The 57,671-nt window shown below is 45.0% G+C and carries 41 protein-coding genes, 2 pseudogenes and 1 riboswitch (2 of these 44 only partly in view); of the genes and pseudogenes, 28 read left to right on the top strand and 15 right to left on the bottom strand.

The genetic code is table 11. The annotated features are described in order from the left end of the window. The 8 genes from PCH02S_RS05110 to PCH02S_RS05075 all read right to left on the bottom strand — a co-directional run. A protein-coding gene (locus tag PCH02S_RS05110; RefSeq protein ID WP_127450716.1) for a Ger(x)C family spore germination protein crosses the window boundary here: on the bottom strand, positions 1-243 show its beginning. Its footprint begins 825 nt before the window's first position; the window shows 243 of its 1,068 coding nt (coding positions 1-243); the start codon lies at positions 241-243; its stop codon lies off the left edge, out of view. Further along, positions 240-1,334, bottom strand: coding sequence for a GerAB/ArcD/ProY family transporter (locus PCH02S_RS05105; RefSeq protein ID WP_127450714.1), 1,095 nt, complete (start codon positions 1,332-1,334; stop codon positions 240-242). Before PCH02S_RS05105 ends, PCH02S_RS05110 begins: the two co-directional genes overlap by 4 nt. A 26-nt stretch (positions 1,335-1,360) precedes the next feature. Continuing rightward, positions 1,361-2,677 carry a spore germination protein gene (locus PCH02S_RS05100; protein ID WP_127450713.1) on the bottom strand — a complete coding sequence of 439 codons (1,317 nt, stop codon included), beginning with the start codon at positions 2,675-2,677 and terminating at the stop codon, positions 1,361-1,363. A gap of 137 nt (positions 2,678-2,814) precedes the next feature. Further along, positions 2,815-7,872, bottom strand: coding sequence for an OmpL47-type beta-barrel domain-containing protein (locus PCH02S_RS05095; protein WP_127450711.1), 5,058 nt, complete (start codon positions 7,870-7,872; stop codon positions 2,815-2,817). A gap of 117 nt (positions 7,873-7,989) precedes the next feature. Beyond that, positions 7,990-9,663, bottom strand: coding sequence for an extracellular solute-binding protein (locus PCH02S_RS05090; protein ID WP_127450710.1), 1,674 nt, complete (start codon positions 9,661-9,663; stop codon positions 7,990-7,992). A 42-nt stretch (positions 9,664-9,705) separates the two neighbouring features. After that, on the bottom strand, positions 9,706-10,581 hold the full coding sequence (locus PCH02S_RS05085; protein ID WP_127450708.1) for a carbohydrate ABC transporter permease: 876 nt from the start codon (positions 10,579-10,581) through the stop codon (positions 9,706-9,708). A 17-nt stretch (positions 10,582-10,598) separates the two neighbouring features. Then, entirely contained in the window at positions 10,599-11,537 is a 939-nt protein-coding gene (locus PCH02S_RS05080; protein WP_127451128.1) for an ABC transporter permease, read from the bottom strand. Positions 11,538-11,798: 261 nt separating this feature from the next. Continuing rightward, positions 11,799-14,015 carry a helix-turn-helix domain-containing protein gene (locus PCH02S_RS05075; RefSeq protein ID WP_127450707.1) on the bottom strand — a complete coding sequence of 739 codons (2,217 nt, stop codon included), beginning with the start codon at positions 14,013-14,015 and terminating at the stop codon, positions 11,799-11,801. Between the two features lie 247 nt (positions 14,016-14,262). On the opposite strand from PCH02S_RS05075, the gene PCH02S_RS05070 reads away from it, so the two are divergent. After that, the gene (locus PCH02S_RS05070; protein WP_127450705.1) at positions 14,263-15,030 is read left to right on the top strand and encodes an SDR family NAD(P)-dependent oxidoreductase; all 768 of its coding nucleotides are present in this window, start codon (positions 14,263-14,265) and stop codon (positions 15,028-15,030) included. Positions 15,031-15,401: 371 nt separating this feature from the next. Here the strand turns inward: PCH02S_RS05070 and PCH02S_RS05065 are convergent, their stop codons facing one another. After that, a complete protein-coding gene (locus tag PCH02S_RS05065) occupies positions 15,402-17,570 on the bottom strand; it encodes an S-layer homology domain-containing protein (RefSeq protein ID WP_246068953.1) in 2,169 nt (722 codons plus the stop codon). After that, a complete protein-coding gene (locus PCH02S_RS36320) occupies positions 17,516-17,890 on the bottom strand; it encodes a hypothetical protein (protein ID WP_246068952.1) in 375 nt (124 codons plus the stop codon). Before PCH02S_RS36320 ends, PCH02S_RS05065 begins: the two co-directional genes overlap by 55 nt. Positions 17,891-18,198: 308 nt before the next feature. On the opposite strand from PCH02S_RS36320, the gene PCH02S_RS05060 reads away from it, so the two are divergent. The 3 genes from PCH02S_RS05060 to PCH02S_RS36105 are packed head-to-tail and all read left to right on the top strand — an operon-like array spanning position 18,199 to position 19,518. Next, positions 18,199-18,909 (top strand): metallophosphoesterase family protein, encoded by a 711-nt coding sequence (locus PCH02S_RS05060; RefSeq protein WP_127450703.1) that lies wholly within the window; start codon positions 18,199-18,201, stop codon positions 18,907-18,909. A gap of 27 nt (positions 18,910-18,936) precedes the next feature. Then, positions 18,937-19,170, top strand: coding sequence for a hypothetical protein (locus PCH02S_RS36110; RefSeq protein ID WP_174806732.1), 234 nt, complete (start codon positions 18,937-18,939; stop codon positions 19,168-19,170). A gap of 15 nt (positions 19,171-19,185) precedes the next feature. Continuing rightward, positions 19,186-19,518, top strand: a complete 333-nt coding sequence (locus PCH02S_RS36105; protein ID WP_174806731.1) for a glycoside hydrolase family protein — start codon at positions 19,186-19,188, stop codon at positions 19,516-19,518. 75 nt (positions 19,519-19,593) lie between these two features. On the opposite strand, the gene PCH02S_RS35585 is transcribed toward PCH02S_RS36105, so the two are convergent. The 3 genes from PCH02S_RS35585 to PCH02S_RS05045 all read right to left on the bottom strand — a co-directional run bounded on the left by PCH02S_RS35585 (position 19,594) and on the right by PCH02S_RS05045 (position 22,415). Then, positions 19,594-19,770, bottom strand: coding sequence for a hypothetical protein (locus PCH02S_RS35585; RefSeq protein WP_164819449.1), 177 nt, complete (start codon positions 19,768-19,770; stop codon positions 19,594-19,596). 144 nt (positions 19,771-19,914) lie between these two features. Continuing rightward, complete coding sequence (locus tag PCH02S_RS05050) at positions 19,915-20,577, bottom strand: class I SAM-dependent methyltransferase (RefSeq protein WP_127450701.1); 663 nt, start codon at positions 20,575-20,577, stop codon at positions 19,915-19,917. Positions 20,578-20,660: 83 nt separating this feature from the next. Continuing rightward, complete coding sequence (locus PCH02S_RS05045) at positions 20,661-22,415, bottom strand: sulfatase-like hydrolase/transferase (protein WP_127450699.1); 1,755 nt, start codon at positions 22,413-22,415, stop codon at positions 20,661-20,663. A 195-nt stretch (positions 22,416-22,610) separates the two neighbouring features. On the opposite strand from PCH02S_RS05045, the gene PCH02S_RS05040 reads away from it, so the two are divergent. The 6 genes from PCH02S_RS05040 (at position 22,611) to PCH02S_RS05015 (ending at position 35,289) form a co-directional block, all read left to right on the top strand. Then, a complete protein-coding gene (locus PCH02S_RS05040; RefSeq protein WP_127450698.1) occupies positions 22,611-24,056 on the top strand; it encodes an NAD(P)/FAD-dependent oxidoreductase in 1,446 nt (481 codons plus the stop codon). Between the two features lie 14 nt (positions 24,057-24,070). After that, positions 24,071-24,664 (top strand): TetR/AcrR family transcriptional regulator, encoded by a 594-nt coding sequence (locus PCH02S_RS05035; protein ID WP_127450696.1) that lies wholly within the window; start codon positions 24,071-24,073, stop codon positions 24,662-24,664. A 183-nt stretch (positions 24,665-24,847) separates the two neighbouring features. Next, positions 24,848-26,551, top strand: coding sequence for an S-layer homology domain-containing protein (locus PCH02S_RS05030; RefSeq protein WP_127450694.1), 1,704 nt, complete (start codon positions 24,848-24,850; stop codon positions 26,549-26,551). 671 nt (positions 26,552-27,222) lie between these two features. Beyond that, positions 27,223-34,134 (top strand): S-layer homology domain-containing protein, encoded by a 6,912-nt coding sequence (locus tag PCH02S_RS05025; RefSeq protein ID WP_127450693.1) that lies wholly within the window; start codon positions 27,223-27,225, stop codon positions 34,132-34,134. 119 nt (positions 34,135-34,253) lie between these two features. After that, positions 34,254-34,664 (top strand): GNAT family N-acetyltransferase, encoded by a 411-nt coding sequence (locus tag PCH02S_RS05020; protein WP_127450691.1) that lies wholly within the window; start codon positions 34,254-34,256, stop codon positions 34,662-34,664. A 73-nt stretch (positions 34,665-34,737) separates the two neighbouring features. Beyond that, a complete protein-coding gene (locus tag PCH02S_RS05015; RefSeq protein WP_127450690.1) occupies positions 34,738-35,289 on the top strand; it encodes a dihydrofolate reductase family protein in 552 nt (183 codons plus the stop codon). A gap of 53 nt (positions 35,290-35,342) precedes the next feature. Here the strand turns inward: PCH02S_RS05015 and PCH02S_RS05010 are convergent, their stop codons facing one another. Continuing rightward, the gene (locus tag PCH02S_RS05010) at positions 35,343-37,688 is read right to left on the bottom strand and encodes a glycoside hydrolase (RefSeq protein WP_127450688.1); all 2,346 of its coding nucleotides are present in this window, start codon (positions 37,686-37,688) and stop codon (positions 35,343-35,345) included. Between the two features lie 168 nt (positions 37,689-37,856). Here PCH02S_RS05010 and PCH02S_RS05005 point away from each other — a divergent pair. Then, positions 37,857-38,505: pseudogene (locus PCH02S_RS05005) on the top strand (response regulator transcription factor). Further along, positions 38,498-39,889 (top strand): sensor histidine kinase, encoded by a 1,392-nt coding sequence (locus tag PCH02S_RS05000; protein WP_127450686.1) that lies wholly within the window; start codon positions 38,498-38,500, stop codon positions 39,887-39,889. The pseudogene PCH02S_RS05005 and the gene PCH02S_RS05000 overlap by 8 nt, the downstream one beginning before the upstream one ends. 47 nt (positions 39,890-39,936) lie before the next feature. Here the strand turns inward: PCH02S_RS05000 and PCH02S_RS04995 are convergent, their stop codons facing one another. After that, positions 39,937-40,539: a TetR/AcrR family transcriptional regulator gene (locus PCH02S_RS04995; protein ID WP_164819448.1), complete on the bottom strand. Its 603-nt coding sequence runs from the start codon at positions 40,537-40,539 to the stop codon at positions 39,937-39,939. Between the two features lie 130 nt (positions 40,540-40,669). Here PCH02S_RS04995 and PCH02S_RS04990 point away from each other — a divergent pair, with 130 nt between their 5' ends. From PCH02S_RS04990 to PCH02S_RS04920, 16 genes and pseudogenes are all read left to right on the top strand, one after another. Further along, positions 40,670-41,875: an MFS transporter gene (locus PCH02S_RS04990; RefSeq protein ID WP_164819447.1), complete on the top strand. Its 1,206-nt coding sequence runs from the start codon at positions 40,670-40,672 to the stop codon at positions 41,873-41,875. Positions 41,876-41,921: 46 nt separating this feature from the next. Beyond that, positions 41,922-42,821 (top strand): SDR family oxidoreductase, encoded by a 900-nt coding sequence (locus tag PCH02S_RS04985; protein WP_127450681.1) that lies wholly within the window; start codon positions 41,922-41,924, stop codon positions 42,819-42,821. Positions 42,822-42,868: 47 nt separating this feature from the next. Next, a pseudogene (locus PCH02S_RS36315) lies at positions 42,869-42,979 on the top strand (DUF2441 domain-containing protein); the annotation flags it as partial. 91 nt (positions 42,980-43,070) lie between these two features. After that, positions 43,071-44,027 carry an alpha/beta hydrolase gene (locus PCH02S_RS04975; protein ID WP_127450679.1) on the top strand — a complete coding sequence of 319 codons (957 nt, stop codon included), beginning with the start codon at positions 43,071-43,073 and terminating at the stop codon, positions 44,025-44,027. Positions 44,028-44,103: 76 nt separating this feature from the next. Beyond that, a riboswitch (ZMP/ZTP riboswitch) is annotated at positions 44,104-44,183 on the top strand. A 49-nt stretch (positions 44,184-44,232) separates the two neighbouring features. Then, positions 44,233-45,309 carry a GNAT family N-acetyltransferase gene (locus tag PCH02S_RS04970; protein ID WP_164819446.1) on the top strand — a complete coding sequence of 359 codons (1,077 nt, stop codon included), beginning with the start codon at positions 44,233-44,235 and terminating at the stop codon, positions 45,307-45,309. 74 nt (positions 45,310-45,383) lie between these two features. Continuing rightward, entirely contained in the window at positions 45,384-46,463 is a 1,080-nt protein-coding gene (locus PCH02S_RS04965) for a Gfo/Idh/MocA family protein (RefSeq protein ID WP_127450676.1), read from the top strand. Positions 46,464-46,683: 220 nt separating this feature from the next. Beyond that, entirely contained in the window at positions 46,684-47,760 is a 1,077-nt protein-coding gene (locus tag PCH02S_RS04960) for a metallophosphoesterase family protein (RefSeq protein ID WP_407670027.1), read from the top strand. Between the two features lie 103 nt (positions 47,761-47,863). Further along, complete coding sequence (locus PCH02S_RS04955) at positions 47,864-48,886, top strand: ROK family transcriptional regulator (RefSeq protein WP_127450672.1); 1,023 nt, start codon at positions 47,864-47,866, stop codon at positions 48,884-48,886. 123 nt (positions 48,887-49,009) lie between these two features. Next, positions 49,010-50,407, top strand: coding sequence for a spore germination protein (locus tag PCH02S_RS04950; protein WP_127450671.1), 1,398 nt, complete (start codon positions 49,010-49,012; stop codon positions 50,405-50,407). Further along, positions 50,404-51,564, top strand: coding sequence for a Ger(x)C family spore germination protein (locus PCH02S_RS04945; RefSeq protein WP_127450669.1), 1,161 nt, complete (start codon positions 50,404-50,406; stop codon positions 51,562-51,564). The genes PCH02S_RS04950 and PCH02S_RS04945 overlap by 4 nt, the downstream gene beginning before the upstream one ends. Continuing rightward, positions 51,561-52,652 carry a GerAB/ArcD/ProY family transporter gene (locus PCH02S_RS04940; protein WP_127450667.1) on the top strand — a complete coding sequence of 364 codons (1,092 nt, stop codon included), beginning with the start codon at positions 51,561-51,563 and terminating at the stop codon, positions 52,650-52,652. The genes PCH02S_RS04945 and PCH02S_RS04940 overlap by 4 nt, the downstream gene beginning before the upstream one ends. A 122-nt stretch (positions 52,653-52,774) precedes the next feature. Continuing rightward, the gene (locus PCH02S_RS04935) at positions 52,775-53,365 is read left to right on the top strand and encodes a TetR/AcrR family transcriptional regulator (RefSeq protein ID WP_127450665.1); all 591 of its coding nucleotides are present in this window, start codon (positions 52,775-52,777) and stop codon (positions 53,363-53,365) included. A 199-nt stretch (positions 53,366-53,564) separates the two neighbouring features. Beyond that, a complete protein-coding gene (locus PCH02S_RS36675; protein ID WP_268597387.1) occupies positions 53,565-53,696 on the top strand; it encodes a hypothetical protein in 132 nt (43 codons plus the stop codon). A 240-nt stretch (positions 53,697-53,936) separates the two neighbouring features. Next, positions 53,937-56,543 (top strand): phosphoenolpyruvate synthase, encoded by a 2,607-nt coding sequence (gene ppsA / locus PCH02S_RS04930; protein ID WP_127450664.1) that lies wholly within the window; start codon positions 53,937-53,939, stop codon positions 56,541-56,543. 490 nt (positions 56,544-57,033) lie between these two features. Next, on the top strand, positions 57,034-57,510 hold the full coding sequence (locus PCH02S_RS04925) for an Lrp/AsnC family transcriptional regulator (RefSeq protein ID WP_127450662.1): 477 nt from the start codon (positions 57,034-57,036) through the stop codon (positions 57,508-57,510). A 49-nt stretch (positions 57,511-57,559) separates the two neighbouring features. Continuing rightward, on the top strand, positions 57,560-57,671 hold the 5' end (the start) of the coding sequence (locus PCH02S_RS04920; RefSeq protein ID WP_246068951.1) for an ABC transporter substrate-binding protein. Its footprint extends 1,448 nt past the window's final position; only the first 112 of its 1,560 coding nucleotides appear in the window; it begins with the start codon at positions 57,560-57,562; its stop codon lies beyond the right edge, outside the window.

The following is a 57,671-nucleotide window of genomic DNA, read 5'->3' as shown; positions in this document are numbered from 1 at the left end:
GGTATCAATATCCGTAAGTGCTTTGCTAATGGTGTCGGCTTCTTTGTAGTAAACTTTGGATGAAAGTCCTTGTTTTTCAGGATAAGGAATTTGAATGTGAATTCTGTATTTATTGACCTTGCCATAGGAAATACCCATGACAATAGGTAAAACCCGATGATTAACGTCTTTAATATCCCAACAGCCGGTTAACAATATGGCGCATGTGAGTAGTAGAGTTCCAGTCTGAAGCTTACGTATCATTTTTGAAAAACCTTCTTTCTATACGCTCTTTGAATGAAACCACCTCGTAGATAGACTGCAACAGGTATCACCAGGAAGACAAAGATACGGAACCAAATATCAGATGCGTAGATTTTCACATAGGAACTCCAATTTGGGATCATCGAAGATGCAACAAACACAAGCAAGCAAAGGATTGGCCTTATGTAAGTTTCTTTCCATCTCGGTATCATTTTGTGAACTAACACAGATGAAGCCCAAAGCGCATAGGAGGTAATTAATAGCACGAAAGCAAGCAGCGCAACGGCATAAAATAATGAAATCCGATGAAAGATGGACCATGTAAGGTTAACTGTGTCAATACTTGTTACCAGTGGAAAATTCATTAAGGTTGCCGCGTTGACACCAAATACAAGGATTGGAATATAAATGATCACCACATAAAGCATAGTCAATGGAATCATTGTAATTAGAAGAGGCTTCAGTTGTACTTTAATAACAGGTGGCAGCATACCCAGAAGAAGAAAAGGGCAGATCGTAAATAAGGGAACGAGGAACTCAAAATGCTGCATAAAGTCAAAACTTGTATTTACAAGTGGAAAGAGATTGGTAAACCTTGTATTAACGGAACAACCCAGTAGGGCAAATAAAAGCGCAGGGAAATACAGAAAGGACAATAAGCTGCTAGCTCTTAAGATTCCTTGGGGGCCAATTGAAGCTCCAAGTAAGGTAATGGAACAAAGAAATATCAAAATTGAAATTAACGGTGATCGGACCACGAATACGATGATCATGAGTTCGGCAAAGCCGCGTATTCCCATAACTCCGATAAGGAGTATATAGACAATAAGAGGCAAAAGCAGGGCTGTACTAACCGATCTGCCGAGAGGAAGCAGTAGATCCGCATAATCCAAATTCCCTGCTTTGTTCAAGCCTTTCAACAAAATGACCATAAGAATTAATTCGATAAGCATATACAGGAGGGCCGGTTCCCAATGCCCATATTTCGTCGTATGTAACATCGCTCTTGGAAAGAGCAGAAAGATGATACTGCAATGAGATCCGATGAAAAAAAAGGGGACTGTTAACGTTGTAATCCATCGAGAACTCATAGCATTCCGTCACTCCTTTTCAGTAGTTAAGTTTGTTTTATTTTTTTGAAATCGAAAAAACTCATAAACGGAATACCAAAGTGTTCAATTTTGCTCACGTAGAAACAAATTGCTATAAAACCGGCGAACAAACCGAAAACACCAAAAATACCGGAGAGCACAACGATAACCGCTCTCATAATTCGGATATTCAACGTGTTTAAGTAATTAGGAAAAGCAAAGGTGGCCGTAACGGAAACGGACAGCACAATGATAACAAGGCTGCTGACCAGCTTTGCATCGACAATGGCTGTTCCGAGAACGATGCCTCCGATGACCGTAATGGATGCTGCAATACTTTTGGGTAAGCGCTGTGTAGATTCAATACTAATTTCGCTAACAATTAATAAAAAGGCCATTTCTAAAAAGGTAGGCAGCGGGATGCCGATTCGGCTGCTTGCTACAGAGAGGGCAAGTTCGATCCGTAGTGTTTCCGGATTTACAGAGACTAGAGCTACATAAAGTCCAGGGGTCAGCAATGAGATTAGTAAACTCATTAGACGCAAGGATCGGAGCGCATACATAATGAGCAGGGGAAGTTGTCTATCCCACTGAATAGAAATAAAGTCGTCAAATAGCAGAGGTAGCACGTAAGCAACGGGATGTCCATCTATCAATAAGATAACTCGGCCTTTCATCATGGACGAGATGGCTTGCATTGGGATTTCCGTTTTGTAAAAAGGTGACAACAAGTCAAAACGACTGCAGCCGAGTATTTCCATCAGATCTTGACCTGTTTGCAAATCTCTGTGTGATGCGTTCTGCAAGTTACTTTTTACTTGACGCAGAAGTTCCTTATTGACAAGCTCTGAATGGTAAATTAAAGACGCCTCTTTCGTTGCTCCTCCAGTAAATGTAAAACCTTCAGCAATTAAATAGGGCGAATTCAGCGATTTTCTGATGAGTCCAATATTTGTGGTTAAAGGTTCCATGAAGGCGACGGCCGGAGCAAAGGGCATCGATTCGTTCTCGGGCTTATCGATGGTTCGGGAAAGAGGAGCGGGCGCTCCTTGAAAGCTGAAGGCATGTTCCCCTGTGGTATTCATTAAAACAACTCGTCCCAGTTGAAGTTCATCCATCGCCTCTGGGCTCCAGGGCTTACCGACCAATCGCATGCAAAGGTCGTTATAGGTTACGGTTGGCGTAACACCGGAATTCCAAATAAACACAATGGTTTCCTGGGAATTCACGACAGAATCATAATAAACCAACCACATAGATTCTGCTCCGAGCTGCAGCCGTTCAATTTTCAAATCACGATGCAGCTCTGCTTTTTTAAGTAAAATCTCCAAAAAATTGCCCATGGCTAACCTCCCTGAGATAGTGTTTACTATAAATTGGGAATTATTCAGAGGCCGCCTGCATAGGACGATCAATCTGAGAAAGAAAAAAAGGGCCGATCATCCAAAAACAACTTTGGACAAAGGCCCTTATTTCCTATTTACTTCTCAAATTTTTGCTGTAAAAATTGCAGGGCATCCTGGAGCATCTTGGCCGTCGCGCTGTCCACATATTTACTGTCTCTAATGGCCGCATCAAAGAAAGTCGGATCTTTCAGCTGATTTTGGTTCACCAGTTTCTGAAGCACGGCGACCGCTGTCTGAAGGCTGTTATAGACGGTTTGGTTTTTGAAATAACCTAGATTCCATAATAACCGGAGGAGATCGTCTAAATGATCCAGATCCATGTTGACCTTCAATACATAGGTACGTACAATCGTATTGCCCGCGCTGTCGGATGCCGTAACTTCAATTGTATGTTGACCCAACCATAAACTAAGTGGTTGAAGGTTTATGTTGGGGCTGACAACGACGCCGTCCAGTTTAACTTTTGATGAGGCTACTCCACTTAAAGCATCAGAGATCCCAACATTCAAGACAATCGGATCCGTCCAATAAACCGTTAACGGACCGGCTATATTGATTTCAGGAGCTTGTGGATCATAACGAACTTCGGCAGAGTGCCCAACTTCTTGATTCCCGGCGATATCCGTGCTGTAGTAGTAAATCGTGTTCACACCATAAGTACTTACGGTAACCGATGTTCCGACAATTGATGTTCCACCGTTTAGGGAATAGAAGGTCTGTTGTACGCCGCTTAAAGTATCATAGGCCGCTAATGTGACGGTTTGCGGTGTGCGCTGCCAGCCCCCTAAATAGGTATGAGTGGTAGTTGGAGCTGTTTTATCGATGCCTATAATTAAATCTTTGGGCACTTCCTCGTTATTCAACGTATCAATGGAGCGGTATTGGATTCGATAAATCCCATCATCGGCGAAAGTAACGGGCTGATCCGTGACAGTCTGCCAAGTCTCAGCTCCTCCCAGAATGCGGTACTCGGTCCGCTTGATGCCTATTCCGACAGTCGGATGTTCGACTGTAAAGGCGACCTGCACATTTTGCTTATTGAATGTACCTGAACCCATTACTCCGTCTGCTGTCGCCGTGGTCACAGGAGGGGAGACATCCCGCTTATTCACTTGAAACGTAATTTCTTTGGTGTTGTTCGTACGATCCATCTCTGTGAATCGCCCGATATCATTAATATTGACGCTTAATTGGTAGGTAGCTTCTCCATTGGGCACTTCCCAATACCCGTTTTCACCTCCAGCATTCGTATACAGCGTAGCAGTGCCGCCAACTGGAATGGATTGATTGTACGTATCCGTATAGCCGAACGAACCACCGTTCAACCCGAATACAGCTCCTGTAATTTGTCCGGCAGGGGTGGGAAGAAGCCCTACATTTTTCACGGTGACATAGAAACGCACGCCTTTTTGCCCGGCATAAGGTCCAGCGGGATCCGTTCCAAGGTCGGTTACAATCAAATCAGGGCCGGGAGTCAGGGGCTGGCGTTCCAAGCTCAGAAATTCAAACGATTGATGAATAACACGTCCGTTTTTAGCGACAACTTTGATGATATGATTTGCCATGGGGAGGCCCGTTTTTTCGAAAACCAGCTTCTTCGCGCCCTGCGTATTTGCCGTCTTCAAATCAACGGTTGCTTGCAGGACATCGTCCATATAAACATCTGCCACTCCCAAAGTAGACTCAATATCGGAGTACCAACGAATTCCTGTGCCTTTAAAAGCCATTGCTGCGTAATCACCGGGTGTTGTCGTTTCATGAAGATCCGCTCCATTAGCCCCTAATGCGAAGGTAGCAGAGGAGTAATACGTATTGGGACTGGAATGAACGACATTCGTCCACAGGTTCTGAGGTGTTTCATCCAAAAAGCCTTCCGTCAGCTCAAACCAATCGAAATAAGCAAAAACATTATCGGTACTCTTGACAATGGAAAGCACAAGATTGCTTACGTCCGCAGGCATCATGACATTGTATTCGATTGTTGTATAGACGTTAGGCTCCGTTCCGGGCAAATCAATGGAGCGAATCAACTGATTGTTGATCGTGAGATTGACCTTTTTATTGGCTGCAGCACTGTATTTGAGCTTAAGAATATAATTGGTATTTGCTTTGACGGGAGGTTTCAGCAAATTCATTCTCCCTTGTGTGTAATACATTCCGACAAATGTGCCATGATGTGTCACACCTTCCAGCTCCGTTTGCTCCGATTCCACATGCCATGCTCCCATAGATGTCGTGGTAAAAGGAGAGGAAGGTAAAGTTAAGGAAGATATGGCAATAGGGGCGCTCGGCAAGGATTCATTGCCCGAATCATCATAAGCGATAAGCGTATAGGAGTGAGCGCTCTCAGGACTCACATCTTGATGTGTGTAACGCGTGATTGCTCTAGGAAGCTTCGCAAGCAGTAGGCCATTATCGTACAGCTTATAACCGGCTACTTCTGCATTATCCGTTGAGGGCTGCCATGTCAGTTTAATTTGTTTGTATGAAACGGCCCTCGCTTGCAGCGCAGGTGTACTCGGTTTGGCATCCTCATATGGAGTCAGGATGTATTGAACGGCTTCACCAGGTTGAATTGTTTCTGATAACTGCACGCCAGAAGCGGCGTTAACGATGCTAAAACTGCGAGCAGCCGCATACGTGTTGCCTGCACCAAAACGTTCCGCCGCATACTGAACGTTAGCAGGCAGGATAACGTTCACCTTCATCGTGACCGGAGTCGTTTCGAAATTAACAAAGTTAAGCAGAATTTTGTTGGATTTGGCTCCGGTACTGCTCACAGCAAGCGTTGATGTATCCACCGCACGGAAGTAAGCTTTTTTCCCGGCAAGCTCATTCTGATTGGTATACACATAAGGGAGCGGCTTGCCATGGGTGCTGTAAGCAAGAGCCAAGCGGCGGAAAATCTTCAATCGCGTTTCGTCGGGATCGCTTGTATTGATCCATGCTTCCGCATCGTCAGCTGCATTCATTTCGATATCTTCTTTGAGCAAGCTGTACTCTCGGAAGTATGCGGCATGCTGCATAATGTAGTCGAGATAACCAATTGTACTGCGCGTTTCCCGATCGAAGATGGAGGCGAAGCGATGGGTGAAAGTGTCATACCGGTTATTGTCCGTATGAAAATCATTAGCGCCTGTTTCACTCATCATCATCGGTTTTGCGAGTCCGTCCCCTTGATAATCAGGAAAGGTTTTCTGTGTCTCTACAAGAGCGCCGCCCTCACCGCTTGAAATGCCACTTAAGGTATAGCTGTGACCGTTGGTCATATCGGTGTAATCTTCGATTTGCTTGCGATAAGCAGGATCTCGCTCCCAGCCATCCGGAATACCCTTGGAAGGCCAGTAGGCCCAACCTGGAGAAACCGCTTTCAACCATGGGTTTAGCAATGGCTTTTGCTCGCTAACATACTTGGCCAGCGCCAAGTCAGCGGCGAAGGCATTGTTGAATACGCCAGGTTCATTATCCAGCTCCAGGTACTCGAACAAATCTCCATTTTCTCCAATGAGATTGTTGTAGTATTCTTTCAGTTTCTCTGGGACAACGCCTGACGAGAGCTCCGGGTCCTTGATGTAGGTTCCGAATGGCAGCAGCACGGGGGCTAAATTCAAATCGCGCAGGGCTGTCAGCCATTCACGTGAAAATTGACTGCTGCGTATGACATTTCCACTGTAGGCAAGCCCCAGCCACTTCGTTACTTCCATCGTTTGCAAGTCACGGTCTTTCAACACGTGCGATACTAACGCCGTTCCCAGACGAATATACCGGCCGTGAATGGGTTCCGTTGCTGGAGCTGTCAAAGCCTCAAGTTTGGCATAATCCCATTCAAACCAATGGAATTCGTCGCCTGCACTTCCGGCATACAAACCGCGATCCAATGAGAGCTTCAGCTCATTAGGTCCAACCTTTAACATTTCCTTAGGAATATACAGCTCGTAAGTTTCTTTGAATTTTCGATTCGTATTTCCGCCGCTAAGGCCGACAATCTGGATTAATCCGGCCATCGTATCATTGGAAAAGACAGCTAACTGCGGAACGGAAACATAGGCATCCAAGCTCCTGAAGCTGAACTGCACACCGTATTCCGGAATTTCGGCTAAGTTGTAAGTAATCACCATCGTACCGTTGCGATTAAGCTTTAAGCCTTTGGATATCGAACTCCAATCTGTGCGGGTCGCCCAGTCGGAAGGGAGATTCATGGATTCCACAGGAGATGATGAATAGTCGCTAAATTCAGAAGAGAGCTGATCATCAACTCCTATTCGCCAAAGCAGCGAATACGCAGGAGTTGGCTCTACAGCTTTAATTTGCGTGTAGAAGGTAGTTGAAAACAGACTCTTTCCTGCAGGCTGCGCCGACGTCTCCTTTAACCGGACCTGAATTTGCCCGATCGTATAATTGATATTCTCCAGCTGGAGCGGGTTCATGGATACCGTTTGCCACGAGTTGCCGCGATCCGTGCTGTATTCATAGGCGGCCAGATCCGAATAACCGGGAACAGGCGTCCACCCGAATGTGTTTGCTGTGTCATCCTGGACGGGATTTGTTGGTGCATCAGGCAGCACAAATGGCTTCATGTAAGCACCGGGTATCACTTGTTGGGTTATTCCCGGACCTTGCCAAGCGACAGCCAAATTATCATTCGAGGTGTTTTCCTTGTGCAGAGCCTCGATATAATATCTCTTGCCGCCTATTAACGGAATGATCACGGATTTCTGAGTTGGAGACTTGTTCCATTCTCTGGGCTTGGCGAAAACCGTGTTCCATGCGATTTTCTCTTTGTGCGCAGGATCGCCGTCCGGACTCAACCATAACTCGGAGCTGTCATCCGCAGCAATCCAGAAGGTGTAACCACCGCTAACCGGCGGCGTCAGAAAACCATATACGCGTGAACCATACAGATCCCCGGTATTATTGGGTGTCTCAAAGCTGGTGAGTATCCTGGAACCCGAAGGAGGCGCTTTTACAGGAATTTGTTCTACTTTACCGCCAGGAATATTGTTCCAATAATCCTGGGTGATTCCTGTTCCCGCAGCGAAGGCACGGTAAGCAGGGAAGAGAGGGAGCAGCGAGACAATGATTGCCGACAGAAGGATTGAAACAAGGAGCTTTGACTTGTGTAGGGATCTCATAATTACCTCCAAATGAATGAGATGATCAATAGGATTCCCTAATCCTATCCGGGGTCCACGTCATGTATAGGCGGTGCTCCGACTCTGCAAACCTAGGAGCACCGCTACTCCTTCGTTCTATTTCAATTCATTCTGAGATTGTTCAGCGAATTTGTATAAATCATCAATACTAAATATTTTCGTTTTGTTGTTCTCGTACCATTTGGCATAATAATCATCGACTTGCTTGCCGCCGGCCTTTTCCCAGACATCTTTGGCATCTTTCACAGCTTGCTGTGCGGTGTAACCGGAGCCGCCAACCAAAGCTTTCAGCCAAATGTCACCTTTGTCGATATTGTTGGACTTGCTTGTGCTTTTGACAATCGCTTGCAGGTCATCCGGCAAAACCGGCAGGAAGTCGTTACCGAGCGAAGGAACCGGACGATCTTTATTGATATAAATTTCTTTGGATTTGAGATTGATATCGAGCAGCTCTTTTTGCGTAGGCACTTCCGGTCGAAGATTCACGAGATACACTTCCGCGCATTTGCCGAGCAGCAGATCGGATCGCATCATGTTCAAATCATCGGTGTAAAGTTCTTTCTTATTTTTCTCCGTGTCGATAGGCTGCAAACAGCCATTCGAGCCTTTTTGTGAGTGTGTACCCTCGATGCCATTTTTCAGCAAGCTGGCGTGCTCGGGATCTACCATCCAGTCGATATACTGCATAATCGCTTTCGGATCTTTAGCTTTGGCGTTGACGACACCGACCATTTGCACAGGTGTGCTGATAATTGGGCTGAACTGGCCGAACTGGCTTTTTGGTAAGGCCATGGGAATGACCTTTGCCGTGGGGTTGTTTTTCTTCAACGTTTCATAGTTTGAGATGGTAAACCAGGCACTGTCGATCGCAAAAATCCCCAATTTTCCATTCATAAAATCTTGGATTGCCTTTTGTCCGTTCTTATCGGTAAGAAAGTCCTTATCCACTAAACCGTTGTCAAACAAACGTTTCTGGAATTCGACGGACGCTTGAAGACGATCCCAGTCATGAACGAAAGCACCGTTTTGTTCAGCCCAGTCAATCGAACGCCCGAAGATATGGCTGATCACGGAGAAGCCGACACCACTCAGGTTGATACCGAACGTATCCTTTTTACCATTACCGTCTGGATCTTGGTTCACGAAGGCATTGGCCACGTTATATAATTCTTCCGTCGTCGTTGGGACTTGCAGATTCAGTTTCTCTAGCCAATCCTCACGAATTAAAAGACGATGATGCGGAGCCACGACATTCAAGCGTCCAATTTCATACAGTTTACCGTCTTCCTTGGTTCCAATTTTGCGCAGGAGCGGATACTTCTCAAGAATTTGTTTGTAGGTTGTGCTGTATTTGTCAACCATCTCATCGATCGGCATCAACAGTTTCTGCGAATACCAGCTGTTCCTGTAATTGGCATCATACTCCAGAATCAAATCCGGCGCGCTTCCTGAAGCGAACAAGGCATTAAATTTCGGGAACGACTCCCAGCGGGGGACTGGTGTATATTTCACATCGACGGGACCGTTCTTGTTGATCCAATCCACCCAACGATTTTTATCCCAGTTGCCTTCCTCCGGAGGGATATTCCCCCGATCATACACGGAAACGTTAATCGCTCCTCTTTGCGCAGATTCAGCTCCCGGGGTCGCATTCGGACTTGATGATGCTCTTGGATCGTCAACTTTGGGCGTGGAACAGCCTGCCAAGACGGCGGCACAGACGAGTGTGGCTAGTATGGCTTTCCGATGACCCTTTGGTACCATGAACATGGAAATACCCCCTTAGATAATTCGATTTCAAGGTCTTCCGACTTATCCTTTAATGGCGCCGATCATAACCCCTTTGACAAAATACTTCTGCAAGAATGGATAGACGATGAGCATAGGCACGATGAGTACGATTACGCCGGCCGCTTTGATGGATTCCGGTGTCATTTGCTGCAGGTCATCCGGTCTTACGGAGTTAAGCTCTTGAAGTATGGATTGACTGGCAACCATTTGTTGAATCATAACCGCCAAGTTCATCCGAGTGCTGTCATTGATAAACATGAGGACATGTAAGAAGGAATTCCAGTATCCGACGCCATAAAATAAAGTCAACGTTGCCAAAACAGGGAGGGATAGAGGGAGAATGATCCGCGTGAGAAGCCGCCATTCACCGCAACCATCCATACGCGCTGCTTCTTCAAGCTCCTCAGGCACGTTCATGAAGAAGGTCCGAAGCACGAGCATATTAAATGCACTGATCAGTCCGGGCATCCAGATGGCGCCGTAAGTATCCAGTAAGCCAAGACTTTTCACAATCAGAAAAAGAGGAATTAATGGCGTCCCGAACAGCATGGTAAATACAATAGCCAGTGTAAAAAAACGGCGCGCGTAGAAATATTTCTTGGCTAACGGATAAGCCGCCATGATCGTAAACCACATGCTGAGCACTACGCCTACAACGGTAATCACGATGCTGTTGCGGAAAGCTTTTACCATATTCGTGCCCGTATATAAAGCTTTATACGCTTCCATGGTCCAGCCTTGCGGCCAGAGGGAGACATGCCCGGATACAATTGCTTGATAGCTGCTCAGCGACAGAGAAATGATGTGAAGCAAGGGAAGTACACAGCTTAAAGCTGCAAGTCCCAGGAATAGATAGTTGCATGTATAAAAGATTTTCTCATCCCATGCTGGTTTCATGAAGGGAGGCTCCTTTCTTACCACAGTCCTTGATCGAATTTACGGGCCAGTTGATTCGCAAGGACGACGAAGAAGAAGCCGACCAGAGATTCAAACAACCCGACAGCCGTAGTCAAACTGAACTGTCCACCCTGAACACCTACGATAAAGATATAGGTGCTAATGACACTTGAGACATCCGAAACAGCTGCATTTTGGAGGGTGTACACGTGATCAAAGCCGACTTCCATGACATTCCCCATACTCAGAATCAGCATGAGAATAATCGTGCTGCGAATACCAGGCAGGGTGACGTGCCAGATCTGCCTCCATTTGGAAGCTCCATCGATGCTAGCGGCTTCATACAGATGTGTATCGATGGAGGTAAGAGCCGCCAAGTAAATGATCGCTCCCCAACCGGCTTCCTTCCAGATCCCGGAACCGAGAAAGATCGCTATCCAGCTATGCTCCTGATACAAGAAAGCAGTAGTGTGACCGGTCCATAGCTCCAGCAGCTTGTTAATGATACCGGATTGCTGGGAGAATATCGTAACGACAATCCCTCCGACAATAACCCATGAAAAGAAGTGAGGGATATAGATCAGTGTCTGCACAACCTTTTTGAAACGCAAGGCACGAACTTCATTCAGTAGGATGGCAATAATAATTGGGAAAGGGAACCCGGCGATAATACTTAATAAGCTCAAAGTGACCGTATTACGGATGATCGTCAAGGTCTGGGGTTGGGTGAAAAGTGTCTTGAAATGTTTGAGGCCAACCCATGGGCTTCCCCAGATGCCTTCCATCAAGTTATAGTTTTTGAACGCAATGAGGTTACCTAAAATTGGAAAATACCGAAAAATAATAAAATAAGCAATGACCGGGACAAACATCATTAATAAAGGCATATTTTGTTTGAGACGTCGACGGGGCTGCAGCAACTTGGCCTTATGGCGGGCAGATCTGTGAGCTGTCATCATGGGGACTGTTTGCGTATTGTCCAGCGGTGTATGCGGCATGTTGCGGCACCTCCTTTCGAGTATTTATTGAACCATCCCATGCTACCTTGCCGTCGATGGAATCAATGTACTCTAGAAGCGCCACCATCCTCAATATACATGAATTAGGGAGTAAACTCTTTTGAATCCCTTGCTATACAAGGCTTTCGTGAATTGGTGCAAAGGTGAATAAACAACAATTAACGATAGACATTTCTTGATAAAATGGCCTTGCAAAGCTTACTTCCGATAATCGCCAGGCGTAACGCCCGTAAATTTCTTGAAAGCGCGAATAAATGAAATGGCATGCGTGTATCCGACTTGAACTCCGATCTCCTGCACGGAATGGCGACTGCTTTGGAGCAAATGCTGCGCTTGTTCCATTCGGATTTTTACAAGATAATCAACGAACTTCTCGCCAAATTCCTCTTTGAAGGCACGGCTGATCTGTGAGGCATGCAGCTGAAATTGCTCACTTAGCGAGGAAAGTGACAACTCTGGATCTGCATAATGTGTCTCCACATAGGTGCGAATTTGGCGCATGACGGCATGATTGCTCTTAACTTCACGAATATCGGCCATCCGCTGAGAGGCTTGGTCTAACAAATGAAAACAACTGGCATATAGTTCTTCAATTGTATCGAATTGTTGAGTGGCATCATGGAGCTGAGGAAGTGCAATTTGTATGGACTCCTGCAGATCAGCTGAGAGCTCGATCATCTCCCGATGTAAATGATAAGCGAAGTAATTCATGAGGTTGCGAATCTCATCGTAGGATAATAACCCGACCTTTAAGTCGGTGAAAAATTGTTCCAACGCCGCCTTCCAACCCTCGTCCCCCAAACGAAACGATTGAGCCAGCGATTTGATCAAAGGCAGATGTTTATACATTTCTTTCTCCGTGGATGCCTCGGCTTCCCAGTGATATAGCACTCGATTCGTTCCTAATGTAGATTTAAAGCGGAGCACGTGGGTGGCTGCCTCATAGGAATGAACCAGTTCCTGTACTTGTCCTACCACATGCCCGACACCGAGTGTAATGCGGAAATGCAGATGCTGTTCGACCCAGGAGCGAATGTTTTCACATAAATTGGCTGTCTGTTTCTCACTGTTTTTAACATCCTCATCTGTAAATATCACAACACTTAACCTGTGTGTAGCCATCCACTCCGCCCAAACGGTGAGACCAAACGATTCAGCTGTTTCATAAACGACCCGGCTTAGGACAAATTTGAGCAGTTCCTGATCTTTTTCAGAAAACATTCGGCATATTTCCATATATTTATCCATTTCAATAACTGCCGCAGTAAGCCGACCGAAGCCGGTAGGCAAGTGCAGGCGATTCATCTCGACTTTCCAGTCATCATATTCGACCGTCCGGCTGCCTTCCAACCACTCTTTGAAAAAATGCCTCCGCCTGAATACGATATCTTCCTCATGCTGCTTCTCATAACGGCTGGATATTTCCATGAGGTTGCTGATGGCTCGATCAATATACTGGAATTCATCTTTTTTCTTACCTTCGATACTCATCGATTGCAGGTCCGAGATGGCATGGATACGCGACATTATTAATTGAATGGGCCTGTAATTACGATGGGTCACATAGGTCATCCAGACACCGCCAAGTACAATCATAACCAGTCCCAATCCAATCCAGACATAGGAGAAAACAGAAGTGAAGGTATACAAATATTGATCATTAAGTCCACTGCGGTATTCCCAGTTCGTATAGTTGGAATGGATGCGGGTCAATTCAGACCCTGTAATTGCATGCCCATTTTCGGAAGCCAACAGCTGGTTGCCTGCGGGATCATAGACTTGAATGAAACTGATTTTTGTATTGGACATATCACGAATCATTCCTACAATAGCGTCCATACTGATGTTGACTACAATAATGCCTTTCTGCCCGGATAAAAGAGGGAACTTTCGTACTAGCGAAATAACGACCTTGCGTTGATCCATCTCTGTAAATTCTTTATATTGCCGCTGATTTGTCAGTTCATATTGCGAAGGGCTTTTCATCATCTCATCGATAAACGATTTATCTCCAAAACGATCTGCCGTTATCATCGTGTTGGGGCTAATCACCATTTGATCATAAGCCCGGTAAAAATAAACGGAATCAATGAACTTGTTGTAATTCATCATCCCCCGAATTAATTCTGTAACTTCGTAGGCGGAGTAATAGGGATTTCCCTCCAATTTGTTGTCAAAGAACTGGTCGATCCGTTGATTAGTCTGCAGCTCCTTGATGACATACTCATCGATCGTTTTCAAGGTATAATCCACGGACTGCATGATATGTAAAGCATAGGTTTGATTTGCATTTTCAGCTTCTCTTTTGGACAAGTGGCTGATGGATAGAATAATAAGCACAATAAGGACGGAGGTGATCATAAAAAATACAGGCAAATACGAGAACAAAAGTCGATAAAACCATGGTTTTGTCATACAAACGCTCCTCAAAAGTAATACATAATGCCATGTAATTACGCTTCCACCACGTTGTATTGCGCTCACTGTCGTACGTTATATGCCAAATCAACACGGATCATGCTTGTATTCGTGAATACGATTGATGACATCGATAGATCGTCCAATGAATGAATTGGGGAATTTTACACAATATTAAATTCTGCAGTAGTGTTACGATTCGATTTACATACCGGATCAAAGGAGTATGCAAAGGAGCCGAGAAATGGGAAAACTGGATGGCAAAGTGGCATTAATTACAGGAGGTAATAGCGGGATAGGATTGACAACCACAAAACTGTTCATCGCTGAAGGTGCAAAGGTCGTGATTACGGGCCGTAATCAAAATACCTTAAATGAAGTGGCTGAACAGCTTGGCCCGAATATCCTGGCCTTTCAAGCGGATGCAACGGATCCGGCAAGCATGGATAAAGCGTTATCTCAAGCTGTCGCCGCTTTCGGTGGACTAGACATCGTATATGCGAATGCGGGCATTTCATCGGCAACGCCATTAGGCGGCACAGAATTTTCCGTCTTTGAAGAAGTTCTCAAAATTAACGTGACAGGCTCCTTCTTCACGGTACAATGCGCTTTGCCGTATTTGAAGGAAGGGGCGTCGGTTATCTTGACCGGCTCCACACGCGCAACGGACGGCGCACCGGGAAGAGCTGCCTATGCGGCGAGTAAGGGGGCTATCAGCAGCATGGCAAGAGTGTTGGTCACCGAGTTGTCGCCGCGGGGGATTCGCGTGAACACGGTGGTGCCAGGGGCGACGCGCACGCCGATCTGGAAGAAATCGACGCCGGAAGAAACCGCGAAGCTTGAGGGTGCTCAAGCGCGTACCATTCCGCTGAACCGAATGGGGGATCCGGAGGAGATAGCCAACGCTTTACTGTTTCTCGCTTCCGATGACTCCTCATTCGTGCAGGGCGCGGAAATTACCGTTGACGGGGGAGCGCGATCGGCACCCTTGGGGGCTCCAATCTATCGTTGAAAGAGAAGAAACGGCGGCCTGTGTTGAGGCTGTCGTTTCTTTTTATCTGAGGAAGACAGGCGAGTGGAGCAAGAGGCTTGCATTCAGGGAGAGGAAGGGAACTAGAGTCCGCTATTTCGGCGCATAGCTAGGAGTTGGCGGATGTAGGGGAACTGCAAGGTCTTATTTCTTTACATTTGGCTGGTTTAAAGCCAAATATGAAGAAATAAGAGCCCCCAGTTCCCCTCCGCGCTTTAAAGGGCGCATTTCCAAGAAATAAGAGCCCTGGAGTTCCCTTCGCGGAGTGATAAACCGCAGCGTGCTGCGAATTCAGCGCTACTGAAGGGCTTAGTGGTGAGATTCAGCCTAAAGATTTTTTACGCAGGTATACCTTAGTTACTTAATGTAACGGTGCACCATGAGCGCTGCATGGAAGGGGTAATGAGCTCGATGCTGAAGCTTTGCAAATTTTTCTTTGAATAGTCAAATGAGCCACCGGCATTCCGAGCAGCAGGCTCATAATGAAGCCGGAAGTGGTCGTCAATCCAGATTTTATCCTTCAATGCCTCGTCTTTTACGTTCCATTTCGGCGGATATTTGTTATCCGTATCAATGGTAATTTGAACTTTCAGGATATCGAGGTTATGGATGAAATCCGCGAGTTGACCATCACTGGTATTCTGATATTTGTACCCGAATTGATCCGTTGCCTGGATAAAATATTTAAAGAAGCCGCTTTCGGTTTTCACACTCTGACCATTATTGTCGCTAAATTTTAAAAACTCCCACACGTATGGGTTACTCTCAAGATAGTCAGAGCCTTTGATTTGTTCCGATTTTCCGTCCGCCTTGAAGATGGTATATACGGTATTTAAGTTGAATTGAAGCGTCGTATTTTTCAATGCTACCGCTTTGGCTACAGGCTCTGCAAAATCGACGGTCACTTGTTGTTTCGTCAGTGTTTTGGATCCGCCTGGGGTGTAAAACGTTACGTTGACGTTAAACAATTCCGTCGGCTGGATCCCATAAGCTTTATACACGGGAATGCCTGATGTATTCACGCTTGGGGCGGCCAGGATAGAATCGTCTGCATCGGCTGAGACTTGTTGAATGATCGATATCGGCTTGCCTTTATCGTCTTTGAGCACCTTCGTAATATCGATTCTTCTGTTCTTGTCGTCCGTTGCGATGATGTTGATTTCTTTGCCGTAATAAGCAAATTTCGAATTCATAGCTGCAACATCATTCGCATTGCCGATTAAATTCCGCTCGAACAAATATTTACCTGCAGCAAAATGATCATCCAGCATATCCAGCTCGTACTTCATGTTAGGATCGTAATCCTTCCAGTTGTAAATCGCTAAAGTAGAAGCTGCCGAGGTGATCGACTCAGCGGTATTTTTATTAATCACACTTGCTGTAATTGTGTAATGTGAGCCTTCTGGACTTACTGCTTTCTGGGTTGGTTTGAACATAAATTTGTTCAAATCACCGCTTTTGTCTACAGGTAGCTGCCAAGTCAGGATGTGGTTGTCCGAGTCGGTGGAATCGGAGCTCACCTCGCCCCAAGGAGTATCAAAAATGCCCCCGGCACTTTGCAAACTAGGTTCACCGGAAACCCGTTCGAGCTTATATTCGATCATGTACGGAGTACGATCTAGCGCGGATGCCGCATTAAATACTTTTCCAAATTGGTCTTTTATGGTAAAAACAAACCCTTGAGGCTGCTCATTTTCTGCGAGTACAACCATATCTTTGGTATTGACCTCAATGCTGGAGGGAGTGCGCATCGGTGAAATCTTATAAGATTTACTCGCGGTTGCATCACCAATGTGAGTAAGGCTGGCTGTGATAGAAGCTTCTCCTTCAGACGTAACTTCCTTAACGACAATTTTACCTAGTCCGGCATAACTTTGACCGATCACCGGGTTATCGAGCACAAGCCCGCCTGAAGCGGAGATATCCAAATAACCGCCGCTGTATAGCGTTTCGATCTGGCTCAGCGTAAACTCGTAATTGTTTGGTCCAGTCACTTTCAGGCCGATCACCGGCGGTTGGCCCGTTGTTGAGATTTTTCCATTGGCGTCATAATACTGATCCCCAACACTAAGTTGAGCGGTTTCATCCAACTCAATCTTGGTTGGCAGCACCGTAATGCCAGGAGGTAAGCTCTCCGTAGTGGTTGAACTGCCTGGGGTAGGTACCGCATGCGTTTGGAAGGCATGTCTCGCTTCAAAGCTGGCAAGCGCAAGCGTCTTCCGCGTAGAGGAGGCGCTGCCTCCGAAGCTTCCGACGGCGATGTTCGTCATGAGCTTATTTTGAATCGCCAACGTGACATAACCTTTTGCCCATTCGTCTACAGTATTGTCCGTCGTGGGTGTGACCCCGGATTCCTGCCATTTCAACCCACGGACCAAGAATGCAGCCAGCTCTTGACGGGTTACTTGACCCGCCGGGTTGTACAGCTTGCCACTCTCGTCGGCTCCGTTCGTCAGTCCGGCTGTTTTTAAGGCTTCAATATAGGGAAGGGCATAGCCATTAGCTGGATCATCCGCATGCACATCGGCAAACGACGATTGTGTACCTTTGGAGGAATCGGCAGTGCAAAGATCATCGCAGCAACCTTGGCAAACTGAGCCCGATTCATTTTCTCGTTTAATCCAAACGAATGGTCCGAGACGCCATCAAACACATGATCTTGAATCAAAACGTCAAATTTGTCTAGGATATCCTGCGGTAAATCGCTTAAATCTTTAAATTTCTCTGATTGTTGTACCATTGAAGTTCGGTTCCCAGTGACGGTGTCATGCGCCGCATGGGTAACCGGGATTAAAGTTAAGCTAATGAGGACGAAAGACAATAATGATAAAAGCCGCTTCATTCACGCACACCTTCTTATCCCATAATTTCAATACGATTGGATAACCTTGACCTTAGACAATTCGTTCTTGGTACACGATCCAAATCAATCCAAATATACGATCCTATCCGCCCCTTTCTGATGTTAGTTACAAGCTTACATAGAAATTATAGTAAGATGTACCAAGGGATTGTAAGCGATTTCAACTAAAATAGTAGGCGGAATCAACCTTTTCTAAGGGCTTAAGGCGCCTAGATTCCGTAATTGCAGATAAGAGCTTTTCATTTTATACTAGTAAAATTGAAACCAGACATCAGGAGGATAACGAGATGAAAAGAATGCTTGTCATTAGCGATATTCACGGAGAGCTTGAGAAATTCGAGCGTTTACTGGAAGCTGCGCGTTATCGTCCGGAAGAAGATCAACTGATTCTGCTTGGCGATTATGTGGATCGTGGACCGAACGCCCGAGGAGTCATTGAAAAGGTGATCGCTTTAAAAGAAGCGAGAGCGCTCGTACTCAAGGGTAACCACGAAGACTTAATGATTAAAGCATTAACGACAGAAGAAGAACGTGCTTGGAAACGTTGGGCGCAAATTAACGGCGGTGATATGACGCTCAGAAGCTACGGGTTTACGGAAGCTGATTTCGCAGTCGATGAAAATGCAGAGACGTTCATCAAACCAACGCTGCAATCGGAGATTTTATCGCAACACCTGGCTTTCATAGCGAATCTGGAACACTATATAGAAACGGATGACTATATCTTTGTCCATGCCGGTGTTCAGCCCGGAACTCCGATTTCCGAAACGGACCCGCATACCTTGATGTGGATTCGCGATGAATTTCATACCGGTTATTCCGATAAAAAAATTGTGGTCTTCGGGCACACTTCTACAGATACGTTGCATGGTGATACTGAGAACTTTAATGTCTACTTTGGTGTGAATCGCATTATTGGCATTGATGGCGGCGCCGTTTACGGAGGTCAATTAAATGGTCTGGAGCTTCCGAGCCAGCAGGTTTACATGGTGAAATAGTGTAATAGGTAGGAGTTTGTGTAACTTATGCTTCTCGGTATTTTGTTTTTGACGTACATTACTGCCGGGCTATTGATGCTGAATGTCCTCGTGCATGAGGATCAGTTATGGCTATACTTCGCGACTCGCGATCCGGAGGGCGAAATTCGGATGCAAGGCGTTGCGACGGCTCCAGTGGATTCCGATTACAGCCGATCCACCTGGACACAAAGGTGCACGGAATCTATTTTAAAGCCAGAGCTGGATTGGGAAGGCAAGTGAATTGAGGCTGCTGCCATGCATAAGCGGGATGGAAAGCTGTATATGTTTTATGCGGGAGCCTATAATAACGAGCCTCAACAGATAGGCTGCGCGATCAGCGAAGACGGCATTCGGTGGGAAAGAATGTTCCAGGAGCCGCTCCTCCCAAGTGGAAAGCCGGGAAGTTGGAATGAAAGTGAATCCGGTCATCCTTTTTTCTTCGCGGATGACGATGGCCGCACCTATCTTTTCTTTCAAGGAAATAATGATAGAGGCAAAACGTGGTATCTTTCCAAAGTAGAGGTTGGTTGGGCTGAGGGTGTACCTTATGTGATGGAAAAACCTGAAAATTCGATATCAAGCACTTAGTACATAAAAAACAAAGGGGTCTCGGTTTCCCCCTTTGTTTTTTTATTGAGTTTTGGGGGTAAGATTTGTGTATCCTTAACAAGAAACTCGCTCCAGAATGATGAAATGGGAAGAAGACAGCTTGGGATAGCGCTGCTGAATGATTTCCGTCATTTTAAAATCAGAATGCTTAGATAAATACGCCCAAATATCCCGCTCAAGGATCGTAGGAACCTCTTGGGGCTCTAGTCCTGTCGTGATCTTCGTATACAAGACGCCCCACCGGCTGGAACTTTGAAACACATCATCTAACGTTGAACCAAAATCTTCCTCATCGGTTATATGATAGAGCACATCCAGGCAAACAACGAGATCCGCTTGGAAGAATCCGCGGTTAAAACTCGTCCCGATTCCTACTCAAGCTGGTGTTCTCTTCTTCAGGACGGCACGGAAACAATACAATCCACCCCATAAATCGGTGTGGAGAGCATCAGGAGGAAGAGTGAAATTTGTTTCGGAGAGGAAGTCCAGACCGGAATTGTGAACAAAAGATTGAAACATGTTTAAGTCAACAGTCGGATAGTCGAGTGTGAGGATCAACAGTCCATCGTCCTTTAAGGTTCTACTGAATTCTTTCATGCTCAGAAGCATATCATTCGGATTTAAATGTTCGAGCACCGAAATACAGAAGATTTTATCAAAAAAGTCATTCGCATAAGGAAGTTGAGTAAGGCTTGCTTGACTTAGAATGGTTTCCGTATAGTCTCCCTTTCGGACAAACTCTGCCGCCTCTTCATTAATATCCGAACGAATGGACTCAAGTAAGCTTTGGCTTGAAAGCACCCGCGCATCCCAATCGCAAGCATAGGCTTGCTTACACCTCCGACCGAGGACAAATTTAAAAGGGTGGGGGATCCCGCAAGCCGCATCCAACGAAATGTCGGTATCTTCGATAAAGGATGCGCACCACGCGTACTCATAGGACCTGCTCCACCAAGTGTCGGGTAAACGGTAAAGAAACTCTTGCTCCATAGGATCAGACTGAATAATAAAACGGGTTTGAAGATGGGAACCAGGCATGTTGGAAGACCTCCTTTTTCCTCAAAGTAATCACTCCGCAAGCTATATATTTATACAAAATTGGATGGTGCTAGAAGGTCTCCTTATGGGTTAAATGGTTCTGGTTTCAAACGTTTGCGACCTCGTTGCTCCTCCAATAAATGAACCATATAAGACTGAACATATTCCGTTTGTGAATTGGACCAAGCTGGATGAGCGAGATTACGAGTTTCGAGTGGATCCTCAGTTAAGTTGTACAACTCATATTCCTCAGGGACCGGAACGGTTTTGCATGTAACTTGACTTGTAGTTTGATTCGAATCTGCACACCATTCGCCAAATAGCTGAATTGCCACATCGCGTACACCGGGATCACTCCAGAACTGTTCATTATCGAAATATCTAGTAAACTTCCATGTTTGATTCGGTCGTCCTTGCTGCCCAGGCAGATCGACGATAACGGTCTCAATGTGGTTTGGTTGAATGACAGAATTGTAAGTACGCCCTAAAGGATTAAATTGTTGCTGGCCTCGAGTGATATCGTCATCCGTCATGAAATAAATCGGTTCCTTCGCATAAGCGATTCCCTTGAACTCCGGGCGATGGAGCAAATATGGTGTTAAATTATGACCAACGAAGGGATGAACTTCACTGAAGCTGCTTTTCAGCCTGTTTTCAATGGCAGGTATATCTGCCTCCGCTAGACCAAGCATGGTAGGCAGCAGGTCAAGATGGGAAGTCAGCTCTGAAAAACTTTGTTTCTGCGGGAAAAGGCGCTTATTGTGAATGAGAAAAGGTACATGCAGAACTTCTTCATAGGCGCAGTACATTTTCTGTCGCAGATGGCCGTGGGCGCCTAGCAGTTCACCGTGATCCGAAGTGAAAATAATGATCGTATCCTCGTCGAAAGAAGAACGGCCTAGGGCATCTAACACTTTCATGATTTGATGGTCGGCATTTTTTTGCAATTGATAATACAGCTTTCGATAAAAGGGCTCATTGATAATTGGCTGCAAAGCTTTCGGATAGGTATCTCTGTAGCTGGCTTGACAACCTGGCTTCGTATGTAACGATTCATGAATCGTTGGCGGAGGAGGGACTTCAGGCATTGGATCAACATGGAAATGGAACATGTTTGGCAGATTGGCGGTTAACGTCCCATAAAGTGTAATATCATGCGGATTTACGAAGGAAGCGACGATAAGCCACGGCTTGGCGTCAGGGTCGGCACTTTTTTGATGGTCCAGCGCCTCAATTAACTTAACAGTCTCTGCGCTATACACGACATCCCTGCCGCTCATGCCTGCAGCTGACGATGATGCGGAATTATGGGGATTGCGACCATGTGGTTCAGGTCCTATCCATGAGGAGAAGCCGAAGGCGTTTAGCGGATCGGCGGACAAATAGAGCTGTTCCCGCTTTGGATCCGGTACACCGGTTGCTGGGTCATAACTTGGCACATCCATATGCGTTCCTGGTACCAAAATATCTTCATAGGAAATATGCCATTTCCCTTTGTAATAGGTTTGGTAGCCTGCTTCGCGAAAGTAGTTGCCCATTGTAGGCACTGTATTTGGCGGCAGCCAAAACATATCGGGATCGAAAGCACTCTTCGCGATACCGTTCGTCTGCGAGACACCATGGAGAGATGGATAATGTCCGGTAAACATCGTAGTCCGGCTCGGAGAGCAGGCTGCGCTGCCGATATAATGGCGGTGGAGCTCTATGCTATTCGCTCGCAGTCGTTCGTGTGCAGGGAGATTCGTGAGCCGCCAAGCGCCAATTTCCGGGCTTTCGTAGATTGGAGGATACCGCTCCTCATCGACAATGATTAGGAGGAAGTTCGGCTTTTTACGCATACATACACCTCCACATTTACCTGTTCTAAACCTAGTTGTATGCGGAGATGAGGATCAGCATGCTGAATACCATGGGATGTTTCCAACACTTCGAAGAATTTATGTAGGCAAAAATCTTATTGACTTCAGGAAAATACTGGTTTATTCTAACATTGACTGATTGAGTCAATCAAATATTATACAGAGGTGAACGATATGAATTTTGTTCAAAAAGCAGGCAAGGCGATCGTAATCGGTGGCAGTATGGCAGGTCTAATGGCGGCAAGAGTCCTTTCATCGTATTATGAAGAAGTATTGCTTATCGATAAGGACGAATTTCCGCAGCATCCCGCAGATCGGAATGGCGCTCCGCATGGTTTTCATCCCCACAGGTTCACACAGCGTGGTAAAATGATTACAGAGCAGCTTTTTCCTGGCTATGAAGAAGACCTGGTGGCGCTTGGTTCACCAAGCTCACTTCATAAGACCGTTCATATGATGAATCAATATGGAACCGTGGAAGCACCTTACCAACGGAATGATAGGAAGTTCAGCCGTGCCGTGTTGGAGCGGGTGATACGTAGCGGTGTAAGGAAGATTCCCAATGTACAACTGTTAGAGGAACATGATGTTATTGGGCTGCATACGAGCCGGAATCATACGGCGGTTACGGGCATTCATGTCCGTCAGCGGGAAACAGGCATGAAGCATGATTACATGGCAGATCTTGTTGTGGATGCGAGTGGACGCGCCTCCAAATTGACGCAATGGCTGAAGGAATTTGGTTATGACGTGCCTTCCCCTGATCGAATGAAAGCAGCTATCGGTTACAGTACACGCCGTTATCATGTTCCTGCTCATATGAAGCATCTGATCGAGAAATGGGATGTAATTAACATCATGGGCCAACCCGCACAGGGAACGTTCACGGGAGTATTTTCCTTTATTGAGAATGAAGTGGCTGAAATGCTGCTGTATCGTCCAGGCGGGCATTATCCACCAACGAATCCGGAAGATTTCGAACGGGAGGTCGCTAAGCTTCCAAGCCCCCTGATTGGGGAAATCCTGAGTGAGCTTGAACCAATCACCCCGCCTAAGGGTTTTCGCGTTCCTGAACTGTACCGTCACCACTATGACCAAATGGACAAATGGCCGGACAGATTGTTAGTATTAGGCGATGCATACTGCATTTATGACCCTATTTTTGGTCAAGGGATGACGGTTGCTGCCATAGAAGCGGATTTGCTGGACACCATGCTGCAGGAGCGACAAAATCGTTCTGAGCCACATTTCGAGCAGAGGGTTCTACGCGCTTTTCAAGAAAAAGCGATTACACCTGCTTGGTGGTTAAATTGTGCAGCGGATATGCAGTGGGATGGCGTCGAATACGAGGCTGGCTCAGAACCGCTTAAGGGAATTGCTTTTGGCAGCCGATATATGAATTTGATCTTGAGAGAGGGTACGGCGAATCATAATTTCAAACTATTCGGTTTGTACTGGGGTGTTAATTCATTATTTTTGCCTCTGCATGAGTTGTTTCAGCCACAGATGGTCAAGTCGGTTCTTGAGTCTTCGGAGGAAGGGAAGCAATTACTTGCCGATCTGTTAAGAGAAGACGAGCTGTCATTAGAAGAAGTATTGATCAAATTGATTCCAAGTTAGGAGTGAAGAATTTCTTGTCTCCATTAAATGAACAGCAACAGCTTCAGATTCGTGATGAACGCAGAGAGCAAATTATGAGCGCTGCGCTTAAGGTTTTTGCAAGACGGGGGATTATTGGGACGAAAATGAGCATGATTGCCGCTGAGGCCGAGATTAGCCATGGGCTGCTTTATCATTACTTTACGTCGAAGGAAGAGCTTTTCACAACACTTGTTGAAAAGGCCATGATTGCATCGGATGAAGCTATGCAAAATGTTTACAAGCTGCCGGGATCGCCGATTGATAAAATAAGAGTGTTAACGCAAGACATGATGGATGAGAGCGGGACGGACTATTTTCTACTTATACATCAAGCGAGAACCTCAGACGGAGTGCCAGAGAAAGTCGTGGAGTTAATTGAGCGTTATTCCATGGATAACTACGTTAAGCAGCTGCGGGCCTTATTCCGAGAAGGACAGGAAGCCGGTGAGGTTGCGGAGCGAGATTTGGACGAAATGATTTCGTCATACTTATCAGTCCTCTCCGGTCTGATGGTGCTGAATGTGCAGAAAATTGGAGGCTACCAGCTTCCGAAAGTTGACGTACTGCTGAGGATGATTACTCCTTAGTAGATGAATAGGATAAAGGAAGCAAGGGCTATTTCCAAGTAGACGAATCTACTTCGAGAGAGCCTATTTTTTTGTGGGTTTTTCATGAAAAAATAACGGAATCCCCCAAAATAGTGTGGTATAATTTGCAGTGTTGTACCGGATTTTTCCAATACATACGGTAATAAATAAGGAGATAGAGACATGATACTAAGGCAAAAGCTTATTGGGATGTTAGGAATGGTTATTTGTTCGGGACTCGTGTTTGGAAATTCGGTGCTAGCGGAGACAGGCAAATATCAGGATGTGCCGGATGGTTATCTGTATAAAAATTACATCGAAGAGTTGTCAGCGAAGAAGTTGGTGGAAGGAACAGCGGACGGTCAATTTTCCCCGGATTCACCACTCACCAGAGAACAATTCGCGAAACTAGTCGTTATGGTGTTTGGTTTGCCAGCCGTAGACGGTGGCATGCCGTTTCAGGACTGCCATGAGGCCTGGTCAGTTCCTTACATTTTAACCGCTTACAAAGCAGGGATTATTCAAGGAACAAGCGAAGAGAACTTCTCGCCAAAGCAGTATGTGAGAAAACAGGAAGCGGCCGTTATGCTAAGCAGGCTTTATCCGGGGGTTGTGCAGCAAAATGAGCAGGATTGGGCAGGTGGGGCAGTGGCTTTCGTCCGGCATGACATCCTTCCTGCAAATTTGCAGTCCATGTTGGAAGATACACAGGCACCTTTAACCCGCGGGGAGGCAGCGGCATTGCTTAGCCTTTCCCTACATGTTAAGGAGCAAGGGAAATCGGGAAAACCTGGAACTGTATCGACTAATCCTAATGGCGCGATGAAAGAGCCAGCACTGATTCTTGACCCAACTCAAAAGAAAGAAGTTACAGTTAACGTTAATGCCGGTCAGCCGCTTTATATCCAAGCGGAACTGAAAAAGCATAAGACGTATGAATTAGAGGCGCATGGTGAAAATCAGTCCTCTTTTAACATGGAGCTGACAAATGCAGAAGGAAAGATCGTAAATCAAGGGAACGTCAGTTCCATGCAAGTAACGGCAGAGGCTGATGGCATCGTTTATGCAAAGATACGAACGGAACAGCAGAAGGGGACGATTACGCTCAAGATCGCTGAGGTTGGTCTGGATTCGGATCATCCTATTATCCTGAAGGCAGGGCGCTTTGATCAACTTTTCCCAATAGAAGAAGACCTTTATTTTAAAGCCGTGGCGAGTCATGACAATCCGATAATGGTTCAAGCTAAAGGGGCGATTAGTTATCAACTATTGCAGGTGAGTTTATCGAAATCTGCTCCGCATTATGGTGACAGCTACATCTACATCCACGGTAAATTAGTAAAGCTTAATCCAGAGCCCGCAGCGATTAATATGGATTTTTCGATTACTACTCGGAATGGAGATCCTTATACAATTAACTGTGAGTGTGTGGTAAAGCTGACAACACCGGTGAGTACGGCCGTATCTTTTCAGGTAATGGATGGCAACTCCATAGATAATGCGTATGCAATCGGATGGGGAAGAAGTGAATGGAAGACCGGATATAAGGGGAATTCGATTGCGGGGGTTTTCTATCAACTTGCCTTGGAGGAAGGGAAAGATTATACCATTGAAGTCAGCGAACAAATGAAACCAGTAATGATTGACAAGAATTATATCGAGGGTTCACTGATTCCTCCAACTTACACGACACCTGAACTAGACAATACCGTAGTTGTAAAAAAAATACTGACGATATTCGGACCAGACGGTAAAGAAGTGTTCGTCGACGAGAAACTGACGGGACCCATTCCTTTCAAGGCGACCCAAGCGGGCACCTATGTTGTAAAACTGGAATCGGATGCTAAGGATCGTACGACGGAGATTCGGGTTAAAAGTGCTAATTGATTAAGGAATTGCCTGAATTGTTGGTTCCCAAGCCTATTTAATGGTTTTTCAGGGAACTGTGGTCCGCTAATTCATTAGAAAAGCACATTTTCAATAGGCAGAGGGAACTATGATCCCCTATTTCTCCATTTTTACTGAAAACCATGACTTGGTGCCTGAATAAGAGCCTGTAGTTCCCCGAAGAGACGCATCGGCTAGATTTACTGCCAATAGAGGCTTCATGTTCCCTTAAATAATACTTTAGCCGGATTCTTGCGAGTTGATTGAATATGTTGATGGCAGGGTAGGGTGAAGTCGGATATATAGTGAGTAGGAGATGGAGTAGGGGAGTTAGTTAAGTAGAAAACCTTTAAGCCTGACGGAGTTTGATCCGTCAGGCTTTTTAATGACGCTTACTTTCGTATAGCTTAAAACGCCAACCCAAAAAAACACATACCACCATAATAATCTCCATTGTCTGTTTCCCCTATCAGCAATAGAGTGAAGCTATCCGAATGAATGTAAGTGCTTCCAGACAACGGTTATTTATTCGTTCGTCATGCTGCCGTTCTTCGGCGAGAGCAGGTTGTTTTCACTCACAGGCTGCTTTGATTACATATAGGGGAGGGATAACTTGCACTGAATGTTCTGCTGGGATGATGTTTTAGAAGCTATCATAAGGAGGCACTAGGATGCTCACGCAACAAGTTAGGAAGAAAGTTGTAAGCGCTATTCTAACAATTGCTATGATGCTTACGCTTTTGAACCCATTCGGGTTCTCTGCATCGACGGCGCATGCCGCACAGGGAGAGATGTTAAGCCTTTTTGAAGTCGAAGTAAGCAAGCCAGTAAACGCAGTAGTTGACGTTTCTCAATCAACCATTGGGATTTCGTTGCCCTACGGCGAATCTTACCAGATGCTGAATGTAACGACGAATCCGGGCGTTACTCCAACGGTTTTCAGAAGCGATGAAACAACAGCAATTCCATTCGCAACCAGCGGCATCAACATGGGCGATGCCAAGCTGGATCAATTTTCACCGGGTGGAATAACGACGTACTATCTGGTGTTAACGGATAAGAATGACAGCAGCAACAGGAAGAAATACACGATTACCGTAACTGTAGAGAAGGAATTGCCGGCGTCCATAGCAAACTCTATGGGACCTAATGACAAATATTCTCCACTAAATATTAAAGCAGGCGAACATGCCTGGGACGTACTTGGCGCTTCCAAAATGGGTTTTGGCAGCACAACAGGTTCTATTGAAGGGCCAGGGAAAGCCTCATCTTACAGCGGGAAGGATTGGTTTGAGTCGGTTTATGACCGTTCCGGAGACTACCCAGCGGCTCAGAGCGTTCCTGATTCTTGGCTGGGAGATAATATGTATCTGCAAACCATCGGCAAAACAGATGTGAATGCGCTTACGAAGTACGGAATTGAAGCTAGTGCCGGACTGGACAAGCTGAACACGGACATTTTGCGGTATCATGAATTTTTACCTTTCAAAACGCCTGAAGGAGTTAGCCGGGACGATGGTGACCGGGGAGCTGTCAACAGTGACCGTCAGCGGCTCGAGATTAAGAGCAATACCAGCGCGTCCAATAGCGAAGCCAATAGTGTGGGCGGCGATATTATGACCCATCATTGGAAGCTGATGCTTCCTTCGGAAACGTTAAAGTATCAGATGGATGCCGCCGAGAAGGAAGCCGGCGACTTCATAGCGCCACGACGTTTCTTCCACATTTTTCAATTAAAGGCGATTGAAGGGGATGAAGCCGGTCAGCCGGTGACGACGCTCACGCTTGTTTCCGTCAATGGCAAAGGCTATTTGGAATTCAGAAACAATCCGGATGGGCAAGAAGCACACCGCATTAAGCCGCTGTTCACGATTCCGCTCGAGCAGGTCGTCGACCGTTGGCTGGATATGGAAGTGACGATTCTTAGCGCTGATAAAGGCTACGTGTATGGCAAGCTCGTTGACGTGGCAAGCAATACAGAACTCTGGAAAGGCGGCATGACGGCGGAAACCTTGAGACGCCCTGAAGTCTTGAACCCGGATACAGGGAAAAAGGAACGCGTCGATCTGCCCGCAGTGCCTGGACAACAAAACCGTTCGAAATGGGGACTGTACCGGGGCATGTACAATACGGTGAATGAATCGGTTTATGCCGATGAATATCAGGCTGCAACGATGTATTTATCCGATATTTACTTAATTAAAAGGGATGCAAGCACCTATGTGTTCCCTGATGGTTGGGATCCAAACAACCAGCCTAAGGATATCGTGGCATGGGATAGGAAGCCAGTCGTTTCGGCGGCGCCAGGCACTGCATTCGAAAACTTGGGCTTACCGCCACAACTGGATGTAACTTTGAGCACAGGCAAGATTGAAAAGGTAAATGTCACATGGAGCCCGGAAGGCTATAATCCGAATAGTACGGGAAATTACAAAATTAATGGACAATTTACCGGAACTGGCATTACGAATACTCAGCATATTAAGCCTTATGTTGAAGTCAATATTTCCGGTATTAAAAACTGGGCAGTCACGCCATCTGCCGAAATTAAAGTTGTTTCTCAAAGTGGGGGCACCAAAAATAACTTTATCGACGACCAGTCGGATACGGCTTGGCAAGCGAACAGTTCACTAACCAAGACAGAAGGGTATCAATACTGGGCTGCCGTTAAACTGGAAAAACAGATTGAAGTTAGCCGGATTCAGCTTGAATGGACGAGTAACAGCAAGTTTCTGAAAAATTACCAGCTGTACTATACGAACGATGCTGCGGCATATAACGAGCTGAAGGAAGGTACGACACTCTCGGCAACCTCATCGGCAACGAGGAAGCCGCTTCTAACCGAGCATGGTTCCTCTTGGATCCTGATTCCCGGAGCGGGAAAAACGACGGATCTGAGCAACAACGAGAAGGCTGATTTGACACTGAGCCAAACGGTAAATGCGCAATATGTGCTGCTAGTTTCCGATCTCACACTCGATAATGCTGCCGGCTCCATCAAAAGCAATGTATTTAACATTATCGGCCAACCTTCTCGACCTTCAGAGACCGGTTCCGTAAATCTGTTGGCGCCATCCCGTTTTACGCCGCTAACAGGGGTGAACCTCAAGGTTAGCTCCGAGCAACCTAATCATCCTGGAGTAGACGCCTTGAAGACGGACGGGACTGGTTTTTGGCGAAACTCTAGCTCCAATGTGTATAAGGAAAATTATGCACCATCCTCCTTGGCGTTGAGCCTTGATTTGGGATCTCCGAAGACAGTGGATAAGCTGTATCTTGAAATTCCTAACGCTATCGCCAATATTCAGAAGAATGCTACTCGGTTCGAAGTTTATTACTCCAATGATCCTCTTTCTTGGGCAAGCAGCCCAACAAATTCGGATGTGGCTAGCAACTATGACTGGGAAGGCAACGGCTGGAAGCTGGCCGGAGGCACGGAAACCGAAGGCATGTGGTCCTTTGTAACCTACAACGGACAGCAGTGGGGCTTCGATACCAAAACATTCTTGTATCCGTTTACGGCACGGTATGTGATGATCAACACCGTATTGGTGGGTCCACGCGATCGTCGTGCTGATGAGAATACGTCGGCCATGGGATTATCCGGATTGGTTATTTATGGAAAAGATCCGGTATCCAACGTGACGGCTCTTACTCCACCCAAAGCTGTCTACAGCACATGGGATCAAAGCGAGCCGATCAGTACCACAGTTAGCCTTGCCAATGGTCAGACGATTACGGGAATCACGAATAAACAAGGCAAGGAGCTTGTTGTCAATACGGATTACAAAGTATCTGGGAATAAGGTTACATTCGAAGCTCCGTTCCTCGCGAAGCTGCCGCTGGGCACGAATGAGTTCACTTTCCGTCTAAGTAACGGCACTCCGTCGATTTTTGCCTTGGACGTGACAGCACGTGGGTTTGGAGCGAATAGCAAAACCATCAAAATGAATGCCATAGATGGCGTGTCTCCATACAATGTTCTGGGGGGCGCAATGGGCACCGACGAGCCTGTTGAAGGTGTCACCAAGCGAATTCGAGATGCTTACCATGCCTACTATGGAGAACGTCCTGAAGCAAATCTAGCTGACAACCATGTCCAAAGCGTCTGGGACAGCACCCTTCAGAAAAACGTGTTCAAAGTAGTTGAGCAAGGCAGAGGCCTAAATAATGAATTCGAAGACAAAGTTCGGGATGGCGAATATGCACACAAAGGTGTTTTTGACTGGGAGAAAGGTTATGTCGTCGGCGGAGCGGCCATCAATGATAGACAACGGATCGAGATTCGTCCGAACGAAGATTCGACCAAAGATTTTACGGCTTATAATGGCGATATTGTTTCCTATCAATGGATGTGGAACATTCCGGATGGCAATCAGTGGAACCAGTCTAACTTCAGACATATTTTCCAACTAAAAGCGACGAATGCTCAGGCAGCCGATACCCTCCCAGGAGGCAACAGTGCCGGTGAGAATGGGGCGTATATTCTGGCCATGTCGATTACCGGCAAGGAAACTAGAGAGCTTATCGTCAACCATAACCGATACGACGGCGATAAGACCCTTCTGAGAATCCCGTTGAAAGATATTGGCAGTCATTGGATTAAAGTTGAGCTACAGGCATTAATCTCCGATTCCGGTTGGCTGACGATTAAAATCACGGATACCGTTACCGGTAAAGTTTATACGTTTGACAGCCCTGATGTGTATCAGACTTTTCCGAAACAAGGGGCAGGCGACGGTGTGAAGGACTTGTGGAGAAGACCGGAAAGAAGCGTCAAGGTCGGAAGCAGCAATGTCAACTTCGAGACCGATTATCCGGCGACTTTTGACCAATATTTGCGTCCGAAGTGGGGCATTTACCGCAGCTCAAACGGCGGCACCAATTCAGCTTACGACGCCGAACTGCAGCTTTCTGATATTACGATTACCAAAGTTGCAACAGGCGTATCTTCTACCAACCTGGCGCTGAATAAAAAAGCGTACAATGTTGGTTCGACGGCAGGTGCCAACTCGCTACAGCTTGCATCGGCTAATGCTAATCCTTATGGGAATGCAAATAAACTGACAAGCGGTGTCCTTGAAGATCCTATGATCTGGAACGTCAATAATGTGACCAGCTTGGACCAAATTGGAAATTATTCTTGGTTGGGTACGGATGGAGCTAGAAAAGGCAGTTTTGTTATTGACCTTGGTCAAGCTATGGATTTCAGCCAAATCAGGCTGCTTGCCAAGTCCACCAGGTTGAAAGGTGCGACCGTTTATGTATCCGATGATTTCAATAATCATTCATCGGCTGCTGAATTGGACCGCGTGACTTTCAAACAAGTTGATCTCAAAACCGAAGAAGGTTATACCTATGAAACAGGCAACCTAAACGGCGGAGATGACACAACAGATGCATCCTATGCGTTAAATCTTGGAAAGACCTACCATGCCAGATATATCAAAGTAATGGTAGAAAACGCATCGGGCGGCAACGCAGGCGCTGATTTAACTGGGCCTCCTCGGCTTACACAGGTTCAAGTCTTCAACGCACCGACGCCTCCTCAGAATCTGAAAATAGCAACCAATGGTTCGTCTACGGTTCTAAAATGGGATTCAAATGAGCGGAGCGAAGGCTTCACGGTTTATAACGGGACAGAAATCGTTGCCGAATTGCCGGCAAATGTGACAAGCTATGTATGGCCAAACAATTCTTCTGACATTACAGCGATCTCGGTAAGGTCAAAGGGAACAGACCCATATTCCCGCAAATTTATGATCTCGGCACCAGCTTTTCCAGTGCCTTCAGTACCTACGGATGTCAATCCTGTCATTGTTAGCATTGCACCTGAGAGCATCGTGACCGTAGTAGGGACAGCACCGGTTATGCCGACTGTTGTGAGCGCAGTATACAGCGACAGCTCAACCCAAAAGCTGCCTGTAGCTTGGAATCCCATTGCTCCTATCCAATACGCGGCTCCAGGAAATTTTACCGTTGAAGGTACCGTTACTGGTAGCGTATATAAGGCATTGGCTAACGTTGCCGTTACCTCAGGTTCAGTCACATGGCCGGCTCAATCCGTTCTGACCGTTTCGGAAATTGGCGAAACTACGGCAACTTTGCGATGGACAGGGGCGCAAGCCGTGAGAGGGATAACGGGATATACGCTTTATACGGTTACCGGCAGCACGTATTCCGAAATCGTTTCGGTCGGTGATGTCCTGACATATAAGCTGACGGGTCTATCGAGTGGAAGCAAGTACACTTTCACGATTCAAGCCGTAGATAAGGATGGCGTTAAAAGCGTGTACGGACCGGCAGCTAGTTTCTGGACCAATTCTAGATCGAGAGATACTTCAGATACTCCAATTTCTACGGGTTCGGGATCTGCTCCAGTAACGTCTGGTGGTTCCAATACGAATACGGGTATCCTTAATCTTGATAAGGATGCCAAAGTTACGAAAGAAACGGCGCCTGATGGAAGTACGGTAACAAAAGTCACTGTGGATGCGAAAGCGTTGGAGAAAGCCTTAGCTAACCCTCTCGTCGTCATAGATGTGAAAGGCAGCGACTCGGCTACAAAAGTGGAACTTCCAGGCAATTCTCTTCTCAGTGCGACGAATAAACAAAGTAAATTGGTTATTCAATCAAACGGGATTCGTTACGAATTGCCTGTGACGCTGTTTGCGAATATTCAGAAGGACTCTATAGTGGTCGTCTCGATAGCCAAAGTAACAGGCAAAGCTGGAGACGATGTGAATGCTGCGGTGAATAACCTGAATGCGAAGCAAGTGATAACGAACCCGATCGAATTTACGATTACCGTTAATGGTTCGGAATTGACGGACTTCGGTGGCGTATATGTCAAACGTACCCTTAACTTGGGTCAACTGACCGTGGACCCCGCCACGTTGACTGCAGTATGGGTTGATTCGAACAAACAGCTTCACTTTGTTCCGGCTGTCCTAACGACTAAGGACGGATCGACGGAAATAACGATCCATTCGCCTCACAACAGCGTTTATACCGTCATTCAATCGGAGAAAACGTTCCGTGATTTGCAAGGGCATTGGGCTAAAACAGATATTGAACTGCTCGCAAGTAAATTCATTCTAAACGGTATGACTGATGAGCAATTTGCACCTGAGGCGAACGTGACGCGTGCTGAGTTTGCGGCCATGCTGGTTCGTTCCCTTGGTTTAGTAGAAACAAAAGTTAGCGTGTTTCACGATGTTCAATCCACGGATTGGTTTGCCGGTGCTGTAGGCTCGGCCTCAAAAGCTGGATTGATCGATGGCTATGAGGACGGCAACATCCAGCCTAACGCAAATATTACTCGCGAACAAATGGTTGCGATGGTGATGCGGGCCATGAAAGTCGGCGGCAAGGAAATGCAAGGCGATATTTCGGTATTGAACAAATTCACCGACCGATCGGATATCGGGGAATGGTCGAAAGAAGCCGTTTCGCAGGCTTTGAAAGCCGGACTCATTCAAGGAATGTCCGACACTGTTTTCGCTTCAAAGGAATCTGCTAATCGTGCACAAGCTGCTGTGATTTTGAAGCGTGCACTGCAATTCCTGAGCTTTATTAACTAAAGTTCTCCAGATTTTCAAACAAACAGCCGTCTTCGATTTCTCGAAGGCGGCTGTTTTGGTTAGAGGAATCTAAACATACAGAAGGAATTTATATGTATGAATAACGGAGGTGGAGAAGTGTGAGAATTAGAACAGCGACAGAAAGAGACCTTGATTTTATTAAAAGCAGAGACCACCATCTGAAGGAGCACTTAATTGCACCCAAAATCAGAGAAAACGAAATTTTCTTGTTTCAAAATGAACGTGATGAAATCATCGGTTGGATGCGTTTTAGTTACTTCTGGGATAATACGCCGTTTATGAATATGATTTGGTTCGACGAACCTTACCGTAAACAAGGGTTGGGGAAGCAAGTTGTCGATTTTTGGGAAAATCGCATGAAAGAACAAGGGTTTGAACGGGTTATGACATCCACCCAAGCAGATGAAGAGGCACAGCATTTCTATAGAAAATTGGGTTACAAAGATGCAGGATGCTTATTGCTGGATGATCAAGCTATGGAGATTATTTTTACGAAAAAGCTGATCTGATATGATTATGACATAAGTTGACATAGTTAATGTCTATACTAGGCTGTAGATCAACGAAAGGAGTTAACCGATCATGAGCCGTAAAATCATTTTGGATTTAGCCGTTACTTTAGATGGGTTTATTGAAGGAAGTAAGGGGGAAGTTGATTGGTGCGTAATGGACGCCGAGATGGGGTTCACACATTTCTTAAATCAAATCGATACCATCCTGTATGGCAGAAAAAGCTATGATTTATGGGGGCAATACACGCCTGATTCTGAAAATGGAGAGACGGATCATGAAATTTGGGATCTCGTTCATAGTAAAGAGAAATATGTGTTTTCAAGAACACAAAATGGGATGGATCATAAAGCGATCTTCATCAACGATCATATTTTTGAAGAAGTAAATAAAATAAAGAATAAGCCAGGCAAAGATATTTGGCTGTATGGCGGAGCAAGTCTGATTACAACGTTTATCCATTTAGGACTAGTTGATGAGTTTAGATTATCTGTGCACCCTGTTGTTTTGGGAGAAGGAAAACCGTTGTTTACGGATATAAATCAGAGGCTAAACTTAAAATTGATTTCTACCAAAACTTTCTCCTCTGGCGTAGTGCAGCTAATCTATCATATGAATAAGTAATAACAAATAGAGAACCAACCGATATGCCGGCTGGTTCTCTATTTGTTTACATGCTACTTACGGGCAAGAAGCTTAACATTATCTGCTGCATGGAAAATCGAATGCTGCTTCCCTTCATAAATTACAGCCGACATTGCCGGAATAGCATCGTTTTCTATCTTGACTTCATGTTCGGAAAAGTTGGCAATAACCTTGAGGTCGTTGCCATACTGTGCACTTTGAACAAGTCGGTCATCGGTTAACACGGCAAATTTACTCATTTGTTGAGTGACGGCTTGCTGATGGAAAGGGGACCATACCTTCAAATAATCCAGGATGCTGGCTTTCTCTTGTTCCCAAGTTGCACGGTTCAAGTGATACAAGGGTGGTACATTGTACAAAAGGCCATATAGCATTTTATCCGCTTCATCACCTTTAATCTTATAAGTACCCCATTCCCAATGATTGGTCGTAATAATGGAGTTATTATAAACAAGTTTGTACAAAGGCAATGCGTACACAGGGTCATTATAAACTTTTTCATACAAGGGTTTAATCGGTACTGATTTGCCGTAACGTTCCGGGATGCCGGAAGCAGCGTAATATCCGCCTACAAAGTAGGGACTGTTTTTATTCTCCCGCATGTCCGGGTCGCCCCAAGCGATGACGGGACTCTCAATGCCTTGCGCGTAAGCAATAACTCCACTCGCGTAATCATTTCCACCCTCCGAGCCAACTACCATATGTTTGTCTTTGGCAAAATAGTTAAACCGATCTAAGCGGGCCATCATGTCCTGAAGCTGTGTCGTCGGATGATCGGGGGAGTAATCGTCGTAGATATCTCCCGTTGCGTCTGAGTCGACAAACCACGAGTTGTAACCAATCCCATCTTGAAGAATTCCCTCGACCCGCTGCTTGACGCTAGGCATAGCTAAAGTTGGGTTCAATTTTCGCCCCCTTTGAAGAAAGCCGGCAATCTTCGAACCGTCCTTTTTAGCAATAGTTGCTTGATCATAAAGCGAAGGATCAGGGAAAAATGCAGTATTCCATGAAGGATCAGGTTTCTCCTGAATGGAATGATAGGAGTCATAAGGAGCAATTAAATATCCCGCCTGATTGGCTGCTTCAACCATACGGGGATTGCTCAGACCGTCAGCCCAGTTAGGAAGTCCGAGCCATGCTTTTTGAATTCCCGACATCTGCATATCGTTAATTAGATCTGTTGAATCCGCCTGTCCCCAAGTAGAAATATCCCCCGCGGCGTCTTTCAGCGCGCTTTTGAGCAGCAGCTTGTTAAGGTCGTACAGTTTTTGCTCGCTTAAATGATCGATTCCAAGATCAATCAGCTTTTGAGCCTCACTACCGGGATTCGGAAACACGGTCTTTGAATAGAAACCTTTCAACTTCATTCCTTGATTTAGCGCACCTAGGACAACTCTTTTCTGATAAGCGTCCAAAGTGTTTTGCTTCGCGATGTCTTTCAACACCTGCGCAAGTTCATCACTTCCTTCGGCCGTACTTGCGAGCAGCTTGACCAGCCATTCACCAAGAGCACCCGAGAGTAACGGTCGGATTTTAGGCCACTGGACATCGCGATCGGTGAGGATCGACTCACTCCATAAGTAGATCTGTGGTGCCCCGTACAGTTTTTGAATATTGGGATTCTCTTTCGATTTGTCTGCAAGCGTCACGAATTTTCCGCTTTCTTCTATATAGCTTTTGTAAGGTTGAACCATTTGCTGCGGATCATTACCTGTAACATATAAGCGGAATCCATAGCTTTTATCTTTATTGATGCTTGGAAATGCGTGTGTAAATTGAAATTGAAGAGATGACGACGTATCGAAATGAACCTCATCATTGAATTTATTCGTAACGACATAAACAATGGAAAAGGGGTCATTTTTCAAAGCAAAAAAGTCCATCGAGAACGACTCACTCCAAGTGTAGCTCTGATCATCCAAGAAAGTTCGCCAAGTCGTATCGTCTGCTTGAATGATTTTTCCTTCGCCTAAGGGAAGTACGTAACTCTGTGCTTTTACTGAAGGCCATTGAAATTGTTCTGCGCCTATGGAGTCGAAGTGAATATCGAGATAATTGTTTTTCTTGGCGATACTAACTTTCACTTGTCCCGGATAAGTCCATGTCATCGAATCTTTTTCCTTAACGAGATCAGTTACAGCTGTTTTGGGCAGTCCCAGCGAAGCCGGCATACGAACCCCGTTTTTAATAATCGTCAGAGTGAATGTTTCGGGATCGACTTCGTAATCGAAGGGCTCACCTGCCGGTTGAACGGATGTGGAAATGGTTTGCTGCCCACTGGTGAGTGTTAGCTGGTTTGCAGCTTGATCGCGGCACCCGGTTAGGGTTACGGTAATGAGACTAGCTGCACAAAGTAATGCAAGCTTTCGTTTTTTCATGAAAATACCTCCTAAAATGTTTGATTCGATGTTCAGTATAAGGAGGCAATGTTACACGAATGTGCCAAATGGAGATCTCGGATATGACTATGTCTTGAAGCATTTTGCCATACTGATGTAACAAAAGACATTTATAATAGGAATGCCGCGTGAAAAGGGGGAAGGTATGTGAATTTGTTGTTGGCTGACGATGAACCGCTTATGCTGCAAGTGATAAAGGCATATTTCATAAAAGAAGGTTTTCAGACGTTTCTGGCACAGGATGGCGAAGAAGCAATAAATTTGTTTTTATCAGCACAAAATTGATTTGGCCATTTTAGATTGGATGATGCCAAAAAGGAGCGGCATAGAAGTATGCCGGGAAATTAAGAAAATGAGGCGGACAAAAGTGCTGCTGTTGACGGCGAAAGGGAATGTGGATGATGAATTCCTTGCCTTGCAGTCGGGTGCGGACGATTTTGTTCGCAAACCGTTTGATCCGCGCATTTTGTTGTTAAGAGCTCAAAAGCTGCTGCAGCTTGGCGCGAAGATGACGTTTGGTGATCTAACTGTCGATCTGGAAGCTCAGAAAGTATATCGGAATGGTAATGACGTTCAAGCAACACATAAGGAATTTGAATTAATGAAGTATTTGGCACTTAATAAGGGGCAAATTATTACCCGCAAAATGCTGCTCGATCAAGTGTGGGGAATGGACTATTACGGTGAAGAGAGGACAGTGGACACCCACGTTCGTAGGCTTCGAGAAAAGATAGGCGAATGGCGGATCAAGACGTACCGCGGGATGGGCTACTCTCTGGTGGAGGACAATGAGTAAACTAAGCCGCAAGTTAATCATCAGGATAACCGCAGCACTATGTCTTGTTTTTGTCCTCTCTTTTGCGGTAAATACGTATTTTTTGCCGAAGTTCTTCTTATATCAGAAGAAAAATAAACTGGCGGAATTGTCTTCCGAACTTGTCTCTATATCCTACAGCTCATTGGTACAGCAACTTGGAGTTATTGAGGAGCAGTACCAGGTAACTATCGCTTACACAACATTATCCGATTCTGTCGATGATGTGAATAATAAGCTGCTGCTTCAATTTAATCGCAAAGGCATTGCACTGGGGAAGTTTTGGCTGACAGAGGAAAGTATCGCGAAGCTGCGCGAAGGGGAACAGGTGAACAAAATTTATGATCAGTCGAAGCTGAAATCAAGTTTTCTGGTCAACTTCCTGTCGGTAGGAGGATCCGTTTTCGCAGTGGGTGAATCGATTAGTAATTCAGATGAGACCATCCAAATCGTGAATTTATTTAATCTGTATATATGGATTGGCATGCTTATGCTGCTTATCGTGCTTTCTGCGCTTTATACGGCTCGAATTGTTAAACCGCTAGGTAAATTGAATGAGACTGCCGAAGCGATCTCCCATTTATCTTTCACCAAAGTTGATATACAAACAGGCGATGAGATAGAATCACTCGCGCGGAGCATTAATCGAATGAGCGATAATTTGGAAGAGGCTCATAAATCGCTAGAAGCCAAGAACGCAAATCTGCAAAACTTTATTGCGGATATTTCGCATGAATTGAAAACACCGCTCTCGCTCATCCGCGTCTATGCCAGCGGGATGCAGGATGGACTGGATGACGGTACATATGCCCATGTCATTCAACAGCAGAGCGATGCGATGACCGTCCTGATCGACCGATTGCTTGAACTGTCACGCCTTCAAGAGGAGACGTACCGTTTTGAAGTGATCAATTTGAAGCACTTGCTTGATGAAACGATAAGTGATTATCGCACACCTTACCAACAATATGGCTTAGAACTTGAAGCCAATATTCATTTGCCTGCGGAAACATGGGTGATGGCGGATCGTTCAAAACTGGAATCGGTGCTGCATAATTGGCTGACAAATGCAATGAAGTACACAAGTGGTGCAAGAGTTCATGTAACATCGGAAATCAAGGAGGGGACCGTACGCTTCGAGATAGCGAATGATACGGATTTAGGCGAGGACAGGCCTTGGGAGCTTGTATGGGAACCGTTCTATGTCATGGAAAGTTCTAGGAGCAAAAAATTTAGCGGCACCGGTCTAGGCTTATCCATTTCACGAGCGATTCTACAAAAGCATCAAGCACCATTCGGACTCGAAGTCCGAGATGGCGCCATCGCCTTTTGGTTTGAGATCCCACTGAGAGCGCGGCATGTCTGAACCATCCGGCGAGTGAGATACAGCTCCGTCTATAGACGGAGCTGTTTTCATCGTTGAGAAAAAGCAAAGGAGTTTCCAAGCATTCGCTCCACGACTTGTTGAAACGCCAACTTCTTATGTTTCAGCGTATCCTCTGACCAAGTGAAAATGCCTGGATCAAACATAAAATGAATGCCCATGAGCAAAATTTCCGCGGTTTCCTGCAGGTGCTGAATGCGGAAAATACCTTCCGTCACCCCTTGCTCCAATAGGCGGATCACGTAGGGAACGCTTTGCTGGACAGTCTGTACAAGAATCTTTTGATGAATAAATGCGTTATTCTCGTGGTGCAGAAACTCAAGCATCTTACTTTCTTCCTCACCAGGTTTTTCTCCCCAAATGATCTTATGGAGTTTATCTTCCGTCGTCAGATTGCTATCGGTTAAGGCGCTGATCGTATTCACTTTTTCGGTGACCAAGCTTTCTATAATAGCCGCCATAATGTCGCTTTTTGTCCTGAAATGATAATAAAATGTCCCTTGTGCCACTCCTAATTTTTTGACGATATCACTAACGGCCGTTTGTTCATAACCTTTACTACTAAAAAGCTCTAAAGAAGCATCTATCATTTCTTGTCGCCGAATTTCCGGTTTTTTGGATACTCTTGCCACGGATTTCATCCCTTTCGTTGTATCGCTAATCATTATTGTATTGACTGACTGACTGCAAGTCAATATAATGAGAAAGCAACGCATTAACTGACTGATTGTCAGTCGAATACTAAAAGGGGAGATGATATTAATGAAACTCAGACTAATCTTATACGTGATCGGATTCAGTGCCTTTGCCGGATCTCTTGGGCAAAATTTATATACGCCGTTACTGGCCGATATGCAGAAAAATTTACACACAACCAGTTACATGATGAGCATGACTGTTTCTTTATTTCTGGTTGCTCTAGCTGTCATGCAGGTCATATTTGGTTCATTAGCCGATACAAAAGGCAGAAAAAAAATTCTCATACCTGCGTTAATTGTTTATGCGGCAGCGTCCCTAGGATGCGCTTTTTCCCATTCAATCGGTCTATTTCTTGTGTTCCGCGTCCTTCAGGGTATTGGTTCAGCAGCCATTCCCGTTGTTGGAGCTGCTGTTATTGGCGATATGTTCCGTGGAAATGAATTAGCCAAAAGTATGGCTACATATCAGCTAATGCTGCTCCTAGCGCCTGCCGTTGGTCCGCTTCTCGGTGGTGTGATCGGAGAGAAATTTGGATACCAAGGCGTGTTTCTCTTTTTAACAGCTATCATAGGATTGTTATTGCTAGCCAACATGAAACTATTGGTTGAAACAAAACCTCGGGGAGCGACAGCTAAGCCTTTTGCTTTGGGATCATTCGGCGTGATTTTTCAAAATCATCTTAGCGCAGTCGTCTTGCTATATGGTTTTGCACAAAGCGTTGTGTATTTAGTTTATATCGTATTTCTGCCGCATATCTTAGGGAATCTTTATCATATGGCCGCAGGTAAAATTGGCGTCATCCTATTGGCTATGTCCGCTTCCACCATTGTTAGTATTAAAATCGGAAGCTGGATGCGGAATCAGCTAGGTAATAAAGCAAGTTTAGTATTCGCATTTTTGTTGCAATCATGTACAGTCATCTTGTTTGCTTTAACAGCACACTTGTCTCTGCCAATGTTAATTGGTGATGTCTGTTTATTTGGGTTCGCAATGGGGTTGACCGTGTCGCTTCCTGTGACTATTCTAGCCGAACAATTTCCGGAGGAGCGCGCGACTGCAATTGGCGTATATAATCTGGTTCGTTATTTGGGGATGGCGGTAGGCCCTGTGGTTGGCGCTAGACTTTATTCGGATACGGATCTAAAACCCTTGTTCCTGACTAGTGGTTTAGCATTTCTAGGATTAGTTGTCATTGGCGCGGCATGGATAGGTTTGAAACGTGGGGTGCTTGACAGCGGTCCTATTTTTCGAAATGGCACCAATGGTTAAATAGGCGAATACCCTATCATACAAAGAAGTGCAGGGAGGATTCGCCATGATACCCATGTATCCTTATTTCGGTTATGAGACACGATGCCGTCTGCAGCCGTTAACTTTTCCACCTCAACATCAAAACGTACAGCCCGGATTAGAATATGCGATGAACCCAATCCCAATTTCCGATAACCCTCGTTACAAAGGAAGCGGAAAGTTGGCCGGCAAAGTTGCGATCATTACAGGGGGCGACAGTGGTATTGGTCGTGCGGTGGCAATCGGATTTGCAAAAGAAGGATCAGATGTAGTTATTGTTTATTTGTATGAAAAAGAAGATGCGCATGCAACTAAGCAAATGGTCGAGTATTACGGTGGTCGATGTTTGTTAATTGAATGCGATTTAAGACAGCCAATGGCAGCTAAAGCGGTTGTGAAACAGACCTTAGAGCATTATGGGCGGCTGGATACGCTTGTATTAAATCAAGGGGTTCAATTCCCGCAAGAAAGCATAATGGATATTACGGATGAACAGCTGGAAGACACGTACCGTACGAATATATTTCCGCAATTTTATATGGCGAAAGCCGCACTTCCTTACTTACAGCCGGGAAGTACGATCATCTCTACGGCTTCTGTTACGGCTTATGCCGGGGCGCCGCTGCTTGTCGATTATTCTTCAACCAAAGGTGCGATCGTATCTTTTACAAGATCGTTATCTCTCCAATTAGTAAGTAAAGGAATCCGTGTGAATGCCGTAGCTCCAGGCCCGATCTGGACACCGCTTATCGTATCCAGCTACTCTGCGGAGTATGTCAAAACTTTCGGTATGGAAACACCGATGAAACGTGCGGGGCAGCCTTTTGAGCTTGCACCGACTTACATTTATTTGGCTTCAGACGATTCGTCCTTTGTGACGGGTCAGGTTCTTCATGTGAATGGCGGCATTATGACGGAAACGTAAGGATTGAAATGATAATTGTAAGATGCCGCGTATATCGCGGCTTTTTTATTTCACAAGCTAGAGAATACTGGAAGGGGAATATGAGCAACGAACTTCCGGAGCTTTTGATTAATGGAAAAATTGAAGTTATTGAAATAATCGAGGAGTTCCCCGTTTAAGTAGGATTTACAAACAAACAGATTAATTTCCCCTCAAATTGGTTAATAAATTGGGACCACAAAATGAAACCAAATGAAAGGTGGTTCCAGAATGAAGAAGAAAATCGTACTTGAACAAGCCGCTCAAGATTTCGTAGAAGCTACAGCTAATCCACCATTTCTCTTTGATTTAGGACCGAAGAAAGGAAGGGAAGCCGTTGACGAAGTTCAAAACGGCCCCATAACAAAGCCTCCTGTTGACGTCGAGAATGTAACCATTCCAGGAGGGTCCAAAGGGGACATCTCTCTAACCATTTTTCGTCCACAAAACATTTCAGGTTCTCTACCAGTGATTCTCTACACCCACGGCGCAGGCTGGGTCTTCGGAAATGTCCATACGCATGACCGATTAATTCGAGAATTAGCGGTAGGGTCTCAATCCGCGGTTGTTTTTACAAACTATAGCCTGTCGCCGGAAGCCAGTTACCCTGTTGCGATTGAGGAAGTATTTACTGCGCTCAAATGGGTTGCCGAGCATGGCAAAGAAAAGGGATTGCTATCAGACCATATTACAGTTGCAGGGGATAGTGTCGGTGGTAACATGAGCGCTGCCATTACCTTAATGGCCAAGGAGCGCGGCGGCCCTCGGATCCGCAAGCAAGTGCTCTTTTATCCAGTCACTGATGCATCGTTTGAGACAGAGTCTTATAAAGATTTTTCAACTGGATATTTCCTTCGCCAGGATGCTATGAAATGGTTCTGGGACCAATATACAACAGATCCAGGAGAAAGAGCGGAAATTACCGCCTCACCATTAAGAGCTTCTATAGAACAACTGAAAGGACTTCCGGAAGCACTTGTGATTACGGCTGAAGCAGACGTACTAAGGGATGAAGGAGAAGCGTATGCGAATAAACTGAGAGAAGCCGGGCTTCGGGTAACAGCTGTACGCTTCCAAGGTACAATCCATGATTTCGTTATGCTCAACGACTTAGCGGACACAGCTGCAGCTAGAGGGGCTATTCTGCTTGCAAATGCATGGATTCGTGGGAGTGAAAGTTCCAAGTAAGTGATCGGTTTGGCAGAAAATAATCTTCTTCATCGTCTAGACGCCATTGATTTTCCTTTGTATAATAAAGGGAAATTATGGTATGCGTAACTGGCGAAACGTAGAGGACTACGGGGGAGCGCATATGGCATATAGCCGATCGCCTGGGCAGAGCGTTTGATCCATTGGGTCAAGTGCTCTTTTTATTTCTGAGGAGATGATGTCGATGAAGAGGACAAGGCATGTCGGAGTTGTGCTGTACGATAAGGTGGATACGTTGGATTTTACTGGTCCACATGATGTATTTGGGGTGGCTGGGTACTTGGGCAGTCATTTCCAGGTGTTTACAGTAGCCGAAAAGGAAACCCCGATGACAACCGTTAGCGGCATCACGATCACGCCACAATTTAGTTTTGATACTTGCCCTGCCATTGATATTCTCATCGTGCCTGGAGGATGGGGAGCTCGCACAGAAATAAACAATTTACGACTGATCAATTGGTTGCGTGAGGCGGAGAACAACGCTGAAATTGTTCTTTCAATATGTACCGGAGCCTTGCTGCTGGCGAAAGCGGATTTATTGGAGGGGCTTCGCGTGACAACGAATCGGATGGCGTACGACCTTTTACAAGGTATGCTTTCTCCTGGTACGACGGTTGTGAAGAATGTTCGCTATGTTGATAACGGAAGAATTGTCATGTCCGGCGGTGTAACAGCAGGATTCGATGCGGCTTTACATGTTGTAGCAAGGTTGTCCGGTGAAGCATTGGCAATGGAAACGGCAGCACGATTGGAGTACCGCTGGCAGGGCAAACTGGACATTCGCAGAGCAGAACTGGCAGATGCAGAGTCGGTCCGAGAGCTTTTGATACATGCCGCAAGGTGGATTGAGCGGACGCAGGGCTTTATACAGTGGCGCGAGGAGAGGTTTTCACAAGCGTATGTGTTCGATTTGATTCAACAGGATGAGTTTTTTGTGGCGTACATGGATGGAGTGCCCGTCGGCTGCTTTTCCATTCAATGGAGGGACGAAGAGATCTGGGGAGAGCAACACCATGAAAATGCTGGCTATGTACATCGATTGGCGGTCTCTCGGGACTATCCAGGCATGGGCATTGGCACGCGGCTGCTCAATTGGGCGGAAAGCTATATCAAAGAACAAGGGAAATCTTGGATACGCCTTGATTGTATGGCTGATAATGCGGCACTCAATAGGTTTTATACCCGTGAAGGTTTCGCGTTTTGTGGACGCTATGAAGCGCAAAGATGGGCCGCGCACTTGTATGAACGGCAGATCCTTTAGTAAAATAAATTCTAGTAAAACATATAACTTTCCTATTATCTTAGTGGCATTTAACGAAAGCGAGGAGAACGGTCATGTCTTTAATAGAATTCGGTATTGTCGGCAGAGGGTGGAGAGCCGATTTTTATTTGCGGATTGCCAAAGCGCTGCCCAAGCATTTCGCGGTCCGTGCAATGCTAGTCCGTGACGAGGAACGCGGCAAGGAGATTGAAAAAGAGTGGGGGGTGAAAACCTATCGGGATATGGAGTCTTTCGCTTCAAGCGGGTCACTTCAATTCGCGGTCGTATGCGTTCCATGGGAGGCAGCGCCCGTCTGCACACTGGAACTGGCCGAGCGGGGAGTTCCCGTATTGACAGAGACGCCTCCGGCTAAGGATATTCCGGCCATGATCGACTTGTACGAATCGCTGAAAAAGCTGAAAGGACGCGTACAAGTAGCTGAACAATACTTGTATCAGCCGATGCATGCTGCGCGCATTGCTTTTGTGAGATCCGGCAAACTGGGCGACATTTCTCAAGCGCAAGTCTCAGCTGCGCACGGTTATCATGGAATCAGTTTGATACGCAAGCTGCTTGGCATTGATTTCGAGAATGCCGTCATCCGGGGACAGAGATTTACGTCGAATCTGGTGAAAGGCCCTGGGCGTAATGGACCTCCCGAAAGTGAAACCATAGCTGATTCTGTCCAAGATATCGTTACTCTTTCCTTCGGAAATAAGCTGGCACTGTTTGATTTTACAGGAGATCAGTACTTTTCTTGGGTTCGCAAAAATCGTATCCTCGTTCGTGGAAACAGGGGAGAACTAACAGACGAAACGTTCCGGTATTTACGGGATTTCAAAACACCGATATACGGTGATCTTCGAAGAATGGATACTGGTCATAACGGGAACCTTGAGGGCTATTATCACCGAGGCATTACAGCTAATGATGAATGGGTATATGAAAATCCATTTGTTCCCAGCCGTTTATCTGACGATGAGATTGCTATCGCTACGAGTTTAAGTAAGATGGCCGACTATCTACAAGGTGGGCCGGAGTGCTATGGGTTGGAAGAGGCCATGCAGGATCATTATTTGTCTATTATGATGCAGGCGGCCATCGAGTCGGGAGAAGAGTTAACGACAACAACTCAGCCTTGGGCATCCAAATGAACATCGGGAAAAAGCTTGAGAAATCAAGCTTTTTTTGTTTTTTTACAGAGCCTTTTTCCCTCTAGCTCACGTCGGATCCTGTCGAGTTGTGTGAAAATGTTGTAAAGAGACCTCAGGTTGTTTATATAACCTTAAGGTGCACCAAATTCCCTGCTGACATTCCAACGTTATGGTAATTCATATCGGAATTCATCATGGAAGGAAATGGAGTGTGGTAGGCGTGAAAATAGGACTATTGAAAGTTGGGTTATCGCTTGCTTTATTCACTGTTCCCCTCAATGTTAAAGAAGAGGAGAAGCCTAGACTATCCTTCCCCGTTATTAGCGACATACACGTACAGTCATGGGATAAGCAATCTCAAGCTAAGTTTGCAGACGCACTGCAGGACTTAAAAGATTTGAATCCGAGTTCCGATTTGCTTGTTATCAATGGGGATTTAACAAACGGAATGTCAGCTGACTATGAGGCATTAAATGAATTGGTGAAGTCAAATCCGCATCCGAAGAACATGGCGTGGACAATTGGGAATCATGAGTTCTATCAAGCATGGTTCGATCCAAACCGAGTATGGCGCGCAGATTTATTCCCAAACAAGGAGACGGAGCAGGCTTCCATATCCCGATTCTTACAGCTTACGGGTGAAAAGCAAGTCTACTATGACAGGTTCTTTCAAGGGTATCATTTTATTTTTCTTGGATCCGAGCAGTATCGGCAATCCAATGAGGCGAATCTGGAAGATGCTTATTTATCTCAAAAGCAATTGGATTGGTTGCGTACGAAGTTGAAGGACGATGTAGATGCCAATAAGCCGGTTTTCGTTTTTTTGCATCAACCTTTACCCAATAGCGTGGCGGGAACGCATTTCTGCTGTACGAATAACAGAGCGATCGTTCAACATGAGGAATTGAAAAAAATATTGTCGGGTTACCCGCAGGTAATCTTCTTCTCCGGTCACACACATTGGGAATTGAAGTCCCCAGATACACTTGTAAAGGATGGATTCACCATGGTCAATTCATCGTCTGTGCGACAGCCATGGACAAACAACGGCAACAGCGGAGAAATGGCATTAGGTCCAGAAGAAAGCGAAGGCCTGTATGTTGAGGTGTACAAGGATAAAGTGGCAATTAAAGGACGTGATTTTTATCGTCACCGTTATATTCAAGAAGCACAATTCTTCGTCGCATTGGGGGGAAATGACAAAGAGCCAGAGCGCTTTCACATCGTGGAAGGATTGCCGCTAGCGGAGCTATTTCATTGGTTAAACATGCTTGGAAAAGACTGGTTTAGAGGTTAGGAGGCGTATTGCCCTTTGTTGCAACTTCTGATAAGATGAACCTAAACTTATTAAATACATTTAATAAGTGATATTGTTTGTATGAGGAAAGGTTCTGATCGATATGACAAATGTCTTCAAGACGCCGAAAGAGCTAAGCGAACCGTTAATCTACCGTATCCGCGCAGGACTCATCTTATTAGGAAGTGCAACAAAAGCGGAGCTCAGTCAGAGATTGGGGATCAGCTTTCCGACGATCAGCAAATTTATTGCTCAGATGGAGAAGGACGGAGAAATCCTTTATTCCGGCGATGATGATTCCAGTGGAGGCAGGAGGGCAAAGCGGTATACCTATGATCCTGAGTTCATGTTGGGACTGGCCATTTTTATCGAGAAAAATGAAACGAATTATTCGATATTCAACTGTCTTGGGGAGGTCAAAGAGCAGGGGACCAAACCAAGTGTCATACAACAAGATGCGCAATTGCTGGGAGATCTTATTGAAACGTTGATCGAGAAATATCCAAGGCTTCGTTCCATAGCAATTGGAGTGCCTGGCGCTGTCGACAATGGCAAAATCATTTTTATCCCCCCTTATCAGCAGTACTTTAACTATGATCTGAAAGGGGAATTCGAATCCAAATTTCAGATACCGGTCGTGGTTGAAAATGATATGAATGCATCGGTGCTTGGTTATGCAACAAACTACGAGATAGAGTATGAATCGCTGATTTATCTGTATTTCGGCCAGAACGGACCAGGGTCCGGCATCATGATCAATGGCGACGTTGTGCGGGGCAGTACCTTCTTCTCAGGTGAAATTTCATTCGTACCCCAGTATGAGAATAAGACGTTCCTGCAAGCCTTGCAAAATGGAGGCAGTAACCATCGAACATTATTAGCTGAAGAGGGGCAGATTGATGCGATCGCACGATTAATTGCCACATTCACTGCCATTATCAACCCTCGGACTGTCGTTTTCTGTGATGATGAAGTAGACGAAGCGCTTTTGGATAAAATTGCAGCTAGAAGCTCGGCTTACATCCCTCAGGAACATTTGCCTCAACTCTTGAGGAGCAATTGGAGAGAGGACTACCTGGCCGGCTTGCAGAATTTAGCATTAAATTTGATGATTACGGATAGTTAAGAACGGAACGAAAGAAGCGCTGCTGCAGTCATGCTGAGCAGGGCTTCTTTTCTATTTTATGGAATAAAACGGCATGAAATCACGCATGATATAAACCGAGACTTGAGGAAAGGGGGAAGTGGCATGGAGATGAGCATTCCTGCGGATGTATATGAAAATGTACAGATGAATTATGATGCGCTGCAGCATATTTTTCATAATTGTTCCGATATCGTGTTCAGACCGCTAAAACTGATGGATCACTCGAATATTCTACTCGTTTATATTGAAGAAATGACAGACTCGGATCGATTGGAGCAGATTATTTCGGCGTGTATGTTGAGTCGCGATTTTACAAGGCTGACACAGTATACACCCGTTTTTCAATTATCTAAAATTGTTGCAGAAGTTTTGAAGGGCTGTACGGCTATTTTTTTGGACGGCAAGCCTTTTGCTTACATAGCGGACCTGACGGACTTCAAACAACGTGCAATTAATGAACCTTCGAATGAAGCTTCGATTCGTGGACCACGTGAGGGATTTACCGAAGATCTGAGAACAAATTTAAGCATGATTCGAAGAAAAATAAGCCACCCCACCTTAAAGTTCGAAATGCATCAAGCAGGAGATTTGACCAATACCGATTTTGTCGTTGCCTATATCGAAGAACAAGTGAAACCGGAGTTGATTCAGGAAGTCAGAAGAAGACTTCATTCTTTTCGAACGAATCAGCTGCTGGATTCTGGCTATATCGAAGAATTTATCGAGGATAAGTCCTTATCTTTTTTTCCGCAAATCCAAAATACAGAGCGTCCAGACACCGTATCCGCAAGTCTGCTAGCAGGCAGAGTAGCCATAATCGTCGACGGTTCTCCGAACGCTTTATTGCTGCCCATGACATTTTGGTCTGGCTTTCAAGCAGCAGAAGATCATTATGAACGTTTCTTATACGTTTCGGCAGTCAGAATTATACGTTTCTTGCTAACCATCGTGTCTTGCTTACTACCTTCCGTGTACGTTGCGCTTACGACGTTTCATCCGCAAATGATTCCACTAGCGTTAATGCTTAGTATATCGGTATCCAGAGAAGGCATACCGTTTCCAAGCGTGATCGAAACCCTATTAATGGAACTGATGTTCGAGGGATTGCGGGAAGCCGGTCTCCGGCTGCCGAAAGCCATAGGTTCCGCTGTGAGCATCGTAGGGGCGCTGGTTATAGGGGAAGCTGCCGTGCAAGCGGGGTTTATCTCAGCTCCGATTGTCATGATCGTTGCCGGTACAGGAATCGCATCGTTTGCTTTTCCGAGCTATAGCTTGGCACTGCCGTATCGAATACTAAGATTTCCACTTCTCATAATGGGCGGATTCTTAGGTTTGTATGGTGTTGCTATCGGGATCATGTTCGTCATGATTCATCTTGTGACACTGAAGTCATTCGGTGTTCCTTATTTAAGCCCGGTAACGCCATTTGGAAAAAAATTCTGGAAGGACACGCTTATACGAATGAACAGAAAATACGTATCAGCGTCGCGAAAACAATGAAGAAACTGTGTTTAATTCTGCCTTTGACAGTAACACTATTCATTTCCGGTTGTTGGGATAGGAATGAAATTAATGATTACGCTTTCTGGATAGGGACGGCCCTAGATCTATCAGAAAACGGTAAACTTACCAAAAGCGCTCAGGTTGCAGTTCCTGCTGATTTCAAAAGCAGTAAAGGCGGAGGGGGATCTGAAAAAAGGGCTAACATTGTCCTTACTGCTTCCGGATCTACCATCGGAGATTTGACACAACAAATTCAAGACAAGCTTCCCAGGAAAGTTTTTCTTGGACACCGCAGGTCTATTTTTATTGGCGAAAAGCTAGCAAAAAGAGGTTTGGTTGATATTATGGATCAATTTACACGAAATACCGATACACGAATGCGCACGGATATTTTCGTTGTAAATAATGGAGAAGGAAAAGACGTTTTGAAAATCAATAGTCCGTTTAATCAGTTCTCAGCGATTGTGGCTGTTGATCAAGACCGATTTTGCCGGTTAGGGGACACGGCATTGCGAGACGTCTTACTTGATATAGGGCGAGATGGCATCCGACCATCCATGCCCATGGTTGAAATTTCGCCGAACAATGAACAAGAGAAAAATGAAATCATCGAAGTGAAATCCGTAGCCATTTTTAATAAAAACTTGGCAATGGTCGGAAAAGTGAGTGGGAGAGAGTCGCTGGAATTGTTCTGGGTGAAAGGCGTGTTAAAGGATCAATTTCTTACAGAAGAAACCGAGGAAGGCAGCATATCGTTATACGAATCCAACTTAAAAAAATCCATTCGAACTGAAGTAAATGGCAATACAATTAAAGCCTACGTGAAGTTAGAGGGAACAGGAAGGGTACTTGAGAATAACACGGATGTTGATATTTCAGTCTCGTCAGAACGTATCCCGCTGGAAAGCAAGCTTAATGAAATGAAAGCTAAGAAAGTTGAAGCAACGATTAAAAAAATGCAACAACAGCATGGTCAAGATGTGTTTGGGATCGGTGAAGAAATTCATAGAGACCATCCTTACCAATGGAAGGAACTTCGGGATAAATGGGATCAACTATTCCCGACTGTTGAAGTATCCGTGTCGGTTAAGTTGAAAATTCAGAATACGGGAGACATTGGCAAGCGCATCCCGGGAATAGGAGAGAGAACTTGAAAATTACGCGTTGGCAATTGTTTTGGATGTTCACAACATTAGAAATTTCAATGAGTATTTGGCTCACGGTATCTCCTACGATTGAGACAGCCAGACAAGATGCTTGGATATCACTGCTATTGGCAGGCGTAATTGGCATTGCTGTGACACTGATTTTAGTACTCATTAGCCAGCGGCATTCGGCTTACACACTGGTCGAGTTTGCGCAGAAGCTGTGTGGAAAGTGGGTGGGAAAGCTAATCGCTGCGTTGTATATTATGGTATGGTTTTCTGTATCCGCAGATATTTTACGAATATTCTCCTTATTTATTAAGCAATTTCTTTTTCACGATACACCGATTTGGGTCATCGCAATTCTGATGGTCTCCGCAATGGTCTACATCAATTACGCGGGAAACATCGAAGCGATTGCTCGCTTCAGTGAATTGGCTGGCCCCTTACTGCTGATCGGCATTCTCATCACTTTCGGATTAAATATAACGAATCTGCATCCAGAACTAATTTTACCCGTATTTGCAGACTCAGGGGCATTGCCAATTCTGAAGGGTTCATTCGTGAACGCATCATTTCTTGGAGAGTCTATGATGATCATGATGTTAACGCCTTTTATCGTGAACTCGCAAAAGATGCTAAAACCCGCTCTGCTAGCAATTTGCGTTCCATCTTTGGTTGCTGTTCTTACGGCAATTTTTGTGATCATGACATTTGGAACGAATATCGGATCAACCTTAATCTATCCGTATTTTAGTATGGTTCGATTTATTAATTATCTGGAGTTCATTCAAAATATGGATGTTTGGATCATGTTTATTTGGATTTTCAGCGTGTTCGTCAAGTTAGCCATATACTTGTTTATTAACAGTTATGGAACTGCGCAATTACTAGGTGTCAAGAATTGGCGAATTCTCATCGGATTTGCTGCGATTGTCATTTTTGCTATTTCCTTAACCCCTGCGAATATCATAGGTCTATTGGATTTCGCGAAATTGGTATGGATCATTTACATTTTCCCCATTTTCATCGTGGGCTTGCCGATCCTTTTATTGTTCATTAGCTTCCTAAGAGGCCGCTCGCTCGCACATGAATAGCAAGTGATTTCTACGAATTATTAATCATTTACGGGGATAGGTGCTGAGTTGACTAATAGGAATATGAAGTGTATTTTAAAATAGATTGATCGTTCAATTCATAAATGGAAAGGAGGAGCAGAATGTTTGGTGAATACAACAAAGTGCAGCAAGCCGTTCTGGAAACAACACTTCGCATCATCATTCAGAAGGAACTACAAGCGACTTCCATGGCGTTAATTGCCAAAGAATCCGGGGTATCGACAGGGAACATTTATCATTACTTTAAAAGCAAGGAAGATATTGTCAACGAACTTTATAAAGCAATTGTTACTTTTAATGGGCAATATGTACGCGAAGGCTTAAACCAGGGCACAACGATCCGTGAGAAGTTTGAGCTGGGCTGGAAAAGGGTCATTGATTTGGGTGAAAAATATCCGCAGGGGTTTCAATTTATCGAGCAGTATTCGTTCTCGCCCTACATCTATGATGAAGTAAAACGAGAGGTTTACACAGGTGGTTGGTGTGATCCTATGAATCAATTATATGAAGAAGCCATTAAACAAAAGTTGTTTGTGCCTATGGATGCGCAAATGATGGTTCAAATGCACTATGGATCGTTCGTCTATATGTTAAAAGGTCAATTATATGGGATATTTGAGTTAACAAATGAAAGTATCAACGATGCCATCTGTTCCTGCTGGAATGCCGTTTCTCCTAAGGATGATTTGTGAATATAAAGGGGACTTCTCTTTAAAATAGAATGTCAAAAATAGCCGCGAATCGCGGCTATTTTTTTAGAATTTTGTTGGTAAGAGGGGTAAGCTGCGAACGTTCACTTTGGGTTAGATTTGCGGTGATGGCATGGATTTGATTCTTAACCTCCTGACTCGCAACTTGAATAAGTTGCTTACCGGCAGGAGTTACACTTACATGAAATCCGCGTCGGTCGACCGGAGAAATTGTCCGTTGGACGAGCCCTCGGCGCTCAGCACAATCGGATCGAAGCCGGGCATTGTCATGGAAGACGTATGGAACGACTCTGCTTATGCCGGCAGCGGGTAGTAATTGTACCTTTGAAGTAGGTAGAGGGTACTTAAGCAGCTAAGGAAGATCAAAAAAAGAACCTGATAAAATATCAGGTTCTTTTGTATTGCATATAGACGCTCACGATGTTATAATCGGAACACGAATGTTTTTTATTTGATTTTAGGTCATAGTTTATTCATCTTACACTCTAAGTGTACCATGGCGTCAATCCCTTGTCAAATATTTTCTCAATTTAATGGTTAGGAGAGATGTAAAATGAGTTCTTTCGTTCTCGGTTTTCAGGAAATGGAGAAAACACAGCTTACGCTTGTTGGTGGAAAAGGTTTAAATTTAGGGGAACTATCCAAAATTCAAGGCATACAAGTACCAGAAGGATTTTGCGTGACAACTGTGGGATATCAACAAGCGATTGAGAAAAACGAGTCTTATCAGGCTTTGGTTGATCGCCTAAACACGCTGAAAGTTGGAGATCGAGATCAAATAAGTGAGATCAGCAGAAAGATCCGACAACTTATTATAGAAGTGGAGATATCAAGTGAAGTAGAGAAGGAAGTCGCTCAATGTCTTGCCAAGTTGGGCGAAGAACATGCCTATGCGGTGCGTTCCAGTGCGACTGCTGAAGATTTACCGCATGCCTCTTTTGCCGGTCAACAAGACACCTATTTAAATATTACCGGCAAGGAAGCCATCTTGCTGCATATCAGTAAATGTTGGGCCTCCTTATTTACGGACCGCGCGGTCATTTACCGTATTCAAAATGGATTTGATCACAGCCAAGTTTATTTATCTGTTATCATTCAGCGGATGGTCTTTCCGCAGGCTTCAGGAATTTTATTTACAGCTGATCCAATGACTTCTAGCCGAAAACGATTGTCCATTGATGCCAGTTTCGGGTTAGGCGAAGCGTTGGTCTCAGGCTTGGTATCTGCCGATTGTTATAAAGTACAAGATGACGAAATCGTCGATATGCGGATCTCAACCAAAAAATTGGCTATCTATGGTCGACTAGAAGGCGGAACAGAGACAAAGGCAATCGATCCTGATCAGCAAAAGGCACAAACACTTACTGAATCACAAATATTGCAATTGGCACGTATCGGAAGACAAATCGAAGCCTATTTCGGTTCTCCACAAGATATCGAGTGGTGTTTGGCTGACGGTACATTTTATATTGTCCAGAGTCGGCCAATCACAACCTTATTCCCGATCCCTGAAGCGGATGATGAAGAAAATCACGTTTATTTATCTGTCGGGCATCAACAAATGATGACCGATCCCATCAAACCATTGGGATTGTCTTTTTACTTGCTAACGACGCCAGCACCCATGCGTAGAGCCGGTGGGAGATTGTTTGTTGATGTCACCAATCATCTGGCTTCACCTTCTCGAAGAGATCACTTGATTAATGTGCTCGGACCCTCCGATCCGCTCATTAAAGACGCTCTAACGACGATTATTAACCGTGGCGATTTCATCAAATTGGTTCCTGATGAAGAAAAAAATCTGCCTCCTGCAAACAATAACAAAGTCATAACTTCAACGCCTCAAATTGATTTCCAACCGTCAATCGTTTCAGAATTGATATCAAAAAATCAAACGTCGATAGGCACGTTAAAAGAAAACATCCAATCCAAAACAGGCGTGGCCTTACTTGATTTTATTCTGGAAGATTTTCAGGAATTAAAGAAGGTTTTATTTGATCCACAAAGTTCGGCTGTTTTTATGGCGGCTATGAATGGTTCATCAAGAATCAATGAAAAAATGAACGAGTGGTTGGGCGAAAAAAATGTTGCAGATACGCTTTCGCAGTCTGTAGCAAACAATATTACTTCGGAAATGGGTTTGGCGCTCATGGATGTCGCGGACGTCATTCGTCCTTATCCGGAAGTCATTGACTATTTACAACGGGTAAAAGAGGATAACTTTTTGGATGAGCTTGTTAAATTTAATGGTGGGCAGCAAGTACGTGACGCCATCTCATCTTATCTTCATAAATACGGAATGCGATGCGCCGGAGAAATCGATGTGACGAGAACGCGTTGGAGTGAAAAGCCAAGTATGCTTCTCCCTTTGCTTCTCGGGAATATCAAAAATTTTGAACCGAATGCTGCCTCCCGTAAATTTGAGCAAGGGCGACAGGAAGCTTTGGAAAAAGAGAAAGAGCTAATAGATCGTCTGAAACAATTGCCGGATGGGGAAGAAAAAGTCGAAGAGACCAAGCGAATGATCAGCCTAATCCGAAATTACATCGGTTACCGTGAATACCCCAAATACGGGATGATTAGCCGCTACTTCGTATATAAGATGGCTTTACTGAGAGAGGCCGAACAACTCGTGCAAGCTAATCTTATCCGAGAAAAAGAAGATATTTATTATCTCACTTTTCAAGAACTTCACGAGGTCGTCCGCACGAATGAATTGGATTATCAGATCATCAGCAAACGAAAGGACGATTACAAATTTTTTGAAAAACTCACTCCGCCGCGTGTCATGACGTCTGACGGTGAAATCATTGCAGGTGAGTATAAACGTGAAAATCTGCCAGCCAATGCGATTGTAGGTTTACCTGTTTCTTCCGGTGTAATCGAAGGCAGAGCGCGTGTCATTTTAAACATGGAAGAGGCTAATCTAGAAGAGGGGGACATTCTGGTCACTTCCTTTACTGATCCTGGCTGGACACCCTTGTTTGTGTCTATAAAAGGACTAGTCACCGAAGTTGGTGGACTGATGACTCATGGTGCTGTTATCGCGCGGGAATATGGCTTGCCGGCCGTTGTCGGCGTAGAAGATGCGACCAAGCTGATAAAAGATGGGCAGCGCATCCGTGTGCATGGGACAGAGGGGTATATTGAAATATTGTGATAGCGGCAGACAAATTTTCAGAGAGATGGACGGTGATTTTGACCGTCCTTTTTGATTTTGCGCCAATAGATATTTCGATGTTTTATCTCAAAAGACTGGTTCTTATTCATTGAACAATTCTCTGCATCACCATTTATGGGTAAATTAAGCGAATTGTTGATTTCCTATTGTTATCAACCTTTGTTTCAATTTGCAAAAGCTTTTCATCAAAATCAGATGACTTCTACAAGTATGCGTGCCCCATTGATACGGTATTGGATGGATGTCCACTACCGTGTCAATGGTTTATTTATGTTACTTACATGTAATGAAAATTAACATAAATCGCAAATCAAATAAAATTCATTGATTTTATGTTACATATATTGACATTGATATCTTGCGAGAGTAGTATAATTTACAACAAGGTTATTACAAATTCGTACTATTTTTTAGAAATAATGATGTGAAGGTTCAAAGATCTAGCTATAAAGTACGAAAGGAGCGAAACATGGAAGAGAAAGTTAACCGACAACTTTATTCAGATCTAGATGATTTGGATTACAGAATTGTAAAGTTTCTAGAAGACAATGCGCGTATGCCTTTCACGCAAATAGCAACCGAACTGGGTGTTACAGAGAGAACGATTCGAATGCGAGTGCAGCAAATGCAAAGTGATGGAATTCTAAGTTTAGTAGGTGTCGTTAATCCTATAAAAGCTGGAATTCGTATGCAAGCTTTAATCCAAATCGCTGTAGATCAGAACAAACTTGATCAAGTCGTAGAGGAATTAATGGATACATATGAGGCGCGGTTGGTCGTTCTAACATCGGGTGAGTATCAATTGATTATTCAAGTTTTCACACGCGATTATGAAGAACTCTCAGAGTTTTTGATGAAGAAACTTAATAGGGTGGATGGGATTACACGAACTAATGTGATAGTTGAATTGAAAGTGCTGAAATCTCGCCTGAAATTTATTCGCTAGACTAATAGTAACGGAGGAGAAACCAATGTTCACATTAAGGGATATTCGTTTGTTATTAGCAACATCTCTAGTTGGCACAATGTTTACTCTTACTGCATGTGGCGATAGTTCTACTACTACGACGAGTTCTGCCAGTCCAACCCTAAGCACAACGACAGCAA

Origin of the sequence: Paenibacillus chondroitinus NBRC 15376 (genome assembly GCF_004000765.1) — a bacterium.
Lineage (GTDB): Bacteria > Bacillota > Bacilli > Paenibacillales > NBRC-103111 > Paenibacillus_E > Paenibacillus_E chondroitinus.
The sequence above is the reverse complement of the archived record's forward strand: the minus strand, read 5'-3'. Positions and strand labels throughout refer to the sequence as shown.

Excerpts from the sequence above, each read along its gene's own strand:
- PCH02S_RS05105 (WP_127450714.1), bottom strand. The coding sequence starts at position 1,334 with ATGAGTTCTCGATGGATTACAACGTTAACAGTCCCCTTTTTTTTCATC.
- PCH02S_RS05100 (WP_127450713.1), bottom strand. The coding sequence starts at position 2,677 with ATGGGCAATTTTTTGGAGATTTTACTTAAAAAAGCAGAGCTGCATCGT.
- PCH02S_RS05095 (WP_127450711.1), bottom strand. The coding sequence starts at position 7,872 with ATGAGATCCCTACACAAGTCAAAGCTCCTTGTTTCAATCCTTCTGTCG.
- PCH02S_RS05090 (WP_127450710.1), bottom strand. The coding sequence starts at position 9,663 with ATGTTCATGGTACCAAAGGGTCATCGGAAAGCCATACTAGCCACACTC.
- PCH02S_RS05085 (WP_127450708.1), bottom strand. The coding sequence starts at position 10,581 with ATGAAACCAGCATGGGATGAGAAAATCTTTTATACATGCAACTATCTA.
- PCH02S_RS05080 (WP_127451128.1), bottom strand. The coding sequence starts at position 11,537 with ATGACAGCTCACAGATCTGCCCGCCATAAGGCCAAGTTGCTGCAGCCC.
- PCH02S_RS05075 (WP_127450707.1), bottom strand. The coding sequence starts at position 14,015 with ATGACAAAACCATGGTTTTATCGACTTTTGTTCTCGTATTTGCCTGTA.
- PCH02S_RS05070 (WP_127450705.1), top strand. The coding sequence starts at position 14,263 with ATGGGAAAACTGGATGGCAAAGTGGCATTAATTACAGGAGGTAATAGC.
- PCH02S_RS36320 (WP_246068952.1), bottom strand. The coding sequence starts at position 17,890 with ATGAAGCGGCTTTTATCATTATTGTCTTTCGTCCTCATTAGCTTAACT.
- PCH02S_RS05060 (WP_127450703.1), top strand. The coding sequence starts at position 18,199 with ATGAAAAGAATGCTTGTCATTAGCGATATTCACGGAGAGCTTGAGAAA.
- PCH02S_RS36110 (WP_174806732.1), top strand. The coding sequence starts at position 18,937 with ATGCTTCTCGGTATTTTGTTTTTGACGTACATTACTGCCGGGCTATTG.
- PCH02S_RS36105 (WP_174806731.1), top strand. The coding sequence starts at position 19,186 with ATGCATAAGCGGGATGGAAAGCTGTATATGTTTTATGCGGGAGCCTAT.
- PCH02S_RS05050 (WP_127450701.1), bottom strand. The coding sequence starts at position 20,577 with ATGCCTGGTTCCCATCTTCAAACCCGTTTTATTATTCAGTCTGATCCT.
- PCH02S_RS05045 (WP_127450699.1), bottom strand. The coding sequence starts at position 22,415 with ATGCGTAAAAAGCCGAACTTCCTCCTAATCATTGTCGATGAGGAGCGG.
- PCH02S_RS05040 (WP_127450698.1), top strand. The coding sequence starts at position 22,611 with ATGAATTTTGTTCAAAAAGCAGGCAAGGCGATCGTAATCGGTGGCAGT.
- PCH02S_RS05030 (WP_127450694.1), top strand. The coding sequence starts at position 24,848 with ATGATACTAAGGCAAAAGCTTATTGGGATGTTAGGAATGGTTATTTGT.
- PCH02S_RS05025 (WP_127450693.1), top strand. The coding sequence starts at position 27,223 with ATGCTCACGCAACAAGTTAGGAAGAAAGTTGTAAGCGCTATTCTAACA.
- PCH02S_RS05015 (WP_127450690.1), top strand. The coding sequence starts at position 34,738 with ATGAGCCGTAAAATCATTTTGGATTTAGCCGTTACTTTAGATGGGTTT.
- PCH02S_RS05010 (WP_127450688.1), bottom strand. The coding sequence starts at position 37,688 with ATGAAAAAACGAAAGCTTGCATTACTTTGTGCAGCTAGTCTCATTACC.
- PCH02S_RS05000 (WP_127450686.1), top strand. The coding sequence starts at position 38,498 with ATGAGTAAACTAAGCCGCAAGTTAATCATCAGGATAACCGCAGCACTA.
- PCH02S_RS04990 (WP_164819447.1), top strand. The coding sequence starts at position 40,670 with ATGAAACTCAGACTAATCTTATACGTGATCGGATTCAGTGCCTTTGCC.
- PCH02S_RS04985 (WP_127450681.1), top strand. The coding sequence starts at position 41,922 with ATGATACCCATGTATCCTTATTTCGGTTATGAGACACGATGCCGTCTG.
- PCH02S_RS04975 (WP_127450679.1), top strand. The coding sequence starts at position 43,071 with ATGAAGAAGAAAATCGTACTTGAACAAGCCGCTCAAGATTTCGTAGAA.
- PCH02S_RS04970 (WP_164819446.1), top strand. The coding sequence starts at position 44,233 with ATGAAGAGGACAAGGCATGTCGGAGTTGTGCTGTACGATAAGGTGGAT.
- PCH02S_RS04965 (WP_127450676.1), top strand. The coding sequence starts at position 45,384 with ATGTCTTTAATAGAATTCGGTATTGTCGGCAGAGGGTGGAGAGCCGAT.
- PCH02S_RS04955 (WP_127450672.1), top strand. The coding sequence starts at position 47,864 with ATGACAAATGTCTTCAAGACGCCGAAAGAGCTAAGCGAACCGTTAATC.
- PCH02S_RS04950 (WP_127450671.1), top strand. The coding sequence starts at position 49,010 with ATGGAGATGAGCATTCCTGCGGATGTATATGAAAATGTACAGATGAAT.
- PCH02S_RS04945 (WP_127450669.1), top strand. The coding sequence starts at position 50,404 with ATGAAGAAACTGTGTTTAATTCTGCCTTTGACAGTAACACTATTCATT.
- PCH02S_RS04935 (WP_127450665.1), top strand. The coding sequence starts at position 52,775 with ATGTTTGGTGAATACAACAAAGTGCAGCAAGCCGTTCTGGAAACAACA.
- PCH02S_RS36675 (WP_268597387.1), top strand. The coding sequence starts at position 53,565 with ATGAAATCCGCGTCGGTCGACCGGAGAAATTGTCCGTTGGACGAGCCC.
- ppsA (WP_127450664.1), top strand. The coding sequence starts at position 53,937 with ATGAGTTCTTTCGTTCTCGGTTTTCAGGAAATGGAGAAAACACAGCTT.
- PCH02S_RS04925 (WP_127450662.1), top strand. The coding sequence starts at position 57,034 with ATGGAAGAGAAAGTTAACCGACAACTTTATTCAGATCTAGATGATTTG.